Origin of the sequence: Vibrio sp. J2-4, from assembly GCF_021728155.1 — a bacterium.
GTDB classification, from domain to species: Bacteria; Pseudomonadota; Gammaproteobacteria; order Enterobacterales; family Vibrionaceae; genus Vibrio; species Vibrio diabolicus.
Window position 1 is genome coordinate 949,132 of sequence record NZ_JAKKCN010000001.1, and the last position, 57,671, is coordinate 1,006,802.

Here is a 57,671-nt window from a genome sequence, read left to right on the forward strand (position 1 = left end):
GAGAGTAACGAGAAGCACAAGTAAACCTTGTGCTTAGGTGCTGCATAAGTTAATGATGTGTATAGAAAAATCCTCTTATACTCTTTATAACCATAAGTTATTGAGGGTATTTAACTATTTGTTTCTAAAGAAAAATACTTGTCATTCTGATGGTTTGGGGAGGTTTTAAAAATAGAGATGGGTCACTAATGAATACCAGAGCAGGTTGCTGGTGAGACGAATAAAGTTTCAGCAAAAACACCGAGATACTCCCTAATCGGGGGACGAAGAATGGAGCACTCATTTTGAAGGTCTTTCACTTCTAATTATTTGTATAACCAAGGGGTTAGCGACTATATTGATTCAAGTTGCACCATCTAAATACTAAGGATAGTTATGAGTCAGTGGGTAGGTCGGTTTCGGTGTTTATTTCTGGGTATCGTCATGGTGAGTGGTTCGTTTTTTCCCCAGGCATCAGTGATAGAGAGTCCCCAAAATACCACGAAGCTTGGGTTGGAATATGTCGGCACGCAAACGTGCGCGGAATGTCACCAACAAGAGGTGGAGGCTTGGAAGGGCTCTCATCACGATATGGCAATGAAACATGCAAACTCAGAATCTGTTCAAGGTGATTTTGATAACCGCACAGTGACGCATGATGGTCAACCCAACCGTTTTTTTAGACAAGGCGAGGAATATTGGGTCAATATTCAAGGCCCTGATGGTCAATGGCACGATTATAAAATTAGCTACACATTTGGCTGGGAACCGTTACAGCAATATATGGTGGAGTTTGAAGATGGTCGTGTACAGCTCATTCCTTTTGCGTGGGATTCAAGGACGAAATCGGAAGGTGGTCAGCGCTGGTTTCACCTTTATCCAGAGACAACAACGACAGATGAGTTTTACTGGACTAACACTGGGCAAAATTGGAATTTCATGTGTGCAGACTGTCATTCGACCAATGTAAAGAAGAACTATGACGCAATCAAAAATACCTACAACACGTCTTGGTCCGAGATCAATGTTGGTTGTGAAGCGTGTCATGGCCCTGCAAGTGGACACATCGAGTTGGCGAAAAAGTCCGCATCTACAGGAGGCTCTTTCGATACAGATAGTCACTATGGTTTTGACCGAAATTTATCTAAAGCGGTAACCGAGTGGGTATTTGAGAAGGGCCACAGAACGTTACAACCAAAAGCAATCGCAGAAACAAATCAAGTTCAGACGTGCGCACAATGTCACAGCCGTCGAACGCAGTTAAATGAGACAGGTGATCACATTCAAGGCTCATTTTTCGATAAATATCGGTTAAGCCTGATCACTCCAGAACTCTACTACCACGATGGCCAAATTTACGATGAAGACTATGTTTACGGTTCATTTCTTCAGTCTGAAATGGCTGAAAAAGGCGTAACATGCACCAATTGCCACGATCCTCATTCGGCAAAGCTAAACATCCCAGAAGAGGCGGTATGTTCACAATGTCATATTGCGTCAGAATATACCCCAGAAAACCACACCTTCCATGAAGCGGGAGCCAAAGCGTCACAATGTACGACTTGTCACATGCCAGAAACGACTTATATGCAAGTCGATCCTCGTAGAGACCACAGTTGGCACGTACCTAGACCTGACTTGAGTAAACACATCGACACGCCTAATGTATGTGCGTCTTGTCATGAGGATAAGAGTAACCAGTGGGCGGATGCGCAGATAGCCGAATGGTTTCCTCACTCTCAATACCGCAATCAACAACACTTTGCTGTCGCGTTTTATGCCGATGCAATTGGGCACAAAGGGGCGGCGAATGCTCTGGCTTACTCTGCTCAGGATTCATCATTAAAAGACATCATACGAGCTTCTGCATTAGAGCGAACGGGCGGTAATACTGACCAAAATACGACAGTTTCGCTCGCAAGGGCCGTTAAAAATGAGAATGAAATGATTAGACTCGGCGCAGTCGCGGGCTCGTCTGGTTATGAGTTTCATGATCGATGGCGAATTTTAGAACCACTGCTGGATGATCCCGTACTTTCAGTGAGGGCGGAGGCGGCTTCGGTATTAGTGACCAGCTATGCGCAAATGACGCCGTTACAAAAAGATAGGATTCAACCACCGCTTGAAGAGTACATGGACATTCAAAAGTTTAACGCCGATCGTGGTTTTGGTAGAACCAATTTGGCAAATGTATACCGCAGCTTAGGCGAAATCGATAAGGCAATTGCGTTATACCAAGAAGCGATAAGTATCGAGCCTTATTTCGAAAATAGTTACGTGAATTTATCGGACCTGTATAGACGCCTTGGGAAAGAAAAAGCTGCGCTCTCGGTGTTACAACAAGGGATGAAAGCTCAGCCTAGATCCAGCTCATTACCTTACAGTGCCGGTCTTTCTTTGTTACGCCAAGGCAAGGAAGATGAGGCCAAAGCCCTACTTAAACATGCCGCAGAACTAGGAAAGACTAACGCTCACTACTGGTATGTTTATGGTCTAGCTTTGGAAAAAAGTGACGTTCTGGAAGCCAGTAAGGCATTGCAGACTGCGTTTAAAGTCGGTGGGAACCCTCAACATTTATATGCTCAATGCGAAGTTCTAGCGAGAAATCATAAAAAAGGCGTTGTCGCTTTTGCTTTCGATAGGTGTCTAAAAGAGCTGAGTAATTATGCTCCTAAGCAGGCTATTGATCAGCTGAAAGCATCTATTGCGAATCTGTAGAGATTAAACACCAATAGTAAAAAGTGGAGCCTTTATCGCGCCACTTTCTCTACTTAGTTTAGTCTACGTCTTTCGCTAGTCTAAGGCCCATGTCAGACATAATGACGGATTGGCTGGCAAAATCGCGGCGATAGTTTTCAGATTCGTCTGCGTCATAAGCAAAGCTGCCGCCACGTACAGACTTGTGTGCAAGGCTTTCTTTTTCCTCTTTTGTGTTTACCGGATTATCACTGGGCGCTGTTTTGTAATAACCTTCGTCAAAAGCATCAATCACAAACTCGCCTACGTTACCTGTCATATCGTACAACCCGAGCTCGTTTGGTTGCTTTTGACCTACCTTATGAGCCTTATTGTGCGAGTTATTCGCATACCAAGCCACATCGTCAATATTGTTTGATCCAGAAAAAGTGAAGCCTTTACTTAAAATTCCGCCTTTAGCGGCAAACTCCCATTCAGCTTCTGTTGGTAGACGGTAATGCTCTCCCGTTTTTTCATTCAATTTCTTAATGAAATAATTGGCTTGTTGCCAACTAATATTATTGACGGGTGTATTTGGATCTCGAAAGTAGCTCAGAGAGGAGCCAGTGACAGCTTCAAAGACCGATTGAGTTACCTCGAATTTTGACAAATAGAATCCATCAACGTTAACAGTGCGAGCTGGGCGCTCTGACTTTTTGGCTGATGGATTATCTGCGCCCATCGTAAACTGCCCACCTTCGACAAGAACCATATCTTGATCGATTTTCTGAGCGAGAGAGTGTGGTGGGGTTGTTGCACACCCATTAATTATCAGCGTGACCGACATGGTTGAGACAAAGGAAATAATCTTACTTTTGGGATGCTTCATTCGGCGACTCCGTCAACGACTTTGGTCAGAAAGTCTAGCAAGCAAAACCATAACAAACGGTTATACACACTATAACAAGCGCCGAGAATAATTGAACATTATCATCACCCTAGGCGATTAACTCGATGATTAGGTTTGACATCATTGGGGACAGGTTAGCAACTAAGAAGGTGATGAATGCACATAATTCAAGGGCCGCAGTTCAACGGAAAAGCATCTAAGCGTTTACATGTGATGGCAAAGCCCATTGGTGCTGCTTGCAACATCGATTGCACTTATTGTTATTACTTAAGCAAACAAGATTTGTTGGAATATAAGCAAGGGTGCTCGCCAATAATGGATGACGAAACCTTAGAGAGCTATATCCGCCAATACATAGAAGGGCAGAACACACCTGAAATTATCTTCTCTTGGCAAGGTGGAGAGCCGACCATGCTGGGGTTGGATTACTTCAAAAGAATTGTTGAACTACAAGATCAATACCGCCCTCATGGTATTACGATCTCTAATGATCTTCAGACTAATGGCACGCTTCTTAATGATGAGTGGTGCGAGTTTCTAAAAGCGAACCACTTTCTTGTCGGTTTAAGCATCGATGGCCCTGAGATGATGCACAACGCTTACCGAACAAATCGAGCGGGAAGAGGCACATTTAAACAAGTGATGAGCGCCGTTGATCTATTACATAAGCATGAAGTGAAGTTTGCAACGCTTACGTGCGTGAACAACTTGACCAGCCGAAACCCATTGGAAGTGTATCGCTTCTTACGAGATGAAGTACGTTCCCCTCAAATGCAGTTTATTCCGATTGTTGAGCAGAAAACTTTCAGAACAACAGCGCCACAAACTTGGAAGCCCAATGAGCAACTAATGCAAGGTGATAAACGTCTGATTCCCGGCCACAAGGATTCAGTTGTCGAGCCATTTTGTGTGGCGGATGAAGCATGGGGTAACTTCCTTATCGCGATATTCAATGAGTGGGTCGTGCATGATATTGGTAACGTTTTTGTACAGTATTTTGAAGCAAGTTTGGAAACATGGATGGGAAGCAAAAACCCACTATGCACGCTAGGTGAAATCTGTGGCAAAGGTTTAGCAATGGAACCAAACGGTGATGTCTTTGCGTGTGACCACTATGTTTACCCGGAATACAAGATCGGAAATATTCACCGCGAAAAACTCGATACTCTCGCTTATAGCCCTGACCAGCAGAAATTCGGGTTTGCTAAAAGTCGTACACTGCCTCAACAGTGTGTTAATTGCGATTATCAGTTTGCATGCTTTGGAGAATGCCCTAAAAACCGCTTTATTCGCACCAGAGAAGGTGAGCCCGGCCTTAACTATCTATGTGCAGGTTGGAAGAAGTTTTTTGCGCATGCCGATAAATCAATGGCGTACATTTTACGAGCGATGGGCAACCCTGTGGTACACGGCAAATACAGTGATAAGGCTTTGCACCTGAAAGCGTCTAATCAACCTGTTTTTGACACTAAGTTCTAAGATTCAACTGGTCCAGTTTTATAAAAGTAAGGTCTCATCAATGCAAAAGATAACGCGTTTTACGAAGTCACTTTTAACTTTCACGCTGAGTGTAGCGTTAAGCCAAGGCGCTTGGGCTCAAGATAAACCTCCGCTCAATTCAGATAGAGTTTCACCCGTTGAGATAGCATCTCAAGAAGAACCAATGACGCTAGTACAGCAAGTCGAAAAGTTGTCTTATGATGCACAAAACAAGAAGTTGTCTTCAGAAAAGCGTATTGATGCTTTACGTGAACTGGCCAACTACCCCAGCCAAAACGCTTTGGTTGCCGTCGCTCGTGGTTTGAAAGATGCAGATGCTGGAATTCGTGAAGCAGCAATTGTAGGAGCTCAACCCTATATGATAGATCATCGCTGGCGTCTGGTTTCCCCGTTGCTAAGTGATGACGATGCAATGGTTCGAATTACCGCAGCGATAAACTTGGTTCGAGATTACGCCAGTTTAAGTTCGGAGCAGCAACAGTCACTTGAAGGCGCGGTGACTGATTTAACATCCTACTTGTCGCAGAAAACTGACAACGTTTCTAGATTACTCCTTGCCGATGTATATCGTTGGCATCGAGAGTGGGACAAAGCGGCATTGATTTATCCAGAGCTAACCAAGCTGATGCCAAGTAACCCCCAAGTCTGGTTAAGCTATGCGGACAATTTTCGAGCGCAACAAAAAGATCGACAAGCTATCCAAGTACTTGATGAAGCAATCACACTTTTTCCTGATAACGCTGCTTTGCATTACTCGAAGTCATTGGCGCTAGTAAGACTTGGTGAGAAGCATGATGCCGCTAGCGAAATTGAAAAGGCCGCTAACATGGCGAAGAACAACAGTTATTTTTGGTACTTAAATGGTGTTCTGCAAGAAGAGTTAGATCTTAAAAAATCTGTGCACGCTTTTGAAAAAGCTTATTTGATCTCTGGCGCGCCGGAGCAGCTTTACGCAGTGTGTGATATCTACATTCGGTACGATAACCCCAAGTCTGAACAGTGTTTAGCGGAACTTAAGAAAGTGGCTCCGGATTATGTGATTGATGAGCTTAATCAGAAAAAGGGACGTCAAAGTACTTCAGAGCAGGTTGACGCCAGCGAACTCAACACTTTATCAGTAAGCTTCTTTAATTAAAGCGTGTTTCTAGTTACAAGGTCACTTTCTGATGTCGTTGCATATGTTGCTCTGAATTGCGCTTGTTAATCGTGAACTATACTTTCATTTGGATTTGCATCCCGTACCTCAATATAAGGAATTAAAATGGCTATAAAGTTAAAGGTGATTGTCCTTGCGACAAGTTTTGCTCTGTCTAGCTATAGCATTGCTGCTGATGTGCAAGATCCTCTGCCGTCATGGAACAACACCGGTGCGAAGCAAGCTATTATGGCGTTTGTTACTAAAACGACGACTCAAGGCTCGGACGCTTATATTCCTGAAAGCCAAAGGATCGCTACGTTTGATAATGACGGGACGCTGTGGGCAGAAAAACCCGTTTATCTACAGCTGTTTTTTGCGATCGATAAAGTGAAAGAGATGGCCTCTGATCATCCTGATTGGAAAACAAAAGAACCTTTTGCTTCGGCAATAAAAGGTGACTTGGAGGGGGTTGGCAAGCAAGGCCTTGAAGGTGTGATGAAGCTTGTTATGGCGACTCACTCTGGAATGTCGACTGATCAGTTCCATCAAGAAGTGAAGGAGTGGATGAAAACGGCCGTTCATCCTACGACGGGAAAGCCATACACTGAAATGGTTTATCAACCGATGCTTGAGTTACTCGACTACTTGAGAGCAAATGACTACCAGACCTATATAATTTCTGGGGGTGGCATTGATTTCATGCGTGTTTGGGCACCAGAAGTATACGGGATCCCAACGCAAAATATCGTTGGGACGACATTAAAAGCGGAGTATCAGGTTGTTGATGGAAAGCCAGCGATTCAACGCTTGCCAGAAATTGATTTTGTGAATGATAAAGCGGTGAAGCCTGTCACGATTCAGAACTTCATTGGCAAGCGCCCGGTGATGGCATTTGGTAATTCTGACGGTGACTTACAAATGCTAGAGTGGACTAAAGCGGGGTCTGGCCCACGATTTTCAGCGGTTATCCATCACACGGATGACAAGCGTGAATGGGCGTATGATAAAGACTCTCACGTGGGGAAATTAGACAAATCATTTAAAGTGGGTGAAGAGCAAGGTTGGCTGTTTGTCGATATGAAACAAGATTGGAATCAAGTTTTTAAAGAAGCGATGAAAAAGTAGCGACCCAGCCAACGTAAACACTACACCAAACATTTTGTGATAGGGGGTGATGAGCAAAACGCTCTTCATCTCCTCAACTTAACAATTCTGTTTGGTATCAGCATAAGCAAATATTGCGTGCGTCCGTATTGGTTATTTGAATGCTGTGTGGCATTATTGCTTAAAACCACTTAAGTGAATTTAAGTAATGACGCAAGAAGAGCGATTGATAGAGCTCAGAGCCAAGCTAGAGCTACAAAACAAAATAACGTTATCGGAAGTTTGCGAGTATTTTGGCATCTCGCGAGATTCAGCGCGTCGAGACTTAGTTAAGTTGAGCCAACTACCGGGATTACAAAGAATCCGAGGTGGCGTCATGCTTGCCCCGATATCTTCCTCTACAGAAGCGTACTCTAATCGACCAATTAGTGACACTAAACATCGCCTCGCTCAAGCGGCCGCTAAGCTTTTGGGTGAGCGTGACCACCTTGTTATTGATACCAGTACTATCTTATCTCTGCTCCCACTTTACGTAGAAAAAGCACGCTGTGAAGAAGATAAGCTCAACGTGGTCACCAACAGTATTGACGTACTGCTCGCTGCTGAAAAAAGTGAATCAATGGACGTCCATTTCTTAGGTGGACACTTTGACCCCTACGCCAGAGCGATCTTGGGTGCACAAGCAGAACAGCAAATGAAGCAATATCATGTGAATAAGGCGTTTATTGGTGTGTGCGCGTTGTCATCCCGAGGGTTGACGACAAATAATGAGCTAGAAGCAACCATGAAACAAGCCATGATAGAGCAAGCTCAACAAGTCATTGTCGTTTGTGAATCCCGCAAAATTGGAAGCGATAATTTTCACCATGTATGTAATTTGTCAAAGATCGACATCGTTATTACCGATCATGCTCCTCAATCAGATTTTCAACAACTTCTCGACCACAATGATATTGAATGTATTGTTGTTTCACCGAAATAAGGAATCTTAGTATGGCTTACGATCCCGTAAAGACCGCCGTGATTGGTTACGGATATTCAGCAAAAACTTTCCACTTACCCTTCATTAAAGCACTGCCAAACTTGATGTTGAGCGCAATAAGTTCTCGTCAACAGGAAGCGGTCCAAAATGATTGGCCAGATGCTCAGTGGTTTGCTGATGCCAATACTTTACTTGATGACAGTGACGCTGAGCTTGTGATCATCACTGCGCCAAATGACGTGCACTACGAGCTCGCAAAGCGCGCGTTGAACAATGGCAAACATGTCATTGTCGAAAAACCGTTTGTAACGCGCATAGAAGATGGGAATGAGTTGATCGCCTTAGCAGAAGAAAAAGGATTGGTTCTGAGCGTTTTTCATAATAGGCGTTGGGATGGCGACTTTCTCACCGTTAAATCGCTCATCGAACAAGGTAAGTTAGGTGATGTGAGGCTGTTTGAGTCGCACTTTGATCGCTACCGTCCTGAAGTTCGTCAACGCTGGCGAGAGCAGGCTCAAGATGGCGGTGGTATTTTATTCGATCTTGCTCCCCATCTTCTCGATCAGGCCTTGGTGTTATTTGGTTTGCCAGACGCGATAGACGCACAGTGTCGAATGATGCGTCCGGGCGCGACGACGATTGATTACTACAACTTAGTGCTTCATTACCCAGATCATATTGTGCATTTACATTCAAACTTATACAGCCCAGAACCAAACCTGCGTTATAAAGTATTGGGTACTGAGGCTAAATATGAAAAATACGGATTAGATCCTCAAGAAGGTTACTTAAAAGAAGGCCGATTACCGGAGAACGATGCTTGGTCAGAAGAGGACGAGGCGCTATACGGTGTCCGCTACGACGAAGACGGTGCGCAAACTATTAAAACGGAGAGAGGTGCGTATCAAGCTTATTTTGTTGGTGTAGCAAATGCCATTCGTTTGGGTACTGATAACCCGGTTCCTGCCGTTCAAGCAGTACAGAATATCGCTCTGATTGAGATGGCATTGGAAAGCAGTAAAACGGGTAAAACGATTCAGGTGAAATCGTGAGCTTAACGCTTGAGCTCGTCGCTCAACAAGAGCATGAGCTTCAATTGAAAGAGTTTAACCATCAAGTTGCGTGGTCTATTGGTTTAGCTTTAAAAGAAGCGGCGGAAGCCTGTGACGCGGCTGTGGCTATTGAGGTCTACGGTTTTGGACAAACGCTATTTCAATACGCGATGACAGGAACGTGCGCTGACCATTTGGATTGGGTTCGTAGAAAGCGAAACTCAGTATTGAGATATGGTCACAGCTCTTACTACCTCTCGCTGTACAATAAGCAAAAGCAGCGTGATTTTGAAAATCAGCCACATCTCGATGCGCGTGAGTATCGTGCTCATGGCGGCGCGTTCCCAATTCGAATCTTGGGTTCTGGTTTAGTTGGGGTTGTGACGGTATCGGGTTTACCGCAGTTAGATGATCATCAGCTTGTTGTCGATGTATTAAAGGCAATGGTAATGACCAGCACAGAGCTTGCTTAAAGTTGTGCGATATTACAGTGGCACGGCATTTATTTTGTGTCACTGAATTCTCTTATTAGCTCATTTTGCGTCCTATTATGTGAGAAAATATTTAATATTGCTCCCAACTTCCTACCTGAAAATTAAATCGATTTCATATAACCTATACGCTCATTCATACAAAAAGCCATCGAAGCTGGCAGTTGGCAAATGTCCTTTAGAAGAAAAGAAAAACTTAATCTTAGAAACCTTATTGTAATCCTGTGTGTTTTCAGTGTGCTTGTCACTTTGATCAATGCGTTTTATTCGATCTATCGAGTGCAACGAGATCTCATCATCAATAACACGTTAGAGTCCAACCGCGTTTATGCGCAAAAAATGTCAGAAATGACGGACTCTTTCATAGAAAGCTCAATGTCGCAGCTAAAATACAGTGCGAACTTGCTAAAAGATAAGATGCACGATGCTCAGTTTCTTGACGAAGAGGCGGAGAGGCTGAGAAAGCAAACCAAATCATTCAACTCTGTGGTTGTCGTTAATGCGAAAGGCGTCATTATTTCTGTATCACCAGAGACACTTCAGGTGAAAGGTGTAAAGCTCGTTGGTGAAAGAAAACGTCAATCTTTAAATGCTCAAGCGCCCGTTGTCACTGAGCCATTCATCTCACCCGCAGGAAATTATCTGTTAACGATCTCATACCCTATATTTTCTCAGTCCAATGAATATTTAGGCTATATCGGCGGTACTATCTATTTAGAGAAGGACAATATTCTTGCGGAATTACTTAGCCAGCATGCTTACAAAGATGGCTCTTTCCTTTACGTTGTGGACGAAAGCAATACGCTGATCTACCACCCAGATAAATCGCGGGTTGGTGAAGTGATCAACGATAATATGGCAATTAACGCCGTGACAATGGGTCAGCGTGGTAACAAAGAAATTGTGAACTCTCGCGGTGTTGAAATGCTAGCAGGGTATGCACCAGTTGAATCATCAGGGTGGGGAATTGTCGCTCAGCGCCCGAAATCAATGACGTTAATGGTGCTAGATGAGCAGATGTGGAGTGTATTTTTCAAATCGATTCCAATTGGTTTATTAACTCTGCTGTTGATCTGGTTCTTCTCTCTACTTATTTCAAGACCATTATGGCAACTGGCTGGCGCTGTTCGAGGAGTGGAAGAACACTCTTCATCCATCGATGATTTGAAGCTGGTTAAGTCTTGGTATTTTGAGGCTTCACATTTGAAGCTCAGTTTCCTCAAAGCGTTTGGTATCGTTTCAAAAACCATTGATAAGCTGCAACTGGATACGCTAACAGACGCGATGACTGGGTTGTTAAATCGACGCGGCTTAGACAAAGTTCTAGGCTTGTTTAAGCAAGAAAACACCGCTTTTTCTATTTTAGCTTTGGATATTGATCATTTTAAGAGCGTCAATGATAACTATGGTCATGATGTGGGTGACAATCTACTCAAAGAATTCGCTCAGTTGATGAAAGAGCAAGCCCGAGCGAATGATCATCTTTGCCGTTCCGGTGGGGAAGAGTTCATGATGTTCCTTGAAGCGACGGATGTTCATCACGCGGTTGATGTCGCAGAGCGGATTAGGCATAACGTAGAAAAACACGATTTCCTGGTCGTTGGTAAGGTAACGGTATCACTTGGAGTTTCTCACTGGAAAGGCAACGATATGCCAATTGAAGCGGTAATGAAAGACGCTGACAACGCTCTGTATAAAGCAAAACGCAACGGAAGAAACAGAACCGAGTTAGGTGAAGACGCACAATAGGTATAGTGCTATGCGCTGAACGTAAAACGCGCCAGTTACCAAGCTTTTGTTTTACTCGTTGGCGTAGCCGCTACCAATTGCTCTAAATGGCAAGTCGAGTTCTAACTCCGGAATTTGCTTGCCCACCCAAGCCGGGAATGTATTGCTATTTGGTCCTGGAAACAACGTGTATTCTTCAGCCCAAGGGTATTGGTTGATAACGCTTTGTATTTTGGGGATAAGTTTATCGGCTTTTTCACCTTGTATTGAGAGTATTTTTTCTGGCTTCGCACCATACCAGTAGCGATCTGGTGTGCCCGTTTGGTATTGATACAGAGCGGGTTGTCCACGATTCACGCGCCACCCGACCACTTCATACACGGTATATTCGTTCGCATTTTCAGGCTTTATCGCAAACCAAGTGTGCACCGCAAACCAGCCTCGCCAACCAAATGCATCTGCGGCATAAAACTCAATTACGGCATGTTTCACATTGGAAGGGTCAGGCGCGATACCGGCAGGTTCTCTGCTTGCGGTACGCCAATCTCCTTGAGTGCATCCACCCATCAAAGCTGCGATTGATATCAAGCCAACTTTTAATAGATGAGTAAAACTGAGAGAGTTTTTCATTGATCGCTCCTAGACCAACCGATGTTGGAAATGCTTTATTGATTTTAGCTATAAAATAGGTGTAAGCCTTATTGTTAAATCTTCCCTTCGTTAAAAAGAAGGGAAGGCTAGCGCCACAATATCGGATCATACGTAATAATGAGGTAAGCAGATTTGTAACATGCGGCATAGACAATATTGTCTCTCTCTATTAACTTGCTTAGTTGCGTATGAAAAAGTAAGAGCTTGTACGTATATTGCTTACATTGTTTATTACTTTTAAATTCAATAAAAACAATTACTTGGGTGTTGTTGGTGGCGATTAAATAGGCTGGTTTATCCTCAGATGTATTGTGATTTCCCCATTTTTAGCGGAATTTTATCGTACATCCTTTTACTGTATTTAGAGACTTGCGTACACCTGTGGCACAATGGGCGATTACGGAAGGAGTGCTGTTTGGTAATGCAAATGGCAGAAAAATAACTAGAAATTGAATAACCAATGTTTAAATCAAAAAGTATACTTGCATTATGCACGTTCGCATTTGGCTGTTTTGCCAATCAAGATAGTGAACCAACGTCCGTTGTACTGAACTATGGTGACTCTTCACTCAGCGCTGATATTCAAGCAAATCGAAAATTTCATGTGGTTCAAGATAATGAAAGTGAACATGTGGAGTTTTCTGGAGGAGTCACGAAGGAATATTCCGATTACATTGTGAATATACATATCATCAGAAAAAGCAAAATACGCAGATCAAGTCGAGAGCTAAATACCACCGTATTGATGAACAGCGATCAGCTTGAAAAGCCTTTAGTGGTTGGTATTGAAAATGATGAATTCACCAGTATTACTTTGCGTTAATACTTGGTATTTATCGAATAGGAATGGTTGAACCGATGCTCTCAATACGTCGCTATCGTACAGAGGATGCTCCAATATTGTGGACACTTTTTTACCACACTGTACGAGTCATTAATCGTCGCGATTATACCGAATCACAAGTTTCAGCTTGGGCCCCATCAGATTTTGATCTCAATTCATGGCAACGCACAATGGATGCTATTCAACCCTATATCGCGGAAATAGAAGGGCAGGTCGTTGGCTATTGTGATTTGCAAAGTGACGGCTTGATTGACCATTTCTTTTGTCACCATGAATATCAAGGCCAAGGTATTGGTCGTGATTTGATGTCTTTTCTATTTTCACAGGCGAAAGTACAGGGGATAGAGCGACTGTACTCTGAGGTGAGTATCACTGCACGACCTTTCTACGAGAAAATGGGGTTCACAGTTAAGGTTCAGCAACGTGCTGAAGTTAGGGGAGAAACCTTAACTAACTTTATGATGGAAAAGTATATTTCACTGAAATCGTGAGCATTTAGTGAGCTTGAACACAGATATAAAATGTTTTCCAATGTGAAAACAAGTTCATTGATCTCGCACCAAAGTTTTGTTTGAAAACAGTGTGCATAATCTTCTCTGGAACAAGCCATTACTGCATTTTTCGTCTCTGAAGGCTTAGTCAGAGCCTAAAAGCCTCGGTATTGCGGTGGGTAATGGCGTTCCAAACGCCAAACGTGTCTGGCTAACCATCTCAGGAAGAGAAGTAGTACTATGCGCCCTTATCTCAAATACATTATTCCAACATTGATACCATTGCTTATTTGGTTAATGCCCCTCTCTGCATTCCCATTTGATGGCATTACTATCGTCCAGCAGAGAGTGATCGCAATCTTCTTGCTTGCTGCACTCTGCTGGGTGTTTGAACCTATTCCAATCTACGCGACTTCGGTCGTTATCATTGTGCTCGAACTATTGCTTGTTTCGAATAAAAGCATCGTACTTTTTCGCTTGCAAGAAGGGCAGCCACATTTTGGTGAGCTGTTGCAATATAACGAGATAATGGCGACTTTCGCTAGCCCGATTATTATGCTGTTTCTCGGCGGGTTCTTCTTAGCTATGGCGGCGACAAAGTACAGGCTGGATGTCAACTTAGCGCGCGTGTTGCTAAAACCATTTGGGCAAAACCCAAAGTTCGTTATGTTGGGTTTGATGTTGATCACCGCTGTCTTTTCCATGTTTATGTCAAACACCGCAACAACAGCGATGATGTTGTCGATTCTAACCCCTGTGATTGCGGTATTTGGGCCTAAAGATCCCGGTCGAATTGCGTTTGCCTTGTGTATTCCTGTTGCCGCCAACATTGGTGGTATTGGTACACCAATCGGCACGCCCCCGAATGCTATCGCGCTGAAATATTTGGTTGGTGATAACTTAATTACGTTTGGTGAATGGATGGTCTTTGGCGTGCCATTCGTCATTGTGATGATGGCGCTAGCGTGGTTTCTGATTGGCTTTTTGTATAAAGCCGAGCAAACCACCATTGATCTGAATATTAAGAGCAAGTTTTTGAAAACACCAAAAGCGATGATTGTCTATGTCACCTTCGCAGGTACGATTATTCTCTGGTTGATGGGGTCAGCACATGGGATGAACTCTTACACAGTGGCATTAATTCCGGTCGCGGTATTCTCATTGACGGGCATTATCAACAAGGAAGATTTGAAGAAAATTTCTTGGGACGTGCTTTGGTTGGTGTCAGGTGGTATCGCTCTGGGTCTTGCTCTGGATAAAACAGGGCTTGCGAAGCTGGTGGTACACAGTATTCCGTTTGATCAGTTCTCGCCATATGTGGTCTTGTTTGGTGCGGCGTTCTTGTGCTTGTTAATGGCAAACTTTATGTCGCATACGGCCACTGCAAACTTACTTATGCCGATTATGGCTGCGCTAGGTACCTCGATGACTTCGTTAACGCCATTGGGTGGAGAAGTGACGCTGATCTTAGTCGTGACATTTGCCGCGTCACTCGGTATGTCGTTACCAATCAGTACGCCACCAAACGCGTTAGCTCATGCTACTGGGCATGTCGAAAGCAGCCAAATGGCTCGTATCGGTGCAGTACTGGGCGTGATTGGTGTATTACTTAGTTTTGTTATGGTTTGGATTTTACATACCGTTGGGCATATTGGGTAACCCATGTACGAAACGAAACTAGATGCGTTAGTACAACGCTATTTTAACCATCTTGAACGCCGATTAACGGTTTTATCCGGATCGGTGCTGATCGAGCAAGCTGGCTACAACGATCGGTTGTACTACGTGCTTTCAGGAGAGTTGGCTGGCTATTATGCGGAAGACGACAAGAAGCCAATTCAGGTATTTTCTGCGTCTCAAGGTGCGTTTATTGGCGTACATAGTTTCTTTTCTGGTACATGGACGGCCTCTTCGACAGTTATTGCTCAAACCGACGTTGAACTGGCTTGGATACAGCGTGATACGCCCGCGGTGGAAGAGGCGACATACGGACCATTGACGACACAATTTATGCCTGTGATGGTGAACGAATTATCTCGGCGTCAACGGCGTGCAATGCAAGAGGCCTTAGCTAAAGAAAAAGCGTTGCAAAAGCTTCATACCGCAGAGCAAATGACAACGTTAGGACAGCTTGCCGCGGGTATTGCTCATGAGTTGAACAATGCTATTGGTGTGGTAAGCAGTAAATCTGAGCGACTCGAGTCGGTCATCATGGAATTGCTTGAAGAAGTTCATCCGGAAGCGAGTCAGTTTTTTGATTTTGGTTTGATGCAAGGACAGAAAGTCTCTTCCAGCGAAGCGAGAAAGCGGGGGCGTCACTTCGAAAAATATTACGGCTTACCTAAGGATCTCGCGCGTGATCTCGCTCGTGCCGTTCCAAATAATTTCCTGTCGGAGCATTGGTTAAAAAGACCCGAAGAAGCGATACGTTTCTGGCAAATGGGGCGAGACCTTCATGATTTGCGTATTGCCTCTAAACATACTGTTGGCATTGTACGTTCAGTGAAACAATTGGGGCGTACGGATATCGACTTGGATGAAGCTTTTAATATTAATGACTCAATCAATCGAGCGCTGGCCCTATTGCAAAGTGACTTAAGACGCGTGAGCGTACGTTTTAGCCCAGCGGAGTTGCCGGACTTTGTTGGCTCTCAAACCGAACTCGTCCAAGTTTGGGTCAATATTTTAAAGAATGCGTGTGATGCACTTGGTCAAACCGAAGATCCGGGGATCGAAATACATACTCGAGAGAGTAAGGGGAAAATTTTGGTCACGATTGCTAACAACGGACCAGAAATCGATGAAGCGACACGCAGAAAAATTTTCCGGCCAAACTTCACCACTAAAAAGGGTGGGTTGTCGTTTGGTTTAGGATTAGGGCTGTCGATTGTGAAACGCATTATCGCCGGATATAACGGCTCTATTGTGGTAAAGAGCGACAGTGAAAAAACAATTTTTAGAATCAAGTTACCAGTAGAGGGTGAACATGGAGAAGCTTAATGTAATTTGCGTTGATGACCAACGAGAGGTATTAAGCGCGGTTCTACAAGATTTAGAGCCGTTACATCAGTGGTTGAATATCGAAGACTGCGAATCCGCAGGTGAGGTTCTAGAACTGATGGATGAGCTTGATGCAGAAGGCGAGATGATCGCATTAATAATTTCCGATCATGTCATGCCAGGTAAAACAGGAGTGGAACTACTGACAGAGGTATCAAAAGACAGTCGTTTTGTTCGCACACGTAAAGTGCTTCTGACGGGGCAGGCGACACACACGGATACCATTAATGCGATTAACTCCGCAGGTATTGATCGCTACTTTGAGAAGCCATGGCAAGCGAGCCAATTGATTGAGTGCGTTAGAAACTTGGTGACTCAATATATCTTTGATATGGGCTTAGATTACACTCAATATCACGAACACTTAGATCAGGGTGTTGTTTTTGAGCGCCTACGTTAATCAAGGCTCTCTAAGGTTGTTTTCGTCACGGCCAGTTAGTGTCTGAAATTTACTGTGAGTAGTTCAGCATGCTTAACGTGGCCGTGCGGAATAGCGTTAATTCTGGGATTATTTCGCCGAAGAACGGTTTAGCTCAATGAATAGCGACTGGCACTGGCAACAGAGAGTGGTTTAGAGAACCAATAACCTTGCAAATAATCGACGCCCATCTCGGAAAAGAAGTCAGACATTTTTGCGTCTTCGATGCCTTCTATCACCACTTCAATATTATTTTCCTGACACATAGTGATAAGAAACTTCAAATACTCTTGAGAAGAGCGATTGGTCAGTGTCTTCCATGCCATCGACTTATCAATTTTGATTTGTGTCATCGGCAAGTCGAAGAAGCTATTTAATGAACTGTAACCAGAGCCAAAGTCATCGAGCGAGAGTGCAAAACCTAACTCCCTGAGCGTGCTTAGGGGGGCAATAGCCGTCTGGTTATTATCCAAAATAAACGTTTCTGTCAGTTCCAAAACAATGGACTCGGGGTCAACGCCTGCTTCATCCGCCATGGCTTTAATTCGCGTAGGGAATTCGCTGTTCATCAACTGAAGTACAGAAACGTTCACGTTAACACGAACTTGGTTTTGGTAACGTTCACGGTAGTTTTTGATGAATTCACACGCTTTGGCAAATACTTGATATCCCAGTTCGACGATCAATCCTTTGTTCTCTGCTACAGGGATAAACTCGTCGGGATAAATTTCGCCAAACTCTTTGCTACGCCAGCGCACTAGTGATTCGAAGCTCACCACTTTTGAGCTTTTGGCGTCAATAATTGGCTGGAACTTAACACTTAATGTCTGTTTTTCTAGCGCACTTTTAAGACCTTGCTCAATAAAGAAGTAGCGATCAACGGCATGCTGCGTCTTCTCACTGTAGACCGCGACGCGGTCTCTATTTTGTTCGCTCGCGTACTGACAAGTTCTTGCCGCTTTACGTAAAATTTCCTCTGCGGAGTGGCTAGGGTCAATACAAGGATACAAACCAATGCTAATGTTGCTACCTAGGTATTGGCCTTCTTCAATCACCGCTTCATGGTAGGTTTGTTTTAAACTTTCAGCGTAACTCTGTAGCGCTTCTATTGAGCACTCATCGTGAATCAAAATCGCAAAGTCATCATCATGCACGCGATACACCGAGCTGTTTGGAGAGGGCAAGTGACTGAGAGTTTGTAGCAACTTCTCTACTAACCCATCGACCAGTTCACTGCCATATTGATTCAAGTAAGATTTGATGTCTTCGATCTGAATATAACAAATAGACGCGCAAGAATCGGTGGTACGTACACTGTCCTCGATATCCAGCAAGAGATGGGCGCGGTTAGCCATGCCTGACGCGTTGTCATGAAATGCAACTTGATGGATGTAACTTTCCATCAGCTTACGCTCAGAAATATCGCGATGGCTGCCAACCATGTAATGGCCATGTTCTGTTTCTTTGGTCATGGCTACGCCTTCTATCCAGACGTATTGTCCATTGGGTTTACGCACTCGGTAAGTGGTTGTAACCCTCTTATTGTTGGTCGTGATGTGCGCATCGACCCTTGTGGACAGCCTTTCTCGATCAAGAGGATGAACAAGCTCTAACCACTGCTCTAAACTGATTCGGCCAGCGTTAATACCGAGCTGTTCATAGAAGCCTTTGTTGTAAAATACCATGGTACCAAACTCATCCATGTAGAAGAGGCCTTCGTTAAATACGTCGAAGATATGAATGAATCGTTCTTCAACGATTTTCAGGAACTCTCGGTCACTATCTGAGGCTTGTTGGTCAAATATGGTGGTCAAGATATTTCCTCCTCGAGCGTGTTAGCATCAGAGATGAGTGTGTGGGGGTGATAACATAGAGTTGATCTGTTGGCGTACATTACAATCACAAAAGTATCAGTTCAAATTGTTTGGCTATCATTTTATGCGCTACTAGGTTAATAACATACTAAGATTAGGCGGCTAATCATCGACATTTATAAAAAATAGTCAACAGTAAAAATCATTTATAAAATACAGTTATTGATGCAGTCCGCAATCTATAAATATTTATGAATAATTATCCTCAAGTTATTTTAAGACGTGTCGGTTAGAGGTTCTGCTCTTGAGTGTCATATCTGTATATTTGCTAGGCTAAAGACCATAATAACAAAAAGGGCTTAGTGATCGCGATGGGTTATTAATTGACAGGATGCTCATTAATAGTAATCAATTCTAATTTATTATCACGCCAATTAATCAAATCTCTTATAATACTGCCGTTAATATCGAGTAAGCTTTCTTTTTATGCAGTACGATCCAAAAAATTCAATCAAAATTGCGCTCGCTGATGTCGGCGTTGGTATGTTTGTTACCGCGATAGAGCACAACAAGCGCGTAAATTTAGCCAATGCAGGGCGGATATCTAGCCCAGAGGGCATTAAGAAGCTTACCGCGAGCGGCGTGAAGTATGTTTGGGTAGATCAAACATTATCTTCTCAGAAGTGTGTCTTTAAGCCTGTGGATGAATCCATTGTTGCCGTAGAAGAAGAGCGAGAGCCCAAGCCCTCTGACTTTTCGAAGGTTCAACGCGCTTATCGCTCGAGAGATGTTCAACATAAACGAGCCAAAAAGCTAATTGCGGAAGCAAAAGATCTGGCGCAGAAACTATTGAATCAAACTTTTGAAGGCAAAATCATTGAAGTTGATGAGGTAGAAGCTTGGGCCGATGATGTCATTGAAAGCGTTTTTATCGACTCAGATGCGTTGCAATGTGTTTCTGCACTCCGAAAAAAAGACTCCTACTTGTTGGAACACTCCGTCAATGTGGCTTGCCTTTTAGTGTCATTTGGTAAGTACTTGGGGTTAGATAAGCAGACATTAAAGCAGCTCGCTATTGGTGGCATCATTCATGATGTAGGTAAAATTAAAGTTGATGACAAGATTTTGCATAAACCAGCAAAGCTAACACCTGAAGAGTTTGAACACATGAAGCTACATCAAGTGTTCGCTGGTGAGATTATTCTCCATGTAAAGGGCCTTAGTGATGTGAGTCGCGATGTCTGTTTGATGCATCATGAGAAGTTAGATGGCAATGGCTACCCTAGAGGCTTGAAGGGCGATGAGATTCCGATTCACGGCCGCATGAGTTGTATTGTTGATATTTACGATGCGTTGACGGCCGATCGCTGCTACAAAAAAGGCATGAGCTCAGCAGAAGCGTTTAAAATCTTGTTGAGTTTAACGCCATTTCATTTAGATGCAGACCTAGTCTACAAGTTCATTAATTGCGTTGGGATGTACCCAGTGGGCTCTATTGTTGAGTTGAGTGATGGGCGTGTTGGTATTGTTTGGTCCTCAAATGACTCTCAAGCTTTAAAGCCAGAAGTGAAGTGTTTTTACTCACGCAAATATCAGCGTTATATCGATGTGGCGATGGTCGATTTGAAAAATAGCCTACACAAAATAGAAAGAGCAGTCGCTCCGTCATCGTTAGAAATCGATCCCAAGCCTTTTTATGATTAAGAAAAATAAACATGCTTTACAACCTTGCATGCAGAGCGTATTTTTATTGCATAACTATCTATTAATGGTTTCTAAATTATGTAGGGACTAGGTGGTTATTAAAGAATCGAGTTTCATGGATGGAAACCGAGTTAGGAATATCTCAATAAAGATTGAGGTATAACCCTCTACTTTTTGCGGGAAGGGATGCCAATGCAAATTGATACATGGATTTTTTACACTCTGGCCGTTTTGGTGCTTACTGCATCGCCTGGGCCAAGCTCGTTGCTGTGTTTAAGTAAAGGTGTGAGCAGTGGGTTTCGTATTGCCCTCATGACTGCGCTAGGCAGTTTATCAGCGATCACTATTATACTAACGCTTTCTTTTACCGGGTTAGGGGTTGTGATTGCCTCATCTGAGCTGGTCTTCAATATCATCAAATGGTGTGGTGCCGCTTATTTAATCTGGTTAGGCATTCAAGCGCTGCGCTCTTCTCAAACGGATTTTGACAAAACGGCAGCCGTCCAAAGCTCCTCGAATGCGCTCAGCGCTTTCACCAGTGGTTTTATTGTTGGCGCTAGTAACCCGAAAGCGATTGTCTTTTTTACCGCTTTGTTTCCTCAGTTCATTGATCCCTCTGCGCCTTTGTTGGCTCAATACGCGATTTTTGCATCTACATTTGTGGTGTTTGAGCTAAGTTGGCTAACATTTTATGCATTATTAGGTGTAAAAGCTTCAGACTGGCTGTTTGTCGCTGGAAGAGCCAAGTTGTTCAATCGCCTGACTGGCGGAGTATTTATTAGCGCGGGCGTCATGTTGTCGACGGCAAACCGATGAGAAAGCGCGTGTTCGGTGCATGGTTGGATTATTTCAATAGCGTAAGTTGCAATAACCTAATTTAGCGTTAGCTTATTTCCATTATGGAAATAGACGTTTTGTTTATTTTCATTAGTGGCAACAGGTAAGCCGGAGTAAAATCACGTTACTCTTTAGGGGTAGAATCCATGTTTTATCTTGTGGGTTTGTGGTTACTTTTTCAGGGACATCTCAGATGAAAAGCCTTTCTGAACTACAACAACGTTTTCTAGACATTGCGACTGATGTTCGTCTTTCTCCAAAACAAAAGTCGAACTTTTTGGCCTTGGAGGCGGAAGCATGTATTCCTTACATGTCGATTTCCCCATCGCTAAGACAAGCAATGGATGAAGGAATCATCTGTGATATGTTTGAAGGCCATGCACCTTTCAAACCACGCTATGTGCTGCCTGATTACGCTAAGTTCCTATCGCAAGGCTCTGAGTATCTAGAGTTGCTTCCAGCTGCCGATTTCGATGATGCGCTGAATATGCTCACCATCATTTACCATCATGTTCCATCGGTAACGAATATTCCGGTGTATTTAGGTCAGTTGGATCATGTCTTACTGCCTTACATAGGCGACCTGACAGAGAATCAAATTTACAAAAAGTTAAAACATTTTTGGATCATGTTGGATCGCACATTGCCAGATGCGTTTATGCACGTGAATGTCGGACCGACAGACAACATTATTTGTCGCACTATTTTAAAAGTGGACGCCGAGCTCAATCAGGTTGCGCCAAATCTTACGTTCATGTACGACGAGTCGGTCACGCCTGATGATTTACTTCGTCAAGCGACGCAGAATATTTGCGAGTGTAGTAAGCCTCATATTGCCAATTACCCTATGCACTCGAAAGCCTACAGCGGTTCACGTTTTGGTATTGTAAGTTGCTACAATTCACTGCCACTGGCTGGTGGTTCAAACACGCTGGTGCGAATGAACCTAAAAGAAGTCGCAGAACGAGCATCGGATTGTAACGACTTCTTAAACAGTGTTTTACCTCTATACCATCAATTAATGGTTGAGTTGATGGACGCTAGAAGTACGCACTTGCATGAAAAGTCCAATTTCTTTCAAGGATTTTTGACGCAAGAAGGGTTGATTGAAGAGTCCCGTTTCGCACCAATGTATGGCATTTATGGTATGGCAGAAGCGGTGAATCTTCTGTTCGAAAAAGAAGGCCAAACGGGGCAGTACGGAAAAGATGAACGTGCGAATGCCTTTGCTCATGATGTTTCAGCCACACTGGCGAAACTAGTGGAGTCAACCCCAGTGAAATATGGTTTGGATGGCAAAGCGCTCTTACATGCTCAAGGTGGTATTAGCTTAGATCTTGGCGTTACGCCAGGTGTGCGTCTTCCTTATGGCACGGAGCCAGACCCTGTCACTTATGTACAAGCAACAGCTGAGCATCACCAGTATTATCGTGCAGGTATCAGCGATATTTTGACGATTGATGAAACGGTGAAATCAAACCCAGAAGCGATGTTCAATTTGTGCAAAGGGGCGTTAAATGCTGGTTATCGTGAGTTTACCGCGAATGTGGCCTCAAATGATTTGATTCGCGTTACGGGATACATGGTCAAGCTTTCTGATATCGCAAAATATGATGCAGAAGGTTCGAGAACCAATACGACGTTTCTGGGAGCAGAGGCGGCAAAAAATACTGGGATTTTAGATCGCTCACCACGTGTGGTGAGTCATGAAATGACACCGACCTACACGCAGGCGTAAAGGTCGGTTTAGGAAAGAACAAGATGTCTAGACGAAGTGGAAGCCTTTTGGCAAAAGTCACTCGTATCCTTCCTTTCTCTTGTGTTGATGGGCCAGGAAACCGTCTAGTCATCTTTCTACAGGGTTGTAACTATCAGTGTTTGAACTGTCATAACCCTCATACAATAAACCATTGTAATCACTGTGGTGATTGTGTGAGTGAATGTCCGGCAGACGCACTGAAGTTCGACGAAAACAACAACGTTGTTTGGCTTAAAGAGGAGTGCACCCACTGCGATCATTGTATAGAGATATGTCAGAACCAATCTAATCCAAAAATTACTGACTACTCTGTGGTAACAATGCTCGATTTGATACGCAAGCATCGCTTTTTCATCAGTGGTGTTACATTATCCGGTGGGGAATCTACCTTACAACTTCCTTTCATTATTGAGCTGTTTAAAGGGATGAAGCAAGATCCTGAGTTACAGCACCTTTCTTGTTTCATCGACAGCAATGGCTCTTTATCAGTGACAGGTTGGCAGCGTGTGCTTCCTTTTATGGACGGTGCGATGATCGATTTGAAATCGTGGCAGACAGAGACGCACCAGTGGCTAACTGGGCGTGATAATCATCGTGTATTCAAAACGCTTCAGTACCTCGCAAAGCATGAAAAATTGTATGAAGTTCGGTTACTGCATATTCCAGGGAAAAGTGATTTAGATATAGAAATCGTAGCGATTGGGCGCTATTTGAGTACTTTGCCTGAATCGGTGCTTATCCGTTTAAATGCATTTCAACATCACGGAGTCATGGGGGAGGCGCTAACTTGGGATGTCTGCTCGCGCCATGATATCGAACGCTTAAAATCAGAACTTTTACGTTACGTGAGTAACCCCATCGCAGTGCCGACTGTACTCACGTAATGCAGTTTTGATTCGTTATCTTACTCACGTATCGCACGCGTCTAGCATGGCACAGGCATCGAGCAATTGTTTTTGTAGCCATTTTAAAGCCGGATCGTTCAAGCTCGCTTTGTTCCAGACGAGGCTGTAGGCTACCTGTCCATAATCGAATGGAAGGGATTGTTCAACCAAGCCTTTTGCTTGCATGGCCGCCCTTGCCCAAAGTTTGGAACAGGTGAACAAGTAATCTGAGTGCTGACACATCACCGCAGCTGAACCAAAATCCGCTACACGCATAGCCATATTTCGCTTCGAGTGCCTTTGTGTGAGGTTCTGCTCGAAATAAGGTTGTGAGAGATCTTTATCATGAATCCCAATGTGTCTTGCACAGAGGTAGCTTTCAACAGACAAAGGCTGTTTAGAGAGTGGATTTGATGGTCCCATTAAACAAACCATTTCGTCTTTCAGAATGGTTTGCCATACCAAGTCTTTGTTTTGCGTGGGCGGCTGACTAAGATCGTGTGGAAGCAGCAAAAAGTCCACTTGGCCTCTTACCAACGCATCGAAACTCATTTCCTCTTTTGCATGCACATTCAAATGTGCGTGATTACCGAGTTGCTGAGATAAATGTTGTAGAACTGGCGCAAAAAGCTCAAACGAACTTTCACGCATAGCTAATGAGAAACTGCCCTGATAGTAAGCTGGATTAAATGAGCCCTGATGTAATAATCCATTCATGCTAGAGAGTATGCCATGGATCGAGGGGCCAATGTGCAGCGCAAATGCCGTTGGTACCAAGCGAGTACCATCGCGATAGAAAAGGTCATCTTTCAGCGTTTCACGTAATTGCCCAAGTGTTTTACTGACGCTCGAAGGTGTCACACACAGGCGCTCTGCGGCAAGCGTAACACTGTGAGTGGTTAACAACATATGCAATACAGTGAGATGTTTTAGGCTAATGCGTGAAAGAGCAATGTAGTCCATAAATAGCATGGTTTCTTATGATTTTTGGCAGTATATCAGGATGAAACAAATTTTTACTATTGTTTATCTCGTAAATGAGCATCTTTCGCTTTGAGCTCAATGTATTTAACGTGTTGCGTAAAAATAACTTGAGTTTTGTAAGATCAAAGAATTCTCTTGGGTTTGTTAGGTCTTTGTCGTTTTCCTTTCTTCAATTTAAGAATTTCTATTTCATTTATCTTTCTAGTGCGAGGGCTGAATAGTTTGTGTACGAATGAAAAGCCGCCATTACCTTTAAAAATAGCCATTGTGTTGTTGATTATTTGGTGATTTACTCAAGATCCTTAAGTAACAGAGGTATAAATAATTAATGGACGACCCCTTTAGTCGACAGAACCCTTCACCGTATGTCTTCCCATCACTGGAGGCGTACTCATGTTAGAACTTTTCATGCAACCAGAGGCTTGGGCGATTTTTGCCACTTTGTTTGCGCTTGAAGTTGTCTTAGGCGTTGATAACGTCGTTTTTATCTCCGTCCTATGTGAAAGATTGCCACATCACCAACGTAAACTGGCAAGAAACCTTGGCATCGGCCTTGCCGTTATTGCTCGTATTGCATTGGTTTTTTCCATCTCTTGGATTATGCAGTTGACTCAACCACTGTTTTCTATCGTAAACCAGGCGTTTACCGGAAGAGACGTGATCATGATCGCGGGTGGTGCATTCTTATTGGCAAAAAGCCTGAAAGAGTTGTGGAGCTGGCTAAATCACAATGAATCTGGCCACTCGACTCATGCTCGTACTGGATTAGCGGTAGTGCTGCTGCAGATTGTTGCTGTGGATGCGGTATTCTCAATGGACTCGGTGATAACCGCCGTCGGTTTGACAAGTGATGTCCCGCTTATGGTCGCGGCGATTGTCTCGTCTGCAATCGTGATGGTAATGACTGCTGAAAAAATCAATAATCTGGTGACGCGCTATCCCGGCTTTAAAACGTTGGCATTGCTGTTCCTGGTTTTATTGGGTGGCTTATTGATGGCAGAAGGCTTCGCAATTCATATCAATAAAGGTTATGTGTACTTTGCGATGGCATTTGGTTTGATTCTGGAACTTTGTCATATCCAGCTAAAAAACAAACAGCGTCCTAGCATTAAGCGTCTTCGTCCGTTGCGAATTCGAGCAACGAGATTAGAAGCTCGTCAATAACAAACGACATTGCCGCTCACATGAGCGGCATTTTTGTATCTTGTATCGTCTATTTTAATTCTCGTTTTGCTTAGTTGTCGTCTCGATAAAAAATCGCATTTGTTGTTGTGTCGCAGATTTTTTATATAGAGCGCCCAACTAACACGAGTGAACGAAAATAATGAATAAAATGATCGATGCGTTAGCAACCAATGGCTACTACATCTGGGATGACTTTCTTTCTGAACAAGAGGTGGCTCAACTGCGAGATTGCATTCCAAGCAATTGGAAAAAAGCACGTATTGGTCGTAACGATGATGTTACTCGTATTGAATCTATTCGTAGTGACAAGATTCAATGGTTATCGCCAAATATGGGGCATGCTGTTACTTCTTACTTGGATAAAATGGAAGAGATCCGCCAAGAAGTGAACCGTCACTTGTTTCTTGGACTTTTTGAGTACGAAGCTCATTTTGCCAAGTACGAGAAAGGGGACTTCTACCAAAAACATTTAGATTGCTTCAAAGGTAACGAAAACCGTCGATTGACGACCGTTTTTTATATGAACGAATCCTGGACGGAAGAAGACGCGGGTGAATTAGTAGTATACGATTTGAATGACAATAAAATTGCAACCATTCCCCCACGCTCAGGGCGTTTGTTCGTATTCTTATCAGAGCAGTTCCCACATGAGGTGTTACCAACCAATGCCGAGCGTTTTAGTATCGCTGGTTGGTTCAGAATCAATGGTGTGCGAGATAATTTACTTGATATTGCTAGCTAACTATTTGTCGGCCTAGTCTTATCATCCTAAAAAAGGGGGGCGTGTGTTCGCCCCTGTTTTGATTAAACGTCGGTTGAGAGTTCGTAACACTCTGTCATGTTTCGTTCTAATACCGCATAAACGTCAGAGCAAAGCTCCTCTTTGGCTATTTGCTCACCCATAATGTCGGCGATCTGTGTTTGAGTCATTCGTCCTCGATAGGGGCGATCTTGAGACAGGGCTTGGAAGACATCCGCGACAGCAATGATACGCGATGGAACATCGAGCTCGTCGCCTGTTTTGTGATAGGGATAGCCCGACCCGTCTAAACGTTCATGATGATTGGAAGCCCACTCCGCTATTTTCGCGTTAGGGAAGACCTTATGCAATGCGAGCTGAGTATCAATGGTATGGCGTTTAATGCGTGTGTACTCTTGTTTGTTCAGAGAGCCTTCTTTGTGAAGGATTTCATCTGGTGTTTTTAACTTTCCAATATCATGCACCAGCCCTGCAATATATAACATTTCTTGGTCGTGCTCGTTTAGCCCAAGCTTAATTGCTAGATAACGAGATAATTCCGCTACTTTTTGTGAATGTTGATAAGTGAACGGGCTCTTTGCATCGACAATTTGAGCGATAAACATTCCCAAACTGTTCATATCTTGGATGGTTAATTGTTTTTGAAGCCAATCAATGCTTTTAAAATTTAGGCCTATGGTTTCAATATTTTCCGACTCCATCGCGAACCAAAACGCGTCGGTCATGACGAGTTTAACCATGGCTTCGGCCATGCTTGGATTAAACAAGGTTCCAACGTTTGCCATGATGCACTCAGCAATCAATTCTTCATGAAGCGTGACAATGTCACAGTGGCAGTTCATGACGTATTTTGAGCGCATAAAATCAAGGCGGTCCGATAAGTAGAGCAGGGCGGCCACCTCTTTTTCAAAAGGCGGTAAATCGAGCTCTTTTAGTTCGCTCCAATGTGTATGGTGGTAAAGAACTGGTGTCGCAAATTGGCGCAACAAACGACATTGCTTGAGGCTTCGGTACCCTCTTAAGCAGTGTGTTTTCACGTCTTGTGGCACCAGCTCTCCAAGTAACATTTTATGTTCTTGTGTTTCGGAGACTCCACAGTCGTGGATCATACCTGCGAAGTAACAAAACTCCGCTTTTTCTGGCTCCCAACCCATGACGCGAGCACATTGGTAAGCGATATAAGCGACACGATGGCTGTGGTGAGTATCGTCAACACCGACATAATCGAGTGCTCGAGCAACCCAGATAAGTGCTTGTTTTAGATCGACTTCAAAGCCCGTGTCCGTATGGGAATGGCAAGAATGATTCATGGTTTATACCGACATTGCTAATTAGCCCACGCGAAACCCAAATCAGAAGGTGATAGGAAAATTGGGTACGACAGCGAATAGACCCCAAAAAGGTGGGCGTTTAGACATAGTTTTAATTATGGGGCGGATAATAATCCTAGTTGCATAACAATATCACCTGAAGCTCATGATTAAGAGTCAGTTATTTGAACTAAGTATTAGTTTTGAAAGATTATTGTTGCTTTTATTGACTTATTTGAAAACGACAATAAATCATGATGTAACGCATTCTTATTTGTATTTTTATAAGTGATGTTCGGATTAGATTACTGATATACCGTACCGTTATGTGATTAAGTAGAATCCATATTTTTGAGTTTGTATGAATGATAAGGCACCTTCAATAACCACTTTATGATCGGCAAAGCCGAAGAGGGGTGAGTTATTAAGGTAACGCTAATGGAAAATCATAAAAAATAATTTTCTCTACAGCTCATGTGGTGTGGGGAGATCAAGATAACGGTATTGCTCCCTCAGCGGCATTTATGTGTTGATGAAATGACTTAATTAAAAAATGTGTGATTGCAAAGTAAGCATAGGTGATAAAAGTAGCTAGAATGATAGCTCTAAATGAAAAGGATTTCGTATGTTGAAGCATCGCTTATATCGGACTTACACCGCAGGGCTAAAAATAGCAGCTCTTATCCTTCCTATGCCGAGACCAACCTTGTTTTCCGGCCCTGGTTCGATGAATGAGCTATTAGAATCGATGACCGAACTGGGATTTAAGCGCGTCTTATTAGTTACCGACGAAGGGTTAGTCCAAGTCGGTATTGTCGATAAGGTGCTCAAGGCGGCAGCACAACTCGATTTACAGTTAGATGTTTTCTCGAAAGTGCAGCCCGATCCTACCTATGATCAGGTAGAAAGCGGTCTAGAGGCTTACCATCGTTTTCATTGTGAGGGCATATTAGCTTTGGGTGGTGGCTCGGCAATGGACTGCGCAAAGGTCATTGCTGCGAAAGTTACCAATAAACGGCCAATAAAAAAGTTAGCTGGACTATTGAAAGTATGGCGAATGCCAGCGCCTCTGTTTGCTATTCCAACGACCGCAGGAACAGGAAGTGAGGTCACCATCGCCGCGGTCGTATCAGATCCCTCCTCACACATTAAAACCCCTTTGATGGATCCAAAGTTGGTGCCACTAATGGCAGCTTTAGATGCGAACTTAATGATTGGTTTACCTCCTAAGATCACGGCTGATACTGGCGTTGATGCATTAACTCACGCTATTGAGGCGTATGTGTCGAGAAATGCTACTCAAGAAACTAGGGCTTACTCTGTTGCCGCCATTAAGTTAATTTTTAAGCATCTTCCTCGGGTCGTAGCGCAAGGGGATGATGTTGAAGCTCGACATAAAATGGCCATGGCATCCTACTATGCAGGTTTAGCATTTACGAAAGCGAGTTTGGGTTATGTTCATGCGTTTGCTCACACATTCGGTGCGAAATATGGAATACCTCATGGCATGGCAAACGGACTAGCCTTAATACCTGTGCTGCGCTTTTCATTATCAGAGATAGAGCCTCAACTAAGAAAACTCGATGCGTTGACGGCCGAAGGGCAGTCAGGTGAGGCGAGTGCTCAACACTTTTTGACGCACGTGGAGTCTTTGTTTGCAAGCATTGATATTAAGCAGAAAAGTGCACTCATTAAGCGCGAAGATGCTGATGCGCTTGTAGATTTAATTCTGAAAGAGGCGCACTGGAATTATCCTGTCCCTAAGTTCATGAGCAGGGAAGAATGTACTCAGCTATTGTTGGATATTAGTGGTGTGTAAATTTTTATTTACACTTGTGGTTTTTTATCCTTACACTTTGCTTGATCTTCTGCTGAAGATCCTACAATATCGACAGCATTACAAATATGGTATTGGTTTCGGTACGCCGTTGCCCGATCTAATACCGATAATCCCTAATAAAGTGTAAAGATAAATATACGATGAGTCGTTCTAAAGTATTCGGTAGTACTCTAATTATCGCGGGAACTACAATAGGTGCTGGCATGCTAGCCCTTCCACTTGCCTCTGCCGGCATTGGTTTTTCAACTTCAATCATCATCATGCTCAGTTTATGGGCTCTGATGGCTTTCACTGCCTTACTCATGCTAGAGCTTCATCAGCATGCAGAAAGTAGTGCAACTCTTCATACTTTAGCGAAACAGATCCTGGGCCAAAAAGGCAAGTGGGTGGCAAGTTTTGCGATGTTGTTTCTGTTCTACTCATTGTGTGCAGCGTACATCGCTGGCGGTGGTGCTCAGTTCGGAGACCGCCTTGCACAATGGTTTGACCTTGATATTTCAGGGCCTACATCAACGATAATCTTTACCTTGATTGTGACTTTAGTTGTGACAGTTGGTACAGGTACGGTCGATAAAGTTAACCGAGTGTTGTTCGCGATGAAACTTGTTGCGATGGTTGCTGTGCTTTCTTTTCTTGCTCCAAACGTTACGGAATCTTACTTATTGAGTATGCCGATTGAGCAAGGTCTTATTGTAGCGGCGATTCCTGTTATCTTTACTTCATTTGGTTTCCACGGAAGTATTCCGGCAATTGTGAATTACTTAGATGGCGATACTTCTTCTTTGCGCAAAGCCGTTATTATTGGCTCGACGATCCCGCTCGTGATTTACATCTTTTGGCAGATCGTGACATTGGGTGTGGTTAGCCAAAGTACGCTTATTGAAAACGGCGGGTTGAGCGCCCTTATTGGTCAACTATCGCAGACGGTGCACCAATCAAACTTAGGCAACATTGTCGGTGTATTTGCTGATTTGGCACTGTTAACGTCATTTCTTGGTGTGAGTTTAGGTCTATTCGAGTTTTTGGGTGACACCATCAAAGGGAGCAACGATAAGCCTAATCGCTTGGTTGCGGCACTCGTGACGTTTACCCCACCGCTGGGCTTCGCACTTTTTTACCCTCAAGGCTTTATTATGGCTTTGGGTTATGCAGCGATTGCCTTAGCGATTTTAGCCATCTTTTTGCCTTTGGTTATGGTGATCAAGGTTCGTAAATCGGATGATTTCACGGGGGAGTACCGAGTTGCTGGTGGCCAAGGAGCATTAGTGATAACGGGTATCGCTGGCACAGGTATCGTATTAGCTCAGGTGTTAATTACGTTGGGTGTGCTTCCTGCTCTGGGCTAGTTGTTTAGAACGTTCTCTGAATAACCTCTAGTTACTGAATCCATCGTAATCAATCAGTATTGTTAAGCCAACGAGTTTCGCTCGTTGGCTTTTTTAATCTGGATCAAATTACCGTAAGATATTCGGTGAAAGAATTGGTAGAAATGTGCTTTTATTTCGTACACTTAAGTTGTGGTATATCGATAATTTAAGTGGAGAAAACCGCTCAAAATACCATTGAATTTACAACACAATGAGCTTCTCTTGTTTCTCTGCTTGGGTGTGGAGGTGAAGTATGGCGCACCGGAGTTTTTACCCGTTTGCAAAACCGCTTAATGAGCAACTGCAAACGCTAAAGGGCAGGATGCAGGCGCACTTGCCGTGTATTGATAGGGTGTCATTTGCTAAATATCACCCAGACCAAGATGTGCTCAAATCATTTGCAGAAAGTGAGTTCGACACTTGGTGTTTAGCCCACCATGAGTCAGCATTCCGTAAACTCCACCACCTCAATATTGCCTCCAAAAACGCGATTCCTCGCATCGTCGAAGACCTTCACGATATTAATCATTGTCCTCGGGTTCAAACCTTACTCAAACAGGGATACCAGTCGTCGGTTGCGATTCCTTGTTACGACAATAAAGCATTTACAGGCTTTGTGTTTTTAAATTCCACTCAGCCCAATGCGTTTAGCTTAGAAGCGTTGAATAGTCTCAAACCTTATTTCGAAATGATTCAATTTGCGGTTGAATCAGAAGACCACGTCGTTAGCGCGATAGAAACGTTGGCGAACCGAATGCAATGTATGATGCCAGGCTACTCCCCTGAGTTTTACGCGCATACCAAGCGAATGAAGTATTACAGCCAAGTCATCGCAACGCAGTTAGCGGATCGTTATCACCTGAATGATGAAATGGTCGAAGATATTGGTATTTTTGCTCAATTCCATGCGCTCAGTGATATTCAGTTGCCAGTTGAAATTGCTAGTCGCCGAACAAATTATACTCAAGAACAAGAGGCGATATTGATGCAACATATTGAGCGTTGCATCGACTCGGCCGATGACATAGTGGCTCGTATCGGAAATCCGGTTCACCCGAGTGTGACTTTGTTTTTGCAGATGGTTACTTATCAATACGAAAACTTAAATGGTACTGGTTATCCGTATGGTTTAACCAGTGGCGATATACCAATAGCCGCGCAAATTACGGCTGTCGCGAATGCCTTTGATTTTATGACGACGCACCATCCGTACAGACAAGCGTGGTCCATCCCATACGCATTGTTAGAACTTGAAAAATGGGTATATCAGGGATGGTTATCTCGAGAATGTGTTAATGCTCTGCGAGAGCATCAAGGTTATATAAAGCAAATCATCCACAAATATCCGGAGCACTATACAGGCTTGGGGTTAATGTGAAGAGCAGTAACGAAGTTGAAATGTTGACGAGGAGGAATATTTAAACAATACTGTTTTTATATACAGTAGTGAGTTTGGAGGTGAAGTATGTTGTGGGAAACCCTTGAAAGAGTAAACCGCTTACGCCAACAAGCACTTGCAAATCCTGAGTTTGTTGAGTCAGCAAAAGAGCACGAACAAGCACTTCAGGAGCAAGAATACCATTATCAAACGAAGAAAAAGCGTTCAGCCAAAGACAAACAAGGTAAAAAGTCGCTAGCCGATATCTATAAAGAAGTAGAGTTTGGCGCTGACGCTCGTCATTAATTTATTCACTGCGGCATTTCTCATTTCTTCATGCGCCGCAGTATTCATTCAAATTTATGCGAGGGCAGTGGTAGACCGCTGCTCTCGTTGACCTGCCGACAATCCACTAATGAAGTCATCCGCAACAAATAATCATTAACGCTTAGTAATTCTCTCAATGATCTTGTTGATGTAATGATAATGACAACGGTTTGCATTTGTATCTTTGTTGTTATATAAAACCTCCCTTATTAATCGTTCTGTTGAATAAGAACGGCAAACGTGATGAACGAATGAAAGCGGTTGATTAGCTTTCATTTGTGAATGGCTATTAGGTGAAGTAGGGATGTTGGAAGCTAAAGCACTCCAGTTTGAGATTGAAGGCAAGTCATTGCTAAAAGCGTTTGATGTGACATTTGAACCCGGAAAAACATACGCTCTTGTTGGGCACAATGGTTCAGGAAAATCTACATTGTTAAAGTTGCTGGCACAGCAACAGCCATACACCGCTGGTGACGTGGTTCTACATGGAACGAGCATTAACGATCTCTCAGCGAAAAAATTCGCCCAACACATTGCCTACTTGCCTCAGCATCTTCCGGTGACCGACAGTATTTTAGGTCGCGATTTAGTCGGATTTGGTCGTTACCCATGGCATGGTTTACTTGGTCGTTTGAGCAAGAAAGATCATGACATTATTGAAGAATCAATGGCGATGACAGGAACACTAAAATACGCAGATCGCTTAGTTGATACGCTATCTGGAGGGGAGCGCCAACGAGTGTGGCTAGCCATGCTATTAGCGCAAAAAACCGAGTATTTGCTTCTTGATGAGCCTTTGTCTGCGTTAGATATTAGCCATCAAGTCGATATGTTGAAGCTCATCTCTAAACTCAGTAAAGAGTTGGGTTTGGGCGTTATTATCGTATTGCACGACATCAACTTAGCGGCGCGCTTTTGCGATCATATCGTTGCATTACATCAAGGTGATTTGATTGCACAAGGCAATGTTGAACAGGTGTTTACTGAACCTAAGCTGAGGGACATATACGGGATAGAGATGAAGATCTCTGACCACCCTGCGGGTTATCCGGTGGCGATGCCAAGCTAGAGGTTAAATAATGAGCAGTACAAACACTCGACTTAAGCATTTCTCTTTCGCTCTCTCACTTAGTGCGCTTTTGGTCAGTTCCTTTCAAGCAGTAGCTGAGGCGTCACCTCGGGTGATGTCGGTTGATTGGACACAAACTGAAACGATGTTGGCGTTAGGGGTCGTGCCCGTAGGCGTCGCTCAAGGGCAAGATTACGATGCTTGGGTAAAATCGCCACCGTTACCACCTCAAACTAAGGATGTAGGGTTAAGAACTCAACCCAATATAGAGCGTATTTACGAGCTCAGACCTGACCGTATTTTTATTGCCCCGTACTTCTCCTCAATGAAGCATCGCTTAGTCGATATCGCCCCCGTTACCACGATTGACTTATATGAAAGCGGGATTACAGATTGGTCGGTACTTACTCGTTTCACTCGGAGGTTTGGTGAAGAGCTAGGAAGAGAAGCGGAAGCTGAGGCACTTATACAAAAATATGAAGAACGTTTCTCTTTATTAAAACAGCGCATAAACAAAGACCAGCCGCCGCTTTTAATGATTCAGTTTATGGATACGAAGCACGTTCGTGTTTTTGGTCAGAATAGTCTTTACTCTCAGGCTATCGAAAAGATTGGGCTGAGTAATGCGTGGAACGAAGAGACAAATAGCTGGGGCTTCAGCTTAGTCGGCATCGATAAGTTAGCAGGTATAAGAGCCCAAATTGTTATCGTTGAGCCATTGCCTCACGGTGGCGAAAAGCAGCTCTCTCAAGATCCGTTTTGGCAATACGTTGTTCAACAGTCTGGTGAGAAGGTCATGCAAGTCGCGCCTGTTTGGAGTTTTGGTTCTATGCCTTCAGCGCTTCGGTTCGCGGAGTTAGTTACGGCGAGTAAGGTCGAGGAGTTAGAACAATGAAAGCCATGCCTTTAAGCCTTGTGGTGTTACTTTCGGCATTTACCTTTTCTATTGGTGCTTTCCAATTGTATCAAGCAAGTTCATTCTCACTGGCTCTTAGCAGTTTATGGAAACCTAACTTTCAATCTATCGATTCCGTCTTACTTCACTTTAGCTGGTGGCCTCGAGTCTTCACCACGATTATATCTGGTGCTGGATTAGCGGTTGCTGGGGTATTGATGCAGCAAGTTCTGCGTAACCCTCTCGCTTCACCCACGACACTTGGTGTGGCGAGCGGTTCAAGTTTTGCTTTGATGTTAGCTACGCTATTTGCCCCTTGGATGTTGGATATAGCACCTAATTTGGTTGCTCTCATCGGCGGTGTGACATCGATGGGGTTGGTGATGCTGTTGTCATGGCGACGAGCGTTATCTCCAACGGTTGTCGTCGTTTCTGGGTTAGTGATAAACCTGTACTTTGCATCATTAAGTACGGTTATTCTAATGATGAATACCGAAAAGCTGAATGGATTAATGATATGGGGAGCGGGCTCGCTTGTTCAGAGCGGATGGGGTGATTTCTCGTATCTTGCACCTCGAATCGCACTTGCTACGGTTATCGCATTTGTGTTTGCAAAGCCGTTAAGTCTGTTAGAACTCTCCGAGCAAGGTGCCAAGAGTTTAGGTGTCTCGCTAGCCAAACTGCGCTTTGTCTGTCTTGGGCTTGCGGTGTTAATCACTTCTTGGGTCGTTTCTGCAGTAGGAATCATCGGTTTCATCGGATTAGCAGCGCCAGCGATTACTCGATTGATAGGTATCAATAAAATCCAGCATAAGCTTTGGGTATCGATGCTGATTGGTGCCATGTTATTGACTTTAACCGATTTGGTTATTCAGCAACTGCCAGGGCTAATGGCGAGTTTTATACCAACGGGAGCAGCAACCGCTGCACTGGGCGCTCCGCTACTGTTATGGCTGCTACCTCGCTTATCACAAAAGACGCAGGGTCATACTCAAACGGTGTTAACTCGACATCGTCAACATGTTTACAAGCTAAACCCTAAAGCGATCTCATTGGCGTTGATCGGCACATTAATTTCCGTTGTTCTTTTTGCCACGGTTGCTGTGCAAAATGAAGGGTGGACAAACTTGTTTGCTAGCCAAAATTGGATTTTTTTGGAATGGCGCGCACCTAGATTATTTGCAGCAGCAATTGCGGGGGCAATGTTAGCGATTGCTGGCACCATGATTCAACGCCTAAGTGGAAACCCAATGGCCAGTCCAGAAGTGATCGGCATCAGTTCAGGGACAGCGATGGGATTGATCATCGCGATGTTTACTGGGTTAGGTTCGTCAATTTTCACTCTTTCTTTAGGCGGGCTTGTAGGTGCATTAGCGACGGTATTGGTCATTGTGCTGCTAAACCGTAAATCAGGTTTTCAGCCGGAGCGCATTTTGTTGACTGGTATTGCTATTACCGCACTGATGAATGCAATACAGAGCTTTATTCTAGCCACTGGTGACCCAAGAAGTTATCAAGCATTGGCTTGGTTGTCTGGGTCTACCTACTATGTTTCGGTTGAAACGTTACTCCCATTGTCTTTATCTGCGCTTGTTTTTATAGGGTTGAGTTTTCTCTGCGTAAGATGGCTAGATATTCTTCCTGTTGGCGCCGCTTCCTCTAAAGCACTTGGGATTCGCGTTGATCGTTCACGCTCGATACTGCTGCTTTTAGTTGCTTGTCTCACGGTCAGTGCGACATTGGTTGTTGGTCCTATTAGCTTTGTTGGGTTACTGGCTCCGCATTTAGCTCGCTTATTTGGCTTTAACAAAGCGTCACAACACATGTTATGCGCCGCGATATTGGGTTCCGGCGTGATGTTGTTGGCCGATTGGTTGGGACGACAAGTTCTTTACCCGCAAGAAGTACCAACAGGGCTTATGGCGTCTCTCATTGGCGGTTTGTATCTGATGTGGGGATTACGTCGTTTGTAGATACGAGCTACGCCTCAACCAAGAAAGTAATTATACAAACAAGCACTCGCAGTGGCATTCGCAACCTATGCGAGTGCTTTATGCAAAACCTCTGGTTTGTCTTTTATGGAAACAACTGGCGATGCCGTAACTCGCTTTTCTTTCAGCGATCGCTGAAGTCATGAAGGGTTGGTTTGGCTGCCGACAAAAAAGGAGAATAATATGACTCGGCAGTTTATGCTGACACCAACGTCAATGGCGGTTGTATTAGCGTTATCAACGCCAAATGTCTTGGCTCAGGAAGATGAAAATATAGTTGTGATTGGACAGCAGCAAGACAGTGCAGTTGGTCCTGATTTTAGTTATCTTGGAGCGAAGAGTCGGGCAGCGACGAAAACTGATATTGCCATCAATGAAACCCCAAGAGCGGTATCTGTTGTTACGCGAGAACAAATGGATGATCGTGCCTCTATTAGCATTTCTGACGCGCTACAGTACACACCAAGTATTCAAACTAATTATTTCGGCGAAGATAACAAGCAAGATTGGTTTATTATTCGTGGTTTTAAACAGGCGAACAGCGGGCTGTATCAAGATGGTACCCGTTTATATTCTTCTGGTTTCTATAGTTGGCAAATAGACCCGTTTGCGTTAGAAAGGGTTGAAGTGTTACGTGGTGCAGCGTCTGTTCTTTATGGGCAAAACCCTCCTGGTGGGGTTATCAATGTCGTCAGTAAGCGACCTCAATTTGATGGAGGCTCAGGGCTTGTATCTTTGGAGTACGGTTCTGAAGACCGTAAACAACTTTCTCTTGACGTAAACTCTGAGGTGAGTGAGCAGTTAGCTTTCCGCTTTCAAGGGTTAGCGAGAAAAAATGGGACGAGAATTAGTGGGGTAGAAGCAGAGCGCATTCTTCTCTCTCCATCAATGACGTACAAATTTAATGAGACGTCTGAAATTACCTTTCTAACGAGCTATCAAAAAGACGACTCAGATCCTTATCTGCAATTTTTGCCAGTTGAAGGAACGTTAACGCCAAACAAAAATGGAAAGATCAGTGATAGTTTAGCAATAGGCAATCCTAACTGGGAGACGTTTGAGCGTGAGCAGGTGTCTTTAGGCTATGAGTTTTCTCATGCATTTAATGATACTACTTCATTTGTTCAAGCTGCTCGTTATAGCGAAATGGATATTAAGTTGAGACAAATGTATTCGTACGTTTACTCGGCTGATGTGCCTGGGTTGGGGCCGATTTTAGACCCATCAAATGAACGCAAGACCATACTTCGGGGCGCTTCAACAGAAGATGGGTCATCCGATGCTTTTAATATTGATAATCGTTTGATGCACCAAGTAAATTGGGGAAGTGTTGAGCATAACTTGATGTTGGGTTTAGATTTTCAAACGATCAGTATCGATGGTATGGACTTTGCTAATGATCCTATCGTTGCTGATGGTAATGCACTCTTAAACACACCAATGGGAGCTTTGCCTGACCCTAGGTTTAATGTATTTAATCCCACTTATTCGGATAATATAATGTTACTCGATCCGAATACGCTACAGCCATTGAGCGAAACCGATAAGCAAAGAACGAAAATCGAGAACCGACAGCTCGGTGTCTACTTTCAAGATCATATGCTGATTAACGATAAATGGGCAATGTTATTGGGTGCTCGTTACGACGATACAAGTAACGAAGTACATAATGTTACCACGGGTGCTCGCACGAAAGTCGACAACGGAGAGTGGACGTTTAGTGTGGGAACGGCTTATATTTCTGATTCAGGCTTCACACCATACTTTAGTTACTCTCAGTACTTTGATCCAATTATTCAAGAAGATAGCAATGGTAAGCCAGCGAAGCCGGAAAGCGGTGATCAAATTGAAATCGGTGTAAAATACCAACCGGATTCATTCGATGGCTATTTCAATATCGCAACGTATCGGGCAACAAAAGAAAACTTGGCTCGTATCTACTTGAGTGAATTGACGCAAATAGGAAAAATAGAAAATAACGGCGTTGAGTTTGAAGCTGTAGCCAATGTGACACCTTCTTTAACATTAATCGGAAACATAGCCTATGTTGATGCAGAGATAAAAGAAGACGTCAATAAGACATGGGTTGGCAAAACACCTTCTCAAGTGGCGAATACCGTATCATCAGCTTGGGCACATTATCGTTTCTTTGATGGACCTCTTGATGGCTTTGCTGTTGGCTTAGGTGCGCGCTATACAGGTGAGTCATACGGAGATAATGAAGAGAGACTAAAAGTACCAAGTTACTTTTTAATGGATGCGACGGTCAGCTATCGCATTGGAGATTACAAGCTACAAGTCGCAGCCAAAAATATCACTGATAAAGAGTACATAGCGACATGTGATGGTTTTTGTTGGTATGGCGATCGACAAAATATTATTGCCAGTTTAACTTACGATTGGTGATTTAACGGATAAATAAACACCCCTAGTGTAGGGGTGTTTATTTAGAAATCGGCTTTGCGGACAAAATGTGGGTTTTTGTACTTTTTCTGCGGACCAAACGATGATACTACGAGCTTGTTCCATAACGTTTTGTCAAACTCACCCTTTGGAATCGAAGGGTAGAGGGTTTCCTCTTCTTCTCTTGCAAAGTTCATGTACTGTTTCTTCTTAATTTGATTGTACTTTTTGGCGATCTGGTTATGTTTTCTTACCCACTCCAGTTTGTAATTGTGGAGCACTTTTTCACCTTCTTCCGCACTCATTCGAGATAGGAATAATCGCTTGTACGAGACCTTTCTGTCCAACATTGTGCGCATGACGGTTTGGATATATTTACCGTGGTGCGTGACAGTAATATCTTTTTCGTCAACAGGAGTGACGCACCAGCCTTTAGGTAAAAAGTCTGGCTTCTTAAATTGCTTATTACGCTCCATTAGCGCCTGATGTAAAACTAAATCAGAGGTGCCGCGGAACGTTTTTTGCCATTTACCGATACGAATTTGAATCGAACCAGGCAAGCGATAGATGTTAGTAAACTTATCTTTGTCCATGGACTTGTGTCATGAGATTAATATGCATTATTAGAAAGTGAAAAACAGTCTAGTGCAAAGGGCACCAGACTGAAGTACCGTACGATTTTACAACGACCTTGCGTGATATAGCGAGGGGTTATGTCAATAATAGGTAAGAAATAGAAAATTAGTTCACATTATGAAGAAATTGGAAGCTAATCAGGCTAACTTTTGAAGTTGGGCCGATTATGCCCATGCCTACCAAATAAAAAGAAGGCATGGGTATAAAAATCACACCGCTTCTTCGAGTTGCTTGGTTTCTTCTTCAATCTGCTGTAAATGTCGGTTTGCTTGCTGTAACTGATACATTTGGGCATAACGACCATTTTGTTTCAACAGTGCTTTGTGTGTGCCTTTCTCTACTAACTCCCCATGATGAAGAACAATGATTTGGTCCGCATCCAAAATAGTTGAAAGTCGATGAGCGATAACGACTAGTGTCATGTCTTGTCTGAGTACTGCCAAGCTCTTTTGTATTAAAGCTTCTGTTCCTGAGTCAATATTGGCCGTTGCTTCATCTAATATCAATATTTTAGGTTTTACCACAAGCACACGTGCTAACGCTAAGAGCTGTTTTTGTCCAGCAGATAGATTGGTTTCACCTTGACCTAACTGCGTGTCTAGCCCATTAGGATAACGGTGAATTTGCTCTGCCAAACCTACCTTGTCTAACGCATCCCATATTTGAGTATCGTCAACCGCTCGACTAAGAGAGATGTTTTCTCTGACTGAAGCAGGGAGAATGTGCGGATCTTGCTGAACCATTGCCATATCTTTACGAAGGACGTCTTTCCCTAGTGTTTTAAGTGGACGACTATCGATGAGCAGTTCACCACATTGCGTTGGATAAAAGCCCATTAACAGTGACGCTAATGTGCTTTTACCGCTTCCTGTATGTCCGACAAGCGCGATAAAGTCTTGGTGGTTGGCCTTCAACGAAATGTCTTTTAGGACGTCCTGTTTACCATCGTAGCTAAATGTGAGGTCTTTAAGTTCGATAGCACCTGACCTTAATGGCTGATGGTCGTTCCCATAAGTTTGTTCTTTCGCATCAATCAATTCAAACACACGTTCGCTTGATACTAACGCTTGCTGAAGTAGAGCAAGCTGCTGAGTCATTTCAATTAATGGCTCAGTAACGCGCGCAAGATAACTGATAAACGCATACAGTACCCCCACACCAATCAACTCAATACCGTTAAAGCCAAAGATCGCAACCAAGCAAAGTAACGCGAGGCCAGCGAGCAAGTCCATCAATGGTCTTAGCAGATAGCCGTTTAGCCGAATCACTCGTTTAGATGCCACCAAATGCTCTGCGGTTAGCTCGTTGAACTGTTTATTAAAACGCTCTTCTTGTTGCATTAATTGAATGACACTCATCCCTTGAATGGATTCACTCAGATTCGCATTTATATCAGTCAATAGGTCACGCATCTTTCGGTAGCTTTCTGTACTTAGCTGCTTAAACAAGTACATAAAGCCGATGACGATCGGTAGCAATACAAGCACAACAAGTGTGAGTTTCCAGCTCATGAAAAACATAACGCCAAGCATCACCACAATCATGACCACGTTTTTCACCACGGTCGCGATCAAGAGCTCATAAAATTGCTGTAGAGATTCCGTATCGTTGGTGATTCGCGATACCAATTTTCCAGCAGGAGTGTAATCAAACGCAGATAACGGCTGCTTAATCACGCCAGAAAATACTTGCTTACGAATCGCTTTGATCGTGTTAGCCGCGACAATGCTAAATTGCAATGACTGAAAATACTGGAATGTTGCCGATACGATCTGAAGAGCGATATAACCTACTGCTAGCGAAATCAGAATATTTTGTGAATAGTCACCTTTAGCGATGTGCTCATCAATGAAATATTGAATTAACCAAGGGCCGCCGGCGCTGGCTAACGCTGCAATAAACAGCAAGGCGAGTCCTTTAATCATTGGCTTTGGTTGAGATAATGGGTAAGACATTAACCGTTTAAACGTACTGGTCTGCTTCATTCATTATTCCTCCATCGCCTGTTCTAGTTTTTGGTACTCGAACATTTCGGCGTACCAGCCTTTATGCGCTAATAAAGCGCTATGTTGCCCACGTTCAGTAATGTGTCCGTGATTCAATACAATGATCTCGTCTGCTGCTTCCAATGCGGTGAGGCGGTGCGCAATAACGATTAGGGCTTGATCACGGTAGTGCGTTTCCAAATTCTTAAGGATTTGATGTTCGGTCCGTCCATCAACAGCGGAAAGTGCATCGTCCAAAACCAACACTTGGGCATTCAACAGCATAGCGCGTGCTATCGCAATACGTTGTTTTTGCCCGCCGGAGAGTGTAATGCCTTTTTCACCGACTTCTGTTTGGTAGCCTTCAGGAAACTTCTCAATATCGTCATGTATACAGGCTAACTTTGCTGCTCTGTAGACTTCTTCCTTTCCCGCGTTAGGGTTGCCTAAGGCAATATTGTCAAAGATAGATTTTGAAAATAGAAACGGGCTTTGATTAACCACGGCAAAGCGGTTGCGCCACTGAGGAAGTAGGGCATCTTTAATCTCAACATCCCCGAATGTAATTGAACCGTTTGTTAGGTCGTGCTGACGCAAAAGCAGCGTTAGCAGGGTTGATTTTCCGCTTCCGACAGGGCCAGCTACTCCCAACATTTTACCGGGTTCAAGTTCGATTTTTATTTCGGCCAGAGCTGGTGGTAAATCACTGGACCAGTGGAAAGCATCGATATCAATTTTTAATGGCAGTGGTTTATCTTCTAATGGTTTATTTCCACTGACAATCTCTGGTGTTTCATCAAAGATCTCTTGTAGGCGATTCCATGCTGCGGAGCCTCGCTCTAAAATATTAAATAAGAAAGCGAAGGCCAGCATAGGCCATATCATTAACCCTAAATACATCGTAAAGGCTGTTAGATCACCAAGCGTGATCTCTCCCTTATCGACAAGGTAAGCACCAGCAGCGACACTGAGAAGGAAAGAGAGGCCGATGGTGAGTTGGATAGCTGGATCAAATCTCGCGTCGACTCTAGCGACGGCGATATTTTTCTGACCGGTATCATCGACTACATCTTCAAAGCGCTGTTGTTCTTGATTCTCTAACCCAAAAGCTCGCAACATTCGCACGCCGTTAAGTGACTCTTGCGTCATGTCTGACATGGTAGAAAAGGCTTCCTGAGCAATGCGGAAACGTTGATGCAGTATACGGACAATAAAAAAGATGATGATTGCAAGAAACGGCATTGGAAGAAGTGCCATAACGGTGAGCTTCCAGCTAACTTGCGTTACCATGATGATTAAAACTGCAATACCCGTGATCAAGGAATCGGCTGCCGTTAAAACCCCTTCGCCGGCTGTCATTACGATGTTACGTACATCATTAGTACCACGCGCCATCAGATCACCGGTCTTATAACGTTCGAAAAATCGGGGTGGTTGTGTCGATAAGTGCCTATAGAGGCGATTACGTAGAATGGTTCCGAGTTCCCAGCTTGCGCCGAAAAGCCAAATTCGCCATAAGATACGGCATCCATAAATGGCAAAGATCAGTGCAGTGAGTCCCAAGAGCCACAGAATCAGTGTATTTGTATCTAACGTGTTATCTACGACCCCATCAACGATGATACCGACCGCTTTAGGAGGAACAAGTTGTAGAGTTGATATCACAGCGAAAAGCAAAATCGATCCGACATAATGCTTCCACTTTTGTTGGAAATACCAACGTAACTGCCAGAATATTCTCATCACGCCTCCCGCTTTAAATTATTGAATTTGTTATAGAACTATTATTGAGCGAAATGATGAGTTTACAAGCACAAATTATTGGCGGTCGGAAAAACGATAGATTGTTTCGATTACGGGCGCGTGCGGTCGCTAATTACTTGTTTTCTCGCTGCAAGCTAACTATGAAACAACATTATGTGAAATAGTTGTTAATAATGGGTTTTGGGGCCAGTATTCTGCTAAAAGCGATGAAAGCACCAAAAGTGCAACTGTTACTTTCACTCACTAGGGGAACTAGCAGTCGTCAGTTTGTATTTTGTAGCTGACTTGGCCTCCTGGAGTTTCTGGGTAGTAAACTTCGACATAACACATATGGTCTGGACCAACAGGTTTGTTTGCAAAGCCGATAAGGAAATAGGGTTCGTCCGGGCTGTCTACCCCGTACCAAGTATTGATAGTGAGTTGAGGGTCGAAACCTGCCAGCTCTTTTGCGGGAATGACATTCTTAATGAATCCAAAGTAACCAATTAGGTCGTTATTGCCGTCATTATCTAGATCAATGTTATATTGTTTGTCGCCATCTACCGTCTCTTGAGATTGAATAACGGCTTTGGTGTACACAAAGTTGTTTGCAGTCATGAGCGCTTCCCTCGCGCCATATAGAACCGCCACTCGAGCATCTTTTTGCAGACCAAGAAATTTAGGAAGGGCAATAACACTAACGACACCAAGGATAATGATGCACACAATGAGTTCAATGAGGGTAAATCCTTGAGAGCGATGCACTGCCTTTTCTCCATGAGTCATGAATAGTTTGGCGGCTATTTTGATATAAAAATGCGCAGGTCAAGTATTAAAAAAGGATGGGAAGGAGTGACCAAGCTTGCAGATCTTAAATATAAAACAAGTTGCTTATTTATTACATGCTGGTGGGAGGCGGCTATCGAATAAGGGGAGAGAGTTAAATTCGGGAGGATAAAATACCTCCCGAAATGAGCAATTAAGACTCATTTGCGACGGCTTGACCGCTGCGCTTAAACACAAATCGCCAAATAAATAAGACAACGGCAATATAGGTTAGACCAACACCTAACGCTTGCCAGTGCATGCCGTTATACATTGCAATTGGCATAAGCGAGATGATGAAAATGTCCGTAATTGAGCCTGGAACATAAGCGATAGCATAGTCATCTAACACTTTACTGCGCATTTTGGGGTCGACAATGCGTAATAACGCGATACCCATAGCGACTGTACCTGTTAACCATCCCCAAGAGAAAATGCCTTTCTCAAACCAGTCATCTCCCATGATGCGAGGTGCAACCCAAAAGATAAGCCATAGCGTGAACGCGATACCACCAATTGCGAGCACTACCATTGGCATTAAATACTGTGCTAGAACCGTGATCTTAATCGCTGAGATACCAAAGATGATCAGGTAATCCGTACTAATACCCGCTGCGTGTTTGAATGCGCCGTCACATAGGTAATGAGATGCCTTGGTTTGCTTAGCGATGATTCGAACTAACATACCGCCCAGAAAGCCAGTAACGAAAGTCGGAATTTGTACCTTATCGTGGAAAGAAGATAAGTAGTTGGCTGCTACATAAGAGAAAGCGGTTACCACTACAACCAGCGCCGCGTGAATCGCGAAAGAATCGACTGACAATGATGACATCGTATCTTTCATCACAGGTTCTTGATCGTCAGGTTTCACTAAGCCTTTGCGCTCGTGTTCGTCCATGCTGTCGAATGTCGTAAAGCTACGAATCCAGCCCATTTTCAACGCAAACTGAAGCATTAACATGCCCACAGAGATTGAAATAAAGATCCCAACTGTGGCAAACGTTAAACCGAGCGTGAAGCCATCTTCCCAACCAAGTCCCGTGAAGATTTCACCGACTACAGATGCTGAACCATGTCCGCCCATGAATCCAGCGGACATGGTTACGCCAAACCCAGGATTAATCTCAGGCCAAAAGAAGGTGGTAAGTACTAAACCAAACATTGCTGCAAACAGCCATTGCGACACGGATGCAATTTGGTTAAACGCCCACAATGAGCCTGCTCGTTGAGCAACCACTTTTGGTGACGGGACATCTGTTGCTAAACCCAACGCAGAAAAAAGTGCAGCAGTTAAGAGGCTTGCGTTTGCGGTAAAGGTATCTGTCCAAGGTAATACGTTAAGCAGAGCTGGGCCAAAAATAAGACCAAATAACCCAGCCAATACAGCAGATGGAATGTACATGCGTTGTAGTAAAGGCATATGTACACGAATTACTTTTGCTGCAATTAATAGTAAGCCAGCGATGGCTAAGTCAGTCAGCATTAGACCTTTTGGCATTTCTTGTCCTCCAGTAAATGCGTTCAAGGGGCTCATCCTTTTAACCAGCCTTGATGTAATAAATAACTTCCAGCACAAAACCACGAAAATAGTCACTCATGTGACATCGCGTCATGGTTGTTCTAGTCAGCACTCTATTGCGCTGTCGAATTTGTATTAACGGATCTGTTGATCCTTAAATCTATAAAGTGAGTGCAATTGTTGTGAGTGCTCACGAAGTGTTGAGAAATTTGAATAAATTCCTCGATCAAGTTTCTGATAGTTCACTCAGGAAGGGCGTGTATCCTAGTCAGTTTGTCAGCGCAATGCAATTGAGCGTCATCAATATTTAGTGCCTAAAAACTGGACACTTGTAATTAAATATTTGATAAATAAAAATATTGAACAAGAAAAATAATTTGTCGATATGATAACTTTTTGTGATTTGAATGGGGATTTTGCCACTTTAAGGAGGGATTTTTTGGAGGAATCGAGAAAGTAGTAATATCAGTAAGAGCTAAAGTAGAGTGATTCGCGCAAATATCATGCGTTATAGGGGGGCCGGAATTTCGCCCCCAGAGCTACAAAGTGCTTGTTTAAATTCGGTTGTCACCAGTACTAAACGCGATAATTTGACTGATTTCGGTCAAGCTTCTTCCACTTTCTTGCTGCCACTGAATAAAGGCTTTATTAGCAGAGTCCAAGGACTTTTTCGTGTCTTTGCCACCTTCAATGATCTTGCAATTACGCAGATAAGCTTCAACGTCGCTAGACAGGATAAAAGTGTCGACGCCCATTTGACGCAGTGTGTAAGGGCCGGTATTTCCGCCTAGGCGATTTCCGCGTTTCTTCAAATACGCCCATAGGTCGGTGATTTTCTCTTGCGGCCAATCGGCAACCATTTTGCCAAACGAGCCGTGTTCTATTTTTGCTTCATGGATCATGCGAGCGTTGGCCGGAATCGACATGACTTTAGTGAGGTGGCGAATGATGCGTTTGTCGGTCGCTTTGGTTTCCCATTGTTCGTCTGACAGCATCAACAACGGCTCAATCTTAAATCCGAAGAACACTTCTTCGAAGTTCGGCCACTTGTTGCGAACCACGCTCCACGAAATCCCACTTTGGAATACCTTCATCGAAAAAGCGGCCAGCCAACGGTCATCGGGAATCGCTGCTAATTCCTCTTTACTTAATGGGTGAGACAATAGCGCTTCAAGCTGATCTTCTCCGCCTTTTCGCTTAGCAGCACGTTGATAAATCGCGTCAAATTTTTCGATACTCATAAAAGAAGTTAGTCCTAGTTTATGTCGATATTTGCGAAACATACTACGCTTAAGTGGCTGAATCGTAAATTGATGGAGTGTCACAAATGAAGAAGGTCACATTAACGTTTGTCGGGGAAGGTTCGGAGCGTATCGCGGATAAATTTTATACTTGGCTGGCTGATGGCGGATTAGAAGACAGCTTAATTGAAACTCTATCGGACAGAGAAGTATCGGTGGTCGGTATTAGCGATATGGATAACGAAACGCGCGATGTAGTGATTACGACAGAAATGAATTAGCGCGTTGTACACGATCAAAACCAAAAGAATGCGATACAACAAAGCCCTTCGTCGGAAGGGCTTTGTACGTCTAACTCGTCTTCTTGTGTAGAGTGGATTTAATGATGAACTAGCGTTAAACCGCTTGGTAAAGCATCACCGAAGACGCGTTTTGATTCGCTTTCTGAAAGCTCTTTCACTTCTTTAACTAGTGATACCCAAGATTCGGGCACTTTACTTTGTTTCAGCTTCGTTAGAACTTGCTCTCGGTAATCGTCAGAAATATCAAACAGGCGGTCACCTGTCTTACGACAAATCATTACGGCTGCGAAAGCGATCATTGGTTCTTTCTGCCAGTTTTGTTCCAGTAATTTAGGTAGCCACTGTTCCGCTTGTTCACGAGGAATGACGTTGTGCTGGCTGCCATAAAGTGGCGTTCGCGATGCCAAGCGTCCCAATGCCCACCAGTGCGCTTGTTCAAACTGGTTTTGGTTGATGGCTTTGCTCAAGAACCACGTTGCCAATAGAACTTTGTCTTCGACTTCTAGGTGTTCAAGCGACGCCGCCAATCGAACCATGGATTCATAACCCATATCTTGTGCCGCTTTAGCTGACTGTGGGTTTTTCATCGCGCCAGGGTGTAGGTATTTCGCGATGTCCGCCAAGATGGTCTCTTGCTGCTCTTGGCTTAAACCACCGGCAATACGACGCCAGAATACCCACCAGTCAGTCCAACCTTGATGGTTTTTAAACTGAATGTTTTGTTGGTAGAGGCCCCAAACTTGCTCAATGCGCCAAGAGTCTGTTGGATCGCCAAAGCCCGGACGCAGTGCAAAGCCCGCCAAACGAAGCCAGTTTTTCTCGTGTTGTTCAGAGCGACGGCGACGTTTACGACCTTGTGCAAAGGTATCAAACAGTTGACGTAGGGTAGTGAAATCCCACTCGTCACGTTTACCGAGCTTCTTCTCAAGATCTTTGGCTAAGGTTTTGATCTCTTTGCCTTCTGCGCTTTTTTTGTTACCGCTGTATAGGCGAGCGATTAGCTCCTTACATTCGTCCAGTTTAGGGTGAAGCTTAACTTGTTCACTGTCGTCGGTTTGCTTGTTACGGACTTCGAATTCCAGCTCCCAACGTTTGTTGTCGTCTTCTGCGCTGACACATTCCATCTTAAGTGTGCCGACTTCAGTCAACTGACACGCCAGTTGTACTTCTACGCGCTCTTTCTGGTTGGCTTGCAGTTCGGCACCTTCACCTTCAAGGGTGGTGATATAAGGCGGCAGAGGAGCAAACAAGTCTGGGTCAACATCAACCATCACGCCATTTTGAATGGCGGTGTTATTGGTTAAGGTATCGTGGGTAGAAGTCAGCAGGTTAAAGCGGACTGGCTCTCCAAGAGTGAGCGAGAAACGACGACCGCTTAAACGGATCTCATGGCCTTCTTCTGTTCCTTTTGCAAGCAAACAGAGCGCTTTGCCCATTTTGTTCTTTTCTTGAAGATGCAAGAAGTAAGAACGCGCTGCACCGCCACCAATTTTAAGCTGCGCACCACGACGTGCTTTACCAAACGCAACAGCACCTAATGCAACAGACCAATCTGGATGTGGGTTATCTAATACCGTAACTGGTGCGCCGCGCCAGTCAGAAAGTAGGGAGGTGACACGTTCAGTCACCAGATCACTGTTAAACACGCCTCCGTTCAACAACACGCCAACTGGAATCGCGTTTTGTTTATCGTCTTCAATGCCAAGAGCGGCACGAGCGACTTGCTGGTGCTGAGTTAAGAACTCGGCAACGTGCTTGCTAACCGCTGGGTCAGCAACGTATGGAAGGCCAAACTCGACAACCGCGCTGCGGCGTTTGTCTGGTACTTCACTGAAATCAGAAAGCGGGAAGAAGCCATCTAATGCGATTTGGTGTACTTCTTGTTTGCTCAGCCCAATACTTTTTGTTCCGCCAAGAAGTTTTGAGCCGCTGCCCAGCATGGTGATTTTCACTTCTTCAGGTGCATTCGCTGAAAGCAGGTTCTCTTTCGCTTTACGCGTTTGCTGAATCAGCTTAGTCAGGCTTGCTGCAGTGAGTTTCTTACTTTGATTGAAGCGGCTCTCTGCAAGGTGTGCTAATGCTAAGTCGAGGTTATCACCACCCAGCATTAAGTGTTCGCCAACGCCAATACGATCAAGTGCTAGCTGATCTTGAGAAGAGAAACTTGCTTCAATCAAGCTTAAGTCGGTGGTACCACCGCCCACATCGCACACCAGAATCAGCGGTAACTCTTTGAGCTCATAAGCTGCGGTTTGCTGATGGCGTGCGTACCAGTCGTAACATACGGCTTGTGGCTCTTCGAGCAGGACGATTTTCTTTAAACCTGCCAACTCTGCGGCTTCAAGCGTGAGCTTACGAGCCGTCTCATCGAATGATGCTGGAACAGTCACAACCACATCTTGGTCTTCTAGCTTGTTGCTAGGGTGACGGTAGTTCCATGCTTGACGAATGTGGTTGAGGTAGCTTGCGCTGGCAATGACGGGTGAGACTTTATCCACGTATTGCGCGCCAGCCCAAGGGAGAATGTCTGAGCTACGATCTACCGCTTGGTGCGATAGCCAGCTTTTTGCACTGGATACCTGACGTCCTTCCACCTTCGCGCCTAATTCACGAGCCCATTCACCCACGATCACATTACTAATGTCGCCAGCAACAGGTTCGTTGTCCCAAGGAAGAGTGAGGTCAGAAGGGGAGATTTGACCTACAGCTGGATGATAGCGGAAAGAGGGCAGAAGTGGTTTACGAACGACTTCGCCCGGACCAATCAGTTGGTCGATGTCAAATAGGGATACTTCGGATTGTTCAAGGTTGTCGGTGATTTCACAGTAGGCCACCACAGTGTTTGTGGTGCCAAGGTCAATACCAACAAGGAAACAAGGAGATGCCATACAAAACCAAACCTTCGTGTATTTAAAAACGGCACCCGATTGGATGCCGTTTGACTTCTAATTATTGTTCTTCGTTTGAGTCACTTTTCGCGTCTTCGCGCACATCGAACTCAACATGCCATTTTTGCCCGTTATCAGCGGCAATGGCTTCTAAGTAAAGCGTACCAAGCTCTGTTACGCGAGAAGCTAGGGTAACTGGAACCACTTCACCTTCACGACGACCTTCTGATACAGGCAGCGTTACTTGGATTTCTGGTAGCTCTTCAAGCTCTTCTGGTGCCCAGTAGTCAAGGTGAGTACCTGCTAGGTCGTCACGACGAACGGTTGAGCCGAAGAATTGGAAGTTAACTGGCTGGCCGATGATCAAACCAAACTCTTGGCTTGGTACGTCAACGCTTGAGCCTTCTTCCATACCAAATGGTGCTACACACAGTGCTTCCATTGGAGGCGCCATGCCCGGAATCGCAGGCATCGCACTTTCGATACCCACGTAGTACGCCGAAGCAATACCGCCGCGGATACGAACGCCTTGACCACGACGCACAGAGCCGTAGTAAGCCGCACCGCTAGCAACTGCAAGGTCTAGATCCACACCTGTTAAGCGTTTCGCCATTTCTGCGTCTGCTTCAATTAGCCATTCGTTGATCGTGTCTTCTAGACGAGTGGCTAGAAGTTTTGATTTCAGCACACCACCGTTGAATAGGATTGCCGTTGGTTTGATAAAGTCAGCCGATTGCGCTGCCTCCGCGCCTGGCATACCTGGCATGTTTGCAAATGGGTTGAAATCTTGAGCTTGCGCTGATTCACCACCGCTTTGCGCGTGTGCTTGCTTAGACAAGAACGCTGCGATGTGACGAGTAATACCCGCATCTTGTGCGTAAGGCAGACCCATTTGCGTTAGTGCGCCACGGTTACGTTGAACAGGGTGGTCCGTAATCGCAACTTGAGGGAAGAAGCCGTCAACCAATGTTTGTTGTACTTCTTCTTGAGTCAGTTCTGTTTTCAGTGTTGCGCCAAGCAGTTTAGAACCGCGGCTTGGTACCACGATTGGTACTGACTGAAGTTCGCTGTCGTTCAATAGCGCTTCTTTCGCGTCACGACATGCGTGCGTCATCGCCTGAACTTGCCACGGCTGTAGCTCTTTGCCTTCTTGCGCTAGCTTCATCTTCAAGCGGTACGCAAGTGCAAGGTCCATGTTGTCACCGCCAAGTAGGATGTGTTCACCTACCGCGATACGGTTCAAAGTTAGGTTGCCGTCGTCTTCAGTTACTTCAACCAAAGAAAGGTCAGTTGTACCACCACCGATATCGACCACAAGCACAATGTCGCCAACTTCAACTTCGTCGCGCCATTTGTCGTTGCTGTTATCAATCCAGTTGTAAAGTGCAGCTTGTGGCTCTTCTAGAAGCGTTAGGTGCACAAAACCAACGTTGCGTGCAGCTTCTGCAGTTAGATCACGAGCCGCAGGATCGAAAGAAGCCGGAACCGTAATGGTAACGTCTTGATCGGCAAGGTTGTGATTTGGGTTCGCGTGATTCCAAGCATCTTTTAGGTGCTCTAGGTAAAGCTCTGTCGCGCGAAGAGGGGATACTTTTTCCACTTCTTCAGGGCTACCTGCTGGCAGGAAGGAATCACGACGATTCACACCTGCATGGCAAAGCCAAGATTTCGCACTTGCAACAAGGCGAATCGGTGTTTTTGAACCTAGGTTACGCGCGATAGCACCAACCAGAGCTTTTGGCTCACTCGACCACGGAAGAACGCGTGATTGCGGGTTCATTTCGTGTTCGTGTGGTTGGTATAGGAAAGAGCCTAATTGGCTACGAGTCTCTACCGTACCCGGCGCAGTCAGCTGCGGGATAGGCATTACTTCTACGCGAGCGTCTTCGTCGTGCGTATCAACAAAAGACATGACACAGTGTGTTGTACCTAAGTCGATACCAACACTGAATTTAGGCGTCTGTTGAGTTTCAACAGACGCTTCTTGAGAATGGTTTTCTTGGTTCATGTGTTCCATTACAGCTCAACCTCGGCTGGAGCAATCACAGATGCATCGTAGTTTTCAGCCAGTTTAGGCAGGTTCATAGACGTTGCCTTCCAACCTTTGTGAACTAGAGTGCCGTGGAACGGCGCGCTGCCTGTCACGTTACCAGTTAGGCGGATTTCTTGTGGGTTGAAGCCTTCTTCAACCGTAATACGAGTTTCTTCTTCTTCGTTACGAACGTGCGCAAGTGTCACGTAATCGTTCAATACTTTTTGACCGCCAGTGTGAATAACACGAGCCGCAGCGCCTACTTCTTCATCAGAGAACGAAGTTAGGTCTTCTTGTAGGAAGTCGATCAGACGAGCTTCTTGCTGCATGATAGAAAGTAGCTGCATTGCAGAATCAGTAGAAGCTGTTGCGAGTTTCGATTCAACTTCAACGACTTTTTCTACGACCTTCTCAACTTCAACGACTTTTTCTACTTCGACGATCTTCTCAACTGGCTTCTCAACTTCGACGATTTTCTCGACCGGTTTTTCTACGACTTTCTCAACCACTTTTGATTTGCGAGAGACCGCGACTAAAAGAAGCAAAACGCTCGATGCGGTTAGGCCAGCGTGAAGCATATCGAACGTTTGAGGAATTAGGTTCAAATCAATGTTCATGACGTTTTTTCTCTTTCTATTGATTATTGGTGCTCAGTATTGGCTCATATGTGTTCACTAAAACGATCGTCTTTGCGATCTTGCACCAAGTTTAGACATTAAAATGATGACGGATGGTAGCATATTCAAGGCTTAAGGCTGTAATAATTCGTGACTATACCGTACGAACAGCGTGAAAAATCGACGATCGGACTGCCCAGCATAGGTTGTTGCTTGATGTTTGTGCGTTGCTAACGCAGTATTTCAATAGATCCCGAAGTTTAACTTACGGAAGTATCAAAATTACGATATGACACAAAGCACCGCTCACAAGAGCGTTATCAAACGACATTCAGACTCTATTCTAGCTTTTGCAGCGACGTTGTGTGTCACTGCTGGTGTGGTCGGTGCCGCTTATACGATGCAGCAACGGTATACGCAGACGACGTTTGATACTTTAGCTGACCGACAAGCAGAATCACTGAAAGCGAACGTCGAAAATGATTTAAAGTTTATTGGTGCAGGTGCAAACTTTTTTCATTCGATTGAACGCACCTATTGGTCTTCGTTCCCAATGTATGCGGAACAAGTAATCAATAGCTCGCGAAGTCTAATCGGACTTCAATGGATGCAAAAGGTCGAATTCGAAGACCTTGATGAGCATATTTTAAAGACCCGTCAAACATTTCCTGATTTCCAACCGTTTACCGTTCCTAAAGATGGCCCCAAAACCTACGGGTACATTTTTGAACACAAAGAGCCAATTTTTATCGCATCGGATATTTATCCAAGAACACCAGAAAACCTTTCTCTATTAGGTTTCTATTTTTCACGTAAACGCTTCGATCTCATCTTGGATGATATATCCACAAATGGGAGAGCAAATGTCTCGGATAAAGTTCGCTTACTGCAAGATGGGTATGACAAGTCCATTCCTAAAACTGGGCTGCTAGTGTTCCATCCAGTGTTTGACTTCGAGAACAAACATTTATTAGGTGTAGTGACAGGGGTGATTCGAAGTACGGTTTACTTTGAGGATTTGATCACGAAAACCGCGACTGAGCTAGATATGTCGGTGCGCGTAGAAGATTTAGGCTTTGACGCAGCAGATGACCCCGTTCTCTTCCAAAGTTCAAACTGGGATAACATTCGAGGAACGGTTATAAGCCGTACCATTCAACTGCCTAATCGTGAGTGGCGGATTGATTTTAAACTTTCTGATGCCGTCTCTGCTTGGGAGCGTTCTATTTTAGCGGGCACGACATTAGCCGGGTTGGTAATCGCCTTTTTGATTAGTTGGATTGTGAATTTGCAGTCACGAGAAAAAGAGCGCTTGGCGGTCATGTTAGAGCTTAAAACCGTCGAATTAAAAAGGATGGCTGAGCGTGACCCTCTAACTCAGTTACTTAATCGCCGAGCGTTTAACGATCATTTGCTTAGCCAGATAAACAAAGGTGTTAGCTTCGCATTGGTTGGTTTTGATATCGACCACTTCAAAGTTATCAATGACAAGCACGGTCATTTAGGGGGAGATGAAGCATTGCAGCATGTGACTAAGCTAGTCAGTGCGAATCTAAAGCCTGAAGACCGATTTTATCGTGCTGGTGGTGATGAGTTCTGTATTATTTCTAAAGTCATTGATAAAGAAGCACTGGAAGCTTATCTGGAAAAGTTGCGGAGCATCGTGGCAAGTACGGCTTTTGACTATGGCGATGCCTCAATCATTTGCACGTTAAGTATCGGCGCGGCTGTCCATAAAGATGAAGATCCTGAAAGCTTGTATCACAAAATGGATAATCAACTTTATTTGAGTAAAAAAAACGGTCGTAATAATGTGTCGATTGGCGATTAAATGGGCGCGCAAATTCGAGTTTTACACCGTGTTACGGTAGAATCCCACGCTTTAAAATTTTATGTTAGGAATCAAGACAAACTATGAACCATAACCGTATTGTATGCTTCGATTTAGAAATGTGTTGCTGGAACGAAAATGGTGTCGGCAGCACGGGTGAAATTATCGAAGTTGGGTTGGCTGAAATAGATTTGTCTAGAGGCGAGATAGTCAAGCGAGCTCAATACTACGTAAAACCTGAACATGATGAAGTTTCGCTGTTTTGTGCCGAGCTAACAGGTATTACGCCGCGTAAAATTGAAAAACAAGGACGCCCATTAGAAGAAGTGCTTAAATCCATGGTTAAGAACTTTGGTGGTCGAAACAAGATTTATGCATCATGGGGCCGAGATGACCTCATCCTGCTTGAAGAGTGTAAGCAAAAAGGTATTGAAGCGCCATTTACGGAGTTCATCAACTTAGCGACGCTTTATCGCATTCAAAATCGTCTTAAGGATAAGCGTATTGGTCACCGAGCCGCTCAAGAAGCAAAAGGCATTGATTGGGAAGGGCGCCAACATTCTGGTTATGTGGATGCGTACAATTTAGCTAAGCTCGCTCTGACTATGCTTTAATGGTCCGCTATAGATAGGCAAACTTGTAATCAAATCGTCATTCAACCATTGTCGTTTTGTCATGGAATCTGTTTAGTGTTGAGTTCGTCAAACACATTCATATCTTGACCAGTATTTTAATAACAATGTCGTTGGCTTATCGAAAAACGCGCGTAATGCGCGTTTTTTTGTGGCTATAGAACTCAATCTTCGCCATCATTTCACGGTAGACTTGAAATAGCTTGCGCGACTTACATGTTTACCTTGTTTCCTTACTGAGATTGCAACTTTGCTCGAATGAACTCACTGTGATCAACGTAGAGTAGTTCTGCTGTTTTGCGGATCACTGCATCTTCTAGTGGATCAATTTCGCCATCGGCATACGCCACTTCCCACATGCTTTTGATTAAGTTGTAGCGTGTTTCTTGAGTCAATTCTCTCAGTTGAGAAGTAAAATCGTACAGAGACGCGGAGTCTTTTATTTTCTGTTGCGCTTGATCTAACAAAGCATTTGATTCTTCTTCATTTAATGACAGAAGCTTCATCAATAATGAACGCTTTGTTTCTTGCTCTTTATCATCGACGTTATGGTCTGCGCCAGATACTTCACACAGCAAGCACGCGATAGCCATATTCGGAGAGAGTGTGTTGGTTTGGCTTAAATCAGAGCCTTCAATGAGCTGTTTAAATAATGAGGTAAGAGAGTTAAACATATTGAACACCGAGCTATTGTTTATTTGGTTAACATGGTCATAAATACGGTAGATCTCAAGGTGTAGTATCAAAATTAGCACGCCGTTGACAGTCAAGAGCTTTGCTCATCTACCCAAATCCCTCGCACTTTTAAGTTCAGTCAGAATGACTTGGCGTCAAGAAAGGGCAAGTCATTTTGGGAGCGAGATTTAGCCTTCGGCACGAGTTGGTGGAAAATGTACCTCTTCACCATCGCTCGTTAGAATGCTAATTTGGCTCGGCTTTCCTTCGTCATCAAGACGTAGCTCACCAATGGCGCTGTGGTTAACTAAGCGATAAAAATTGTGCGAACTTGGTGCGCGTTTGTAGATCTTTAGCCGCTTACGTTTTGTGAACCAGTTTAAAGGCGAACGAGGGCTATATAGCAGTCTATCTAGACCATCACAAATATTGAGCAATTGGGTTGGGAACTGATTTTTAATCCCGCTACAGGTGATTTGATAGATATTCGGGCTATTTTTTCGGTAGCGAAGTTTAATGTCGTATGCAAAAGAGTAGTGCACGTCGCCAGAGAGAATAACGAAATTGGTCGGCGTCTTAGTATGTGTAAAAATACTAATAAGCGTATTCGCACTCCCGGGGTGCGCCATCCAGTTTTCAGCATCGACCATTAATGGTTTACCAAGCATCGTTACTACTCGCTGCAGTGCTTCGATAAATTTCACTCCGAACATTGGCGCGGCAGAAACAATGATAACTTTGTCTTGATGAACAAGTTCTTGGTGGAACTCAATCATTGCTTCCCAGTCCATTAACCCAGAGGGCTTGTTCATTTTAGACTCAGAACGCCAGCGTCTGGTTCGCGTATCTAGCACGACAACTTTTGGCGTCGTCGGAATGGTGTAATGCCAATTCTCAAAGCGATACAAATATTGAATAAATGCATCTTGAGTTTGTGAGGAACGCTCGTTGAAAAAGCGTTGAGCGATACTCATAAACTCATCATTGAATTTTTCTGGCGCGTTTCCCCACCCTTGGCAGAGCCAGTAGGCAATCAGGCTGTTCCCGATAATACGTTTCGCAAAGGCGTTGCTGTACGCGGCTTGTTCCCAGCCTATGGTAAGGTTCCAATCGTCGGTGACATCGTGATCATCAAAGATCATGTAGGTTGGAATGTGAGCAAGTAAGCGTTGAACCTTATCCAGACCTGAGACGAATTTATCTATTTGAGCTTT

At 44.1% G+C, this 57,671-nt stretch carries 46 protein-coding genes (1 of these 46 running past the window's edge); 30 read left to right on the forward strand and 16 right to left on the reverse strand.

Annotated features, from left to right (window positions below; genetic code table 11):
- Nucleotides 1-375 precede the first annotated feature (375 nt).
- Complete coding sequence (locus tag L3V32_RS04370; RefSeq protein ID WP_237283869.1) at nt 376-2,697, forward strand: multiheme c-type cytochrome; 2,322 nt, start codon at nt 376-378, stop codon at nt 2,695-2,697.
- Nucleotides 2,698-2,755: 58 nt separating this feature from the next.
- Here the strand turns inward: L3V32_RS04370 and L3V32_RS04375 are convergent, their stop codons facing one another.
- Entirely contained in the window at nt 2,756-3,544 is a 789-nt protein-coding gene (locus L3V32_RS04375; RefSeq protein WP_104974157.1) for an SUMF1/EgtB/PvdO family nonheme iron enzyme, read from the reverse strand.
- Nucleotides 3,545-3,721: 177 nt separating this feature from the next.
- Here L3V32_RS04375 and L3V32_RS04380 point away from each other — a divergent pair, with 177 nt between their 5' ends.
- From L3V32_RS04380 to L3V32_RS04410, 7 genes are all read left to right on the forward strand, one after another.
- On the forward strand, nt 3,722-5,044 hold the full coding sequence (locus L3V32_RS04380; protein WP_237283870.1) for an anaerobic sulfatase maturase: 1,323 nt from the start codon (nt 3,722-3,724) through the stop codon (nt 5,042-5,044).
- 40 nt (nt 5,045-5,084) lie between these two features.
- Nucleotides 5,085-6,200 (forward strand): HEAT repeat domain-containing protein, encoded by a 1,116-nt coding sequence (locus tag L3V32_RS04385; RefSeq protein ID WP_237283871.1) that lies wholly within the window; start codon nt 5,085-5,087, stop codon nt 6,198-6,200.
- A gap of 126 nt (nt 6,201-6,326) precedes the next feature.
- The gene (locus tag L3V32_RS04390) at nt 6,327-7,328 is read left to right on the forward strand and encodes an HAD family phosphatase (protein ID WP_237283872.1); all 1,002 of its coding nucleotides are present in this window, start codon (nt 6,327-6,329) and stop codon (nt 7,326-7,328) included.
- Nucleotides 7,329-7,515: 187 nt separating this feature from the next.
- Nucleotides 7,516-8,289 carry a DeoR/GlpR family DNA-binding transcription regulator gene (locus L3V32_RS04395; protein WP_237283873.1) on the forward strand — a complete coding sequence of 258 codons (774 nt, stop codon included), beginning with the start codon at nt 7,516-7,518 and terminating at the stop codon, nt 8,287-8,289.
- A gap of 11 nt (nt 8,290-8,300) precedes the next feature.
- Nucleotides 8,301-9,341, forward strand: coding sequence for an oxidoreductase (locus tag L3V32_RS04400; protein ID WP_237283874.1), 1,041 nt, complete (start codon nt 8,301-8,303; stop codon nt 9,339-9,341).
- Complete coding sequence (locus L3V32_RS04405) at nt 9,338-9,814, forward strand: heme-degrading domain-containing protein (RefSeq protein WP_237283875.1); 477 nt, start codon at nt 9,338-9,340, stop codon at nt 9,812-9,814. Before L3V32_RS04400 ends, L3V32_RS04405 begins: the two co-directional genes overlap by 4 nt.
- A 189-nt stretch (nt 9,815-10,003) precedes the next feature.
- Nucleotides 10,004-11,581: a sensor domain-containing diguanylate cyclase gene (locus L3V32_RS04410; RefSeq protein WP_047008725.1), complete on the forward strand. Its 1,578-nt coding sequence runs from the start codon at nt 10,004-10,006 to the stop codon at nt 11,579-11,581.
- A 51-nt stretch (nt 11,582-11,632) separates the two neighbouring features.
- Here the strand turns inward: L3V32_RS04410 and L3V32_RS04415 are convergent, their stop codons facing one another.
- On the reverse strand, nt 11,633-12,190 hold the full coding sequence (locus L3V32_RS04415; protein ID WP_012841873.1) for a DUF3750 domain-containing protein: 558 nt from the start codon (nt 12,188-12,190) through the stop codon (nt 11,633-11,635).
- Nucleotides 12,191-12,671: 481 nt separating this feature from the next.
- Between L3V32_RS04415 and L3V32_RS04420 the strand changes: the two genes are divergently transcribed.
- The 5 genes from L3V32_RS04420 (at nt 12,672) to L3V32_RS04440 (ending at nt 17,006) form a co-directional block, all read left to right on the forward strand.
- Nucleotides 12,672-13,034 (forward strand): hypothetical protein, encoded by a 363-nt coding sequence (locus tag L3V32_RS04420; protein ID WP_046875214.1) that lies wholly within the window; start codon nt 12,672-12,674, stop codon nt 13,032-13,034.
- Between the two features lie 35 nt (nt 13,035-13,069).
- Entirely contained in the window at nt 13,070-13,546 is a 477-nt protein-coding gene (locus L3V32_RS04425) for a GNAT family N-acetyltransferase (RefSeq protein WP_048626344.1), read from the forward strand.
- 240 nt (nt 13,547-13,786) lie between these two features.
- Entirely contained in the window at nt 13,787-15,205 is a 1,419-nt protein-coding gene (locus L3V32_RS04430) for a DASS family sodium-coupled anion symporter (protein ID WP_005394158.1), read from the forward strand.
- A 3-nt stretch (nt 15,206-15,208) separates the two neighbouring features.
- Nucleotides 15,209-16,546 (forward strand): sensor histidine kinase, encoded by a 1,338-nt coding sequence (locus L3V32_RS04435; RefSeq protein WP_005394159.1) that lies wholly within the window; start codon nt 15,209-15,211, stop codon nt 16,544-16,546.
- A complete protein-coding gene (locus tag L3V32_RS04440) occupies nt 16,533-17,006 on the forward strand; it encodes a response regulator (RefSeq protein ID WP_237283876.1) in 474 nt (157 codons plus the stop codon). Before L3V32_RS04435 ends, L3V32_RS04440 begins: the two co-directional genes overlap by 14 nt.
- A gap of 128 nt (nt 17,007-17,134) precedes the next feature.
- Here the strand turns inward: L3V32_RS04440 and L3V32_RS04445 are convergent, their stop codons facing one another.
- On the reverse strand, nt 17,135-18,838 hold the full coding sequence (locus tag L3V32_RS04445; protein ID WP_237283877.1) for a bifunctional diguanylate cyclase/phosphodiesterase: 1,704 nt from the start codon (nt 18,836-18,838) through the stop codon (nt 17,135-17,137).
- 486 nt (nt 18,839-19,324) lie between these two features.
- On the opposite strand from L3V32_RS04445, the gene L3V32_RS04450 reads away from it, so the two are divergent.
- From L3V32_RS04450 to L3V32_RS04465, 4 genes are all read left to right on the forward strand, one after another.
- Nucleotides 19,325-20,542, forward strand: a complete 1,218-nt coding sequence (locus L3V32_RS04450) for an HD-GYP domain-containing protein (RefSeq protein ID WP_109168384.1) — start codon at nt 19,325-19,327, stop codon at nt 20,540-20,542.
- 192 nt (nt 20,543-20,734) lie between these two features.
- On the forward strand, nt 20,735-21,358 hold the full coding sequence (locus tag L3V32_RS04455) for a LysE family translocator (protein ID WP_053807364.1): 624 nt from the start codon (nt 20,735-20,737) through the stop codon (nt 21,356-21,358).
- Between the two features lie 214 nt (nt 21,359-21,572).
- The gene (locus L3V32_RS04460) at nt 21,573-23,117 is read left to right on the forward strand and encodes a YjjI family glycine radical enzyme (protein ID WP_237283878.1); all 1,545 of its coding nucleotides are present in this window, start codon (nt 21,573-21,575) and stop codon (nt 23,115-23,117) included.
- A 23-nt stretch (nt 23,118-23,140) separates the two neighbouring features.
- Entirely contained in the window at nt 23,141-24,022 is an 882-nt protein-coding gene (locus L3V32_RS04465) for a YjjW family glycine radical enzyme activase (protein ID WP_237283879.1), read from the forward strand.
- Between the two features lie 24 nt (nt 24,023-24,046).
- Here the strand turns inward: L3V32_RS04465 and L3V32_RS04470 are convergent, their stop codons facing one another.
- Nucleotides 24,047-24,985: a LysR family transcriptional regulator gene (locus L3V32_RS04470; RefSeq protein WP_085343872.1), complete on the reverse strand. Its 939-nt coding sequence runs from the start codon at nt 24,983-24,985 to the stop codon at nt 24,047-24,049.
- Nucleotides 24,986-25,399: 414 nt separating this feature from the next.
- Here L3V32_RS04470 and L3V32_RS04475 point away from each other — a divergent pair, with 414 nt between their 5' ends.
- Nucleotides 25,400-26,170: a TerC family protein gene (locus L3V32_RS04475; protein ID WP_006741575.1), complete on the forward strand. Its 771-nt coding sequence runs from the start codon at nt 25,400-25,402 to the stop codon at nt 26,168-26,170.
- A gap of 160 nt (nt 26,171-26,330) precedes the next feature.
- Nucleotides 26,331-26,933, forward strand: a complete 603-nt coding sequence (locus tag L3V32_RS04480) for a 2OG-Fe(II) oxygenase (protein ID WP_041852966.1) — start codon at nt 26,331-26,333, stop codon at nt 26,931-26,933.
- Between the two features lie 62 nt (nt 26,934-26,995).
- Here L3V32_RS04480 and L3V32_RS04485 read toward each other — a convergent pair whose 3' ends face one another.
- On the reverse strand, nt 26,996-28,261 hold the full coding sequence (locus L3V32_RS04485) for an HD domain-containing phosphohydrolase (RefSeq protein WP_006741574.1): 1,266 nt from the start codon (nt 28,259-28,261) through the stop codon (nt 26,996-26,998).
- Between the two features lie 625 nt (nt 28,262-28,886).
- Between L3V32_RS04485 and L3V32_RS04490 the strand changes: the two genes are divergently transcribed.
- From L3V32_RS04490 to L3V32_RS04525, 8 genes are all read left to right on the forward strand, one after another.
- The gene (locus L3V32_RS04490; RefSeq protein ID WP_237283880.1) at nt 28,887-30,080 is read left to right on the forward strand and encodes an iron-containing alcohol dehydrogenase; all 1,194 of its coding nucleotides are present in this window, start codon (nt 28,887-28,889) and stop codon (nt 30,078-30,080) included.
- Nucleotides 30,081-30,241: 161 nt separating this feature from the next.
- Nucleotides 30,242-31,447 (forward strand): aromatic amino acid transport family protein, encoded by a 1,206-nt coding sequence (locus L3V32_RS04495; protein ID WP_074191420.1) that lies wholly within the window; start codon nt 30,242-30,244, stop codon nt 31,445-31,447.
- 274 nt (nt 31,448-31,721) lie between these two features.
- Complete coding sequence (locus tag L3V32_RS04500; protein ID WP_237283881.1) at nt 31,722-32,846, forward strand: HD-GYP domain-containing protein; 1,125 nt, start codon at nt 31,722-31,724, stop codon at nt 32,844-32,846.
- An 87-nt stretch (nt 32,847-32,933) separates the two neighbouring features.
- Entirely contained in the window at nt 32,934-33,152 is a 219-nt protein-coding gene (locus L3V32_RS04505) for a hypothetical protein (RefSeq protein WP_005377723.1), read from the forward strand.
- Nucleotides 33,153-33,477: 325 nt separating this feature from the next.
- Nucleotides 33,478-34,242 (forward strand): ABC transporter ATP-binding protein, encoded by a 765-nt coding sequence (locus tag L3V32_RS04510; protein ID WP_167426614.1) that lies wholly within the window; start codon nt 33,478-33,480, stop codon nt 34,240-34,242.
- A 10-nt stretch (nt 34,243-34,252) separates the two neighbouring features.
- A complete protein-coding gene (locus tag L3V32_RS04515) occupies nt 34,253-35,137 on the forward strand; it encodes an ABC transporter substrate-binding protein (protein WP_085343866.1) in 885 nt (294 codons plus the stop codon).
- Entirely contained in the window at nt 35,134-37,110 is a 1,977-nt protein-coding gene (fhuB, locus tag L3V32_RS04520; RefSeq protein ID WP_085343865.1) for a Fe(3+)-hydroxamate ABC transporter permease FhuB, read from the forward strand. Before L3V32_RS04515 ends, fhuB begins: the two co-directional genes overlap by 4 nt.
- Nucleotides 37,111-37,311: 201 nt before the next feature.
- Nucleotides 37,312-39,534 carry a TonB-dependent siderophore receptor gene (locus tag L3V32_RS04525; protein WP_237283882.1) on the forward strand — a complete coding sequence of 741 codons (2,223 nt, stop codon included), beginning with the start codon at nt 37,312-37,314 and terminating at the stop codon, nt 39,532-39,534.
- Nucleotides 39,535-39,575: 41 nt separating this feature from the next.
- Here the strand turns inward: L3V32_RS04525 and L3V32_RS04530 are convergent, their stop codons facing one another.
- The 6 genes from L3V32_RS04530 to L3V32_RS04555 all read right to left on the reverse strand — a co-directional run bounded on the left by L3V32_RS04530 (nt 39,576) and on the right by L3V32_RS04555 (nt 47,480).
- Entirely contained in the window at nt 39,576-40,124 is a 549-nt protein-coding gene (locus L3V32_RS04530) for a hypothetical protein (protein WP_054867095.1), read from the reverse strand.
- A 252-nt stretch (nt 40,125-40,376) separates the two neighbouring features.
- On the reverse strand, nt 40,377-42,152 hold the full coding sequence (locus L3V32_RS04535; RefSeq protein WP_237283883.1) for an ABC transporter transmembrane domain-containing protein: 1,776 nt from the start codon (nt 42,150-42,152) through the stop codon (nt 40,377-40,379).
- 3 nt (nt 42,153-42,155) lie between these two features.
- A complete protein-coding gene (locus L3V32_RS04540; RefSeq protein WP_237283884.1) occupies nt 42,156-43,895 on the reverse strand; it encodes an ABC transporter transmembrane domain-containing protein in 1,740 nt (579 codons plus the stop codon).
- A 273-nt stretch (nt 43,896-44,168) separates the two neighbouring features.
- Nucleotides 44,169-44,681 (reverse strand): type II secretion system protein, encoded by a 513-nt coding sequence (locus L3V32_RS04545; RefSeq protein WP_065646754.1) that lies wholly within the window; start codon nt 44,679-44,681, stop codon nt 44,169-44,171.
- A 193-nt stretch (nt 44,682-44,874) separates the two neighbouring features.
- Nucleotides 44,875-46,218: a sodium/glutamate symporter gene (locus L3V32_RS04550; protein WP_047008748.1), complete on the reverse strand. Its 1,344-nt coding sequence runs from the start codon at nt 46,216-46,218 to the stop codon at nt 44,875-44,877.
- 575 nt (nt 46,219-46,793) lie between these two features.
- Complete coding sequence (locus L3V32_RS04555; RefSeq protein WP_237283885.1) at nt 46,794-47,480, reverse strand: DNA-3-methyladenine glycosylase I; 687 nt, start codon at nt 47,478-47,480, stop codon at nt 46,794-46,796.
- An 86-nt stretch (nt 47,481-47,566) separates the two neighbouring features.
- On the opposite strand from L3V32_RS04555, the gene L3V32_RS04560 reads away from it, so the two are divergent.
- Nucleotides 47,567-47,761 (forward strand): hypothetical protein, encoded by a 195-nt coding sequence (locus L3V32_RS04560; protein ID WP_005394200.1) that lies wholly within the window; start codon nt 47,567-47,569, stop codon nt 47,759-47,761.
- A gap of 98 nt (nt 47,762-47,859) precedes the next feature.
- Here the strand turns inward: L3V32_RS04560 and L3V32_RS04565 are convergent, their stop codons facing one another.
- From L3V32_RS04565 to L3V32_RS04575, 3 genes are all read right to left on the reverse strand, one after another.
- Nucleotides 47,860-50,670, reverse strand: coding sequence for an Hsp70 family protein (locus L3V32_RS04565; RefSeq protein WP_237283886.1), 2,811 nt, complete (start codon nt 50,668-50,670; stop codon nt 47,860-47,862).
- A gap of 61 nt (nt 50,671-50,731) precedes the next feature.
- The gene (locus L3V32_RS04570; protein ID WP_237283887.1) at nt 50,732-52,687 is read right to left on the reverse strand and encodes an Hsp70 family protein; all 1,956 of its coding nucleotides are present in this window, start codon (nt 52,685-52,687) and stop codon (nt 50,732-50,734) included.
- Nucleotides 52,687-53,319 carry a DUF2760 domain-containing protein gene (locus L3V32_RS04575; RefSeq protein WP_006741562.1) on the reverse strand — a complete coding sequence of 211 codons (633 nt, stop codon included), beginning with the start codon at nt 53,317-53,319 and terminating at the stop codon, nt 52,687-52,689. The genes L3V32_RS04570 and L3V32_RS04575 overlap by 1 nt, the downstream gene beginning before the upstream one ends.
- 289 nt (nt 53,320-53,608) lie before the next feature.
- Here L3V32_RS04575 and L3V32_RS04580 point away from each other — a divergent pair, with 289 nt between their 5' ends.
- A complete protein-coding gene (locus tag L3V32_RS04580; RefSeq protein ID WP_237283888.1) occupies nt 53,609-55,150 on the forward strand; it encodes a sensor domain-containing diguanylate cyclase in 1,542 nt (513 codons plus the stop codon).
- An 83-nt stretch (nt 55,151-55,233) separates the two neighbouring features.
- Nucleotides 55,234-55,764 (forward strand): 3'-5' exonuclease, encoded by a 531-nt coding sequence (locus L3V32_RS04585; protein WP_005394213.1) that lies wholly within the window; start codon nt 55,234-55,236, stop codon nt 55,762-55,764.
- A 251-nt stretch (nt 55,765-56,015) separates the two neighbouring features.
- Here L3V32_RS04585 and L3V32_RS04590 read toward each other — a convergent pair whose 3' ends face one another.
- Both L3V32_RS04590 and L3V32_RS04595 read right to left on the reverse strand, forming a co-directional pair.
- Entirely contained in the window at nt 56,016-56,456 is a 441-nt protein-coding gene (locus L3V32_RS04590) for a TerB family tellurite resistance protein (RefSeq protein WP_046875238.1), read from the reverse strand.
- Between the two features lie 189 nt (nt 56,457-56,645).
- Nucleotides 56,646-57,671 carry the 3' portion of an alkaline phosphatase D family protein gene (locus L3V32_RS04595; RefSeq protein ID WP_237283889.1) on the reverse strand. Its footprint extends 915 nt past the window's final position, so only the last 1,026 of its 1,941 coding nucleotides appear in the window; its start codon lies off the right edge, out of view; the stop codon is at nt 56,646-56,648.

Coding starts and splice junctions, on each gene's coding strand:
- L3V32_RS04370 (WP_237283869.1), top strand. CDS start 376: ATGAGTCAGTGGGTAGGTCGGTTTCGGTGTTTATTTCTGGGTATCGTC.
- L3V32_RS04375 (WP_104974157.1), bottom strand. CDS start 3,544: ATGAAGCATCCCAAAAGTAAGATTATTTCCTTTGTCTCAACCATGTCG.
- L3V32_RS04380 (WP_237283870.1), top strand. CDS start 3,722: ATGCACATAATTCAAGGGCCGCAGTTCAACGGAAAAGCATCTAAGCGT.
- L3V32_RS04385 (WP_237283871.1), top strand. CDS start 5,085: ATGCAAAAGATAACGCGTTTTACGAAGTCACTTTTAACTTTCACGCTG.
- L3V32_RS04390 (WP_237283872.1), top strand. CDS start 6,327: ATGGCTATAAAGTTAAAGGTGATTGTCCTTGCGACAAGTTTTGCTCTG.
- L3V32_RS04395 (WP_237283873.1), top strand. CDS start 7,516: ATGACGCAAGAAGAGCGATTGATAGAGCTCAGAGCCAAGCTAGAGCTA.
- L3V32_RS04400 (WP_237283874.1), top strand. CDS start 8,301: ATGGCTTACGATCCCGTAAAGACCGCCGTGATTGGTTACGGATATTCA.
- L3V32_RS04410 (WP_047008725.1), top strand. CDS start 10,004: ATGTCCTTTAGAAGAAAAGAAAAACTTAATCTTAGAAACCTTATTGTA.
- L3V32_RS04415 (WP_012841873.1), bottom strand. CDS start 12,190: ATGAAAAACTCTCTCAGTTTTACTCATCTATTAAAAGTTGGCTTGATA.
- L3V32_RS04420 (WP_046875214.1), top strand. CDS start 12,672: ATGTTTAAATCAAAAAGTATACTTGCATTATGCACGTTCGCATTTGGC.
- L3V32_RS04425 (WP_048626344.1), top strand. CDS start 13,070: ATGCTCTCAATACGTCGCTATCGTACAGAGGATGCTCCAATATTGTGG.
- L3V32_RS04430 (WP_005394158.1), top strand. CDS start 13,787: ATGCGCCCTTATCTCAAATACATTATTCCAACATTGATACCATTGCTT.
- L3V32_RS04435 (WP_005394159.1), top strand. CDS start 15,209: ATGTACGAAACGAAACTAGATGCGTTAGTACAACGCTATTTTAACCAT.
- L3V32_RS04440 (WP_237283876.1), top strand. CDS start 16,533: ATGGAGAAGCTTAATGTAATTTGCGTTGATGACCAACGAGAGGTATTA.
- L3V32_RS04450 (WP_109168384.1), top strand. CDS start 19,325: ATGCAGTACGATCCAAAAAATTCAATCAAAATTGCGCTCGCTGATGTC.
- L3V32_RS04455 (WP_053807364.1), top strand. CDS start 20,735: ATGCAAATTGATACATGGATTTTTTACACTCTGGCCGTTTTGGTGCTT.
- L3V32_RS04460 (WP_237283878.1), top strand. CDS start 21,573: ATGAAAAGCCTTTCTGAACTACAACAACGTTTTCTAGACATTGCGACT.
- L3V32_RS04465 (WP_237283879.1), top strand. CDS start 23,141: ATGTCTAGACGAAGTGGAAGCCTTTTGGCAAAAGTCACTCGTATCCTT.
- L3V32_RS04470 (WP_085343872.1), bottom strand. CDS start 24,985: ATGGACTACATTGCTCTTTCACGCATTAGCCTAAAACATCTCACTGTA.
- L3V32_RS04475 (WP_006741575.1), top strand. CDS start 25,400: ATGTTAGAACTTTTCATGCAACCAGAGGCTTGGGCGATTTTTGCCACT.
- L3V32_RS04480 (WP_041852966.1), top strand. CDS start 26,331: ATGAATAAAATGATCGATGCGTTAGCAACCAATGGCTACTACATCTGG.
- L3V32_RS04485 (WP_006741574.1), bottom strand. CDS start 28,261: ATGAATCATTCTTGCCATTCCCATACGGACACGGGCTTTGAAGTCGAT.
- L3V32_RS04490 (WP_237283880.1), top strand. CDS start 28,887: ATGTTGAAGCATCGCTTATATCGGACTTACACCGCAGGGCTAAAAATA.
- L3V32_RS04495 (WP_074191420.1), top strand. CDS start 30,242: ATGAGTCGTTCTAAAGTATTCGGTAGTACTCTAATTATCGCGGGAACT.
- L3V32_RS04500 (WP_237283881.1), top strand. CDS start 31,722: ATGGCGCACCGGAGTTTTTACCCGTTTGCAAAACCGCTTAATGAGCAA.
- L3V32_RS04505 (WP_005377723.1), top strand. CDS start 32,934: ATGTTGTGGGAAACCCTTGAAAGAGTAAACCGCTTACGCCAACAAGCA.
- L3V32_RS04510 (WP_167426614.1), top strand. CDS start 33,478: ATGTTGGAAGCTAAAGCACTCCAGTTTGAGATTGAAGGCAAGTCATTG.
- L3V32_RS04515 (WP_085343866.1), top strand. CDS start 34,253: ATGAGCAGTACAAACACTCGACTTAAGCATTTCTCTTTCGCTCTCTCA.
- fhuB (WP_085343865.1), top strand. CDS start 35,134: ATGAAAGCCATGCCTTTAAGCCTTGTGGTGTTACTTTCGGCATTTACC.
- L3V32_RS04525 (WP_237283882.1), top strand. CDS start 37,312: ATGACTCGGCAGTTTATGCTGACACCAACGTCAATGGCGGTTGTATTA.
- L3V32_RS04530 (WP_054867095.1), bottom strand. CDS start 40,124: ATGGACAAAGATAAGTTTACTAACATCTATCGCTTGCCTGGTTCGATT.
- L3V32_RS04535 (WP_237283883.1), bottom strand. CDS start 42,152: ATGAAGCAGACCAGTACGTTTAAACGGTTAATGTCTTACCCATTATCT.
- L3V32_RS04540 (WP_237283884.1), bottom strand. CDS start 43,895: ATGAGAATATTCTGGCAGTTACGTTGGTATTTCCAACAAAAGTGGAAG.
- L3V32_RS04545 (WP_065646754.1), bottom strand. CDS start 44,681: ATGACTCATGGAGAAAAGGCAGTGCATCGCTCTCAAGGATTTACCCTC.
- L3V32_RS04550 (WP_047008748.1), bottom strand. CDS start 46,218: ATGCCAAAAGGTCTAATGCTGACTGACTTAGCCATCGCTGGCTTACTA.
- L3V32_RS04555 (WP_237283885.1), bottom strand. CDS start 47,480: ATGAGTATCGAAAAATTTGACGCGATTTATCAACGTGCTGCTAAGCGA.
- L3V32_RS04560 (WP_005394200.1), top strand. CDS start 47,567: ATGAAGAAGGTCACATTAACGTTTGTCGGGGAAGGTTCGGAGCGTATC.
- L3V32_RS04565 (WP_237283886.1), bottom strand. CDS start 50,670: ATGGCATCTCCTTGTTTCCTTGTTGGTATTGACCTTGGCACCACAAAC.
- L3V32_RS04570 (WP_237283887.1), bottom strand. CDS start 52,687: ATGGAACACATGAACCAAGAAAACCATTCTCAAGAAGCGTCTGTTGAA.
- L3V32_RS04575 (WP_006741562.1), bottom strand. CDS start 53,319: ATGAACATTGATTTGAACCTAATTCCTCAAACGTTCGATATGCTTCAC.
- L3V32_RS04580 (WP_237283888.1), top strand. CDS start 53,609: ATGACACAAAGCACCGCTCACAAGAGCGTTATCAAACGACATTCAGAC.
- L3V32_RS04585 (WP_005394213.1), top strand. CDS start 55,234: ATGAACCATAACCGTATTGTATGCTTCGATTTAGAAATGTGTTGCTGG.
- L3V32_RS04590 (WP_046875238.1), bottom strand. CDS start 56,456: ATGTTTAACTCTCTTACCTCATTATTTAAACAGCTCATTGAAGGCTCT.